We start from the raw sequence: 56,915 nt of genomic DNA, 5'->3' as shown, positions 1-56,915 counted from the left end.
TCCCGCGCCCAAGTTCACGGACCAGAACACCAAGGTCGAACTGCTGGAAACCGGCATCAAGGTTGTGGACCTGCTTGTGCCCTTTCCCAAGGGCGGCAAAATGGGCCTCTTCGGCGGCGCCGGCGTGGGCAAGACCGTTATCCTCATGGAGATGATCAACAACATCGCCAAACAGCACGGCGGCTCCTCGGTGTTCGCCGGTGTGGGCGAACGCACCCGTGAGGGCAACGACCTTTACAACGAGCTCAAGGAAGCAGGCGTTCTGGAACGCGCCACGCTTGTCTACGGCCAGATGAACGAGCCCCCGGGAGCCCGCGCGCGCGTGGCCCTCACCGCTCTGGCCTGCGCCGAATACTTCCGTGACGAAGAACATCAGGACGTGTTGCTGTTCATCGACAACATCTTCCGCTTCACCCAGGCCGGTTCGGAAGTGTCCGCCCTGCTCGGGCGCATGCCGTCGGCCGTGGGCTATCAGCCCACCTTGGGCACGGACCTGGGTTCGCTGCAGGAACGCATCACCTCCACCAATTCGGGTTCGATCACCTCGGTGCAGGCCGTGTATGTGCCCGCCGACGACCTGACCGACCCGGCCCCGGCCACGACCTTCTCGCATCTGGACGGCACCCTGGTGCTTTCCCGCCAGATCGCGGAACTGGGCATCTACCCGGCCGTGGACCCGCTGGACTCCACCTCGCGCATCCTCGCTCCCGACGTGGTGGGCGAAGAGCATTACAGCGTGGCCCGGCGGGTACAGATGGTGCTGCAGAAGTATAAAGAACTGCAGGATATCATCGCCATTCTGGGCATGGACGAGCTTTCGGACGAGGACAAACTCACCGTGGCCCGCGCCCGCCGCATCCAGCGCTTCCTCTCCCAGCCCTTCCACGTGGCCGAAACCTTTACGGGTACGCCCGGCCAGTATGTGAAGCTGGAAGACACCATCAAGGGCTTCAAGGGCATTCTGGACGGCGAGTACGACCACTTGGCCGAAGGCGACTTCTATATGCTCGGCGGCATTGAGCAGGCCGTGGCGAAGTACGAGCAGCGCAAGCTGCAGGAAGAAAACTAGTCCCGTCGCGAGTCAGGGAAGCTAAGGAGTCAGTATGGGCACGCTGCAACTGGAAGTGGTGACGCCGGACAAAACCGTGGTCAGCGCCGAGGTGGAAATGGTTGTCTGCCCCGGAGTGGAAGGCGAATTCGGTGTGCTGCCGCAGCACGTCTCCCTGCTTTCGGCCCTGAAAATCGGCGATCTGCGCTACCGGGTCAACGGCAAGGATGAGAACGTCTTCATTTCCGGCGGCTTTGCCGACGTGAACAACAACGTGCTGAGCGTGCTTGCCGAATCCGCCGAACTGGCCGGCGACATTGACGCCGCCAGAGCCCAGGCCGCCAAGGAGCGGGCTGAAAAACGCCTCGCCGCCCATGACGAGAGCGTGGATCAGACGCGGGCCGAGGCTGCCCTGCAACGCGCGGTCACGCGCCTGCAGGTGGCGCAGTTGCGCTGACGGTCGCCGGCATGAAATAAAGAACCAAAAGAGCCGGAGGCATTGCCTCCGGCTCTTTTTGATTGATGACAAACCCCGCTTCCCGGTGTTTGCGCCGCCTTCGGCTCGTTTTCAAGAAAACTCGCCGGGCGGAAAGGCACAAAGTCCGCTCAGTTACGGCGGGAGTAAATCCCGGCTGTTCGCGGAGTATGGAGGCTGCCGACAAAAACCCACAGCCTCGAAGAACCTGCGGCAATGTCTCCGGCTCTTCTTCCAATAAAGCCTGTTGACGCGGCCCAAGGCATTGTCTAGTTTCGAAAAAATTATGCTCCCGGACTGCGGCAAGCACTGCCGTTGCGCGCGCCCGAAGGCGTCCGCAAACTGAAAAACCCTGACCGCGTAAATTACGCCGCATCCACAGCAGCATCGGAGGAAGCCCATGCGGGCCATCGGCATCACCGGCTTCAAGAATTCCGGCAAGACCACGCTCACGGGACTGCTGGCCACGGCCCTGGAGGGCTTGGGCCGCAAGGTCGCCGTCATTAAATGCACCCACCACGGCCTGGATCTGCCGGGCCGCGACACCAGCAAGCTCAGCGCTCCGGGCCGCCCGGTGGCCGCGCTGGGAGAAGATGACGCCGCCATTTTCTGGTCCGGCAAGATCGGTTTTATGGACCTGTTTACCCGGCTTCCGGCGGATATTGTGCTGGTGGAGGGCGGCAAGAACCTCACTTTTCTGCCGCGCGTGCTCTGCCTGCGCGACGTGCTGGAGGCCCCCATGCTCGCTCCGGAGCTGGCTGTGGGCACATTCGGACCGATTGGCCTGCCGCCGCTGCCCGCCTTTGATGAAAATTCCCTGGACGAACTGGCCCGTCTGGCCGACGCCAAGGCCTTTGTGCTGGGCGGCCTGGACTGTGGCCTCTGCGGGCGGGAAAACTGCGCGGACCTGACCAGGGATATTCTGGCGGATGCGGCCACGCCCGGAGATTGTCTGGCCCTGACGCCCTCCTCGCTCAGCCTGAGGGTCAACGGCCAGGAAGTGCCGCTCAACGCCTTTACGGCCCAAATGCTGGAGGGCGGACTGCGCGGCATGCTCGCGCCCCTCAAGGGCATGACCGCCGGCACAGTGGAAATAGTCTTGAAGCAGCGCGCGCGTTGAGAGTGAACGTGTTAAAATGCTCCGGCGGGTGCGCGAGCGACCGAAGGCGAGCATAGGGCCGTGCCCGTAGCCTCAGGGCTTGCGGACATCGTCGACGGAGATTCCGCTGCGCACATCCGAGAACAAGGAAACCCGCAGACAGCCCCGTTTTTGCATTGGCGCACTTTCAAAAACGGCAGATTCTGGAGAACGCCGCGATGCGGCGGCTTTTGATCACAGAGTTTCACATTTTTTCAGGAGATTCCGCATGGTTATTTCTCTCTTGGTCTATCTTTGCTGCGGCGCGATAGCCGGTGTTCTGGCCGGTCTGCTGGGCGTGGGCGGCGGCATCGTCATTGTGCCCATGCTGGTGGCCATTTTTCCCGGCCAAGGCATACCGCCCCAGTACGTCCAGCAGATGGCGCTGGGCACGTCGCTGGCCAGCATCATGATCACCTCCGTTTCCAGCGCGCGCGCCCATAACGCGCGCGGCGCCGTGCACTGGGACATCTTCCGCAACATCACGCCCGGCATTCTGATAGGCACGTTTGCGGGCGGTCTGGTGGCCACGCACATGCCCACCATGTTCCTGAAGATCTTCTTCATCTGTTTCCTGCTCGTGGTTTCCGTCCAGATGCTTTCCAACTACCGGCCCCCGGCCAGCCGCGACATGCCCGGCGCGCTGGGCACCGCGGGCGCGGGCGGGGTCATCGGGCTGGTGTCCAGCTTTGTGGGCATCGGCGGCGGCACCCTCTCCGTGCCCTTTATGAGCTTCTGCAACGTGCCTCTGCACCACGCCGTGGGCACCTCGGCGGCCATTGGTTTTCCCATTGCCGTGGCGGGCACCCTGGGCTACATCATCGGCGGTTGGGGACGTCCCGACCTGCCCGCCCTTTCCCTGGGCTTCGTGAATCTCTGGGCCCTGCTCGGTCTGGCCGTGGCCAGCTTTCTCACCGCGCCTCTGGGGGCCAGACTGTCCCACTCCCTGCCCACCGCCAAACTCAAGCGCGGCTTCGCGGTTTTTCTGATCCTCGTGGCCCTGAAAATGCTGTGGAGCATCCTGTAATAGATGTATGAAGCTCTATACCTATAATCAAAAACTGGCCGAATCGGTCTGGTGGAACCTGTTCCTGATGACGCTGGGTTCGCTCCTGATGACCGTCTGCATCCAGAGCGTGGCCGCGCCCCATGACTTCCTGGCCGGGGGCGTCATGGGCGTGGCCCTGCTCATCGCCTACTGGACCGGCACGCTCACGCCCCTGTTCTGGTACATGCTGGTCTGCCTGCCCATCTACATCGGCGGCTGGTTCTTCGTGGGACGGCGTTTTCTGCTCTACACGGCCTACGGCACGCTCTGCACCACTGTTTTCGGGATGTTCATCACCTTTCAGATTCCCCTTTCCACCGAGGTCTACGCCGCCGTGGTGGGCGGCGTGCTGCACGGCGCGGCCGGGGGCATCATGCTGCGCACCCTGGGCAGCGGCGGCGGCACGGACATTATCGCCGTGCTGCTCAAGGAGCGCTGGAGCATCCCCATCGGCCAGTTCAACTTCATTTTCAACGTCCTGCTGTTCCTGCTCGGCGCGTTCCGCCTTTCTCTGGACCTCATCGTGGCCTCCATGCTGATGATGTTCATCTCCTCCAACGCCCTGGAATATGTGCTGGGCATGTTCAACCGGCGCAAGCTGGTGATGATCATTTCCGACCACGGCGAAGAAATCAGCGAGGCCATTCTGGTCACCGAACGCTTCGGCGCCACCATGCTGCGCGGCAAGGGGGCCTACTCCGGCTCGGACCGCGAAATACTGCTCACCGTCACCAACAACGTCGCCCTCAAGCGCCTGGAAAACCTGGTCTATGCCATTGATTCCCACGCGCTCTTCATTGTGGAGAACACCTTTTACGTGTCCGGCGGACAGTTCGCCCGCCGGAGCCGCTGACGGGGGCCGGACATGCCCGCCTCCGTCCTGGCCATCCGGGCCAGAACCATCGTGCCGCTGAGCGGAGAAAGCCCGGCGCGGGGCGCGCGGCTTTTCGCGGCCCTGAAAAAGATCGACAATGCCGTGCTGCTGGTGCGCGACGGCCTTGTGGAGGATGTGCTGCCCTGGAAGAACGCCCGTCTGCCCGCCGGCACGCGGGTGCGCGACGTGGGGCCGGTCTGCCTGATCCCGGCCTGCGTCAACGCCCATGCCCACATCCAGCTTTCCTGGCTGGCCGGGCGCACGCTCTGGGGCAAGGGCTTCACGGCCTGGCTCGCCAGCATGATCCCTCAACTGGGCACGGCCTCGGCCGCTGAAGTGGCTGCGGCCGCCGAAAACGCCTGCGAAAGCCTGGCCGCCTCCGGAGCCCTGCACGTGGGCGACGTGGGCGGCACCCTGCGCGGCGCGCTGACTCTCGTGGACCGGGCCTGCCGCGCCGCCGGACTGGGAGTCAGCCATTTCTGTGAATGGTTCGGCTTCGGCCCGCCCTTCATTGACGACGAACGCCCCTGGCCGCCGCGTTGCCGCGAAGAGCTGGCGGCAGACCCGGACCTGGCCGGACGTTGCGCCCCGGCCGGACACGCCCTCTACTCCACCGCACCGGAAGTGCTGCGCGCCGCGCGGGAACACTGCTCCCGCAACAATACCGTTTTCAGTTTCCATCTGGCGGAATCGCCGGAAGAAAACCAATTGCTGATCAGCGGCGACGGCCCCCTGTACGACTGCTACGCGGGCACGGTGCTCCCCGAGGGCTGGCGGCCTCCGGGCATGCGGCCCCTGGCCTACGCCGCCAGCCTCGGCCTGCTCGGACCGGGCACGCTGGCCGTGCACGGCGTCCAGCTGGACGCCCAGGAGGTGGAAGTGCTGGCCGCCGGGGGCACCGCCCTCTGTCTTTGCCCGCGTTCCAACCGCAATCTGGGCGTGGGCACACCGCCAGTGCGCGCTCTGATGGAAAACGGCGGCCTGCTCTGCCTGGGCACGGACGGCCTGACCTCCAATACCGACCTGGATGTGCGCCAGGAAGCCGTCTACCTGCGTGAAAGCCTGGATGTGCCGCCCGAGGCTCTGGTACGCCTGCTCACGGTCAACGGCGCGGCGGCTCTGGGCCTGAGCGACGCCGGGGCAGGACGCCTGACGCCGGGCGGTCCTGCGGCCTTCTGCATCCTGCCGGAAATGCTGACCTATTAAAGCAAGTTGCCATTGAAAATCTTCTGTTTTCAATGGCTGCCCTGCCCGCGTGGCGCAGGAAAAACGCGGATAAGCAGCGCCCCTGAACCGTTCCGGCATGATCCACCTGTACCGGCATAAATGCCTTGTCATGAACCGGCCTTGCTGGCATCATTCTTGAGCATGACATCTGTTTTCTACCAAACCACGTCAAGAAGGACGATATGAGCGAGGAAGTTCTGGACTGGAAGGAAGCCATTGCCCGCGTGCTCAACAAACGTGAACTCTACGTCAAATTGTTGGGAAAATTCATTGAAACGGAGCGGGACAGCCCTGCCAAAGTGGAACAGGCCCTGCAAAACGGCGATACGGAAACAGCCCGCCAGCTGGTGCACAGCACCAAGGGCGCGGCCGCCAATCTGGGGGCCAAGGCTCTGGCCGCCGCCGCGCTGGAGCTGGAAATGGCCATCAAGGCCGGCGCGGACACCGGCCCGGCCATGAACCGCTTCGATTCCGCCGTGACGGATACGCTGGTGACCATGTCGGCCTTCATGTCCCAGTAGCGCATTCTTGCGCGCGACATGAGAATTTCGGTCGAAAGAAGCCCGGCGCTGACGCGCCGGGCTTCTTTCGACATTTTCCAGGCAACAGACAGCAGCCGTCAACGTTCCGCAACGCCGCGGTCCAGCACCCGCAGGGCCACGGCTTCGGCCAGATGTTCCTGGCGGATGCTTTCAACGCCCGCCAGGTCCGCAATGGTCCGGGCCAGACGCAGCACACGGGTGTATGCCCGCGCGGAAAGCCCCAGACGGTGCATGACCGCCTCCATCAGCCCGTGCCCGGCGGCGTCCAGAGCGCAATGCCGCTCCAGCGGACCGCCGGAAAGCTCCGCATTGCAGCGGATGGCGAGCCCGGCGAAGCGCTCCTCCTGCACGGCCCTCGCGGCCAGCACGCGCGCCCGCATCTCAGCCGAAGAGATGCCGCCCGTTGCGGCGCGCAGATCCGCATAGGGCACGGCAGGCACTTCCACGTGCAGATCAATGCGGTCCAGCAGCGGGCCGGAAAGTTTGTTGCGATAGCGGGCCAGTTGCTCTGCCCGGCAGGTGCAGGCATGCGCGGGATCGCCGTGATAGCCGCAGGGACAGGGATTCATGGCCGCCACCAGCATGCAGGCCGCCGGGTAGGTGACGCTGCGGGCCGCGCGGGCCACGGTCACCACGCCGTCTTCCAGCGGCTGGCGCAAGGCCTCCAGGGCGGCTTTGCTATATTCCGGCAATTCGTCCAGAAAAAGCACGCCGCGATGGGCCAGACTGACCTCGCCGGGGCGTGGCTGTCTGCCGCCGCCCACCAGCGCCACGTCCGATACGGTATGGTGCGGGGAGCGGAACGGCCGCGCCGAAACCAGCCCGCTTTCCGGTGGCAGATGGCCCGCCACGCTGTAAATCTTGGTGACTTCCAGAGCTTCTTCAAAGGAAAGGGGCGGCAGAATGCCGGGCAGACGCTGGGCCAACATGGTTTTGCCGCTGCCCGGCGGCCCGATCATCAGCAGATTGTGCCCTCCGGCGGCGGCTATTTCCAGGGCGCGCTTGGCGGCCTGCTGGCCTTTGACCTCCGCGAAGTCCGGCAAGGCGACGGACGACGCGACGGTTTCGTCCGGCCGCCGGGCTTCCAGGGCCTCGGCTCCCGCCAGAAAGGCCGCGCACTGGGCCAGGTCGCGTGGGGCATACACCGGCAGACCGGGCACCACGGCGGCTTCCGCCGCATTGCCCGGCGGCGTCACCAGACCGGCGGCCTCGTGCCGACGGGCCAGAATGGCCAGGGGCAAGACGCCGCGCACGGGTTTGAGGCTTCCGGTCAGCGAAAGTTCGCCCGTAAAGAAAAGGCCGGACAGTTTGTCCGGCGGAATCAGACCGGCGGCGGCCAGCAGGCCCACGGCCAGGGGAAGATCATAGCCGGTGCCCGCCTTGCGCTGTCCGGCCGGGGCCAGATTGACGGTGATCCGCGCCGGCGGCAGCCGGAAATTGCAGGCCCGGAGCGCGGCGAAAACACGGTCCCTGGCCTCGCGCACCTCGGTCTCGGCCAGTCCCACCAGACTGAAGCCCGGCAGGCCCTGGCGGACGTAATCCACCTCCACTTCCACCGGGAAAGCGTCCACGCCTTCCAGGCCACCGCTGTACAGACGGATTACCATAGGCTTATCCACCGGATATCAGACGTCTGAGGCTGTCGCCATCCGTAAGGCGGCTTGCGCCGCCAACGGCTGCCGCGCCTTCCAGGCCACCGCTGTACAGACGGATTACCATAGCCTCGCCGTCGCCGCCGGGCTACTTGATCGCCTGTCCGATGCGCCCCCAGCGGATATCGTCCAGCCCGCCCCAGGACCAGTAAATGCGCCAGGCCTTGGCCCGGATGGCGCTACGGTCCACAAAGCCCCAGAAACGGGAATCCAGGGAATTGTCGCGGTTGTCGCCCATGACGAAATATTTGTTGGGCGGCACGGTGACCGGGCCGTAGTTGTCCCGCACAGGCTCGATGCCGTCCGGGTCGGCAAAGCGGATATAAGATTCCTTGACCGGCTGGCCGTTGCGGTAGAGCTGCTTGTTGCGCACCTCGATGACGTCGCCGGGCAGGCCGATGATCCGCTTGATGTAGTCCACGCTGGGATCATTGGGGTACTTGAAGATGATGACGTCGCCCCGGACCGGGTCGTCGCCCTTGTAGACATAGGTGTCGGTAAAGGGGATCTTGATCCCGTAGGCGAACTTGCTGGCCAGCAGATGGTCGCCTACCAGCAGGGTCTGGAGCATGGACTCGGAGGGGATCTTGAAAGCCTGGATCACGAAGGTGCGGATCAGCAGGGCGAGAACCAGAGCGACCAGCAAGGCTTCACCGTATTCGCGCCAGAGCGGTTTTTGAGGGCGCGCCTTTTGTTGCAGCAGAGAGGGTTTCATGACGATTCCTTTTCAGGGCGGATTCCGGGATGCGCCTCCCGGCGGGCGCGCGGCCCGTACAACGGACCCGGACGCGAAGGGAGAGTATGCCGTGATGCGACGGCAAAGGCAAGACGGTCCCCCCCGTTCCAGGGCAGACGCATCTAATTTCAATTTTGCCAGTCTGTTATTTGTCGTGATTATCCGTCAAAACCAGCCTTTCCGGCGCTGGCGGCGTCATCTGGCGCTTTTTTTGCTGCTCACGTACTTGAGTACATCTCTGCTCTCGATGCCCGTAAGCTCGCTACGCTCGCCAACGGGCACGGCCCTTTGGGCCGCCTTCAGGTCGGTTTCCGCGCAAAAAGCGCCATTTTCCTTGCCAGCGTCGAAAAATCTTGCTTCAGCCGTTGCGACGCAGGAGCTTTAGCCGTAGGCGAGCTTGTGAGCCGTACGGATAAAGACAGCACTGCCAGCTACGGCTGAAGACAGCAATGAGTTACACGAAATTGTGTCCAGGGAAGTCACTGTCGCTATCCGTAGCGATGCTGTCTTGTTCCGTAACACGGCTTCGCCGTGAACGGCTCAAGCAAGCCGCTGGCGCGGCAACGGCTAGCGCATTTTTTAGGATTCTCCCGACACCAGCCATCCGCCTGCGCGTCGCTCCGGCGGAGCAAAGGTGGCTTTGCCCTTTTTTGTCCATTACTGGTTTATCTATTCAATAAATAAAGATTTTTTAGATGCGTCTGCCCTGCCCTCCGTTCAGCTCTTCCAGAACTTGTCCACATAGCCCGCCGCGAAGAGCAGCAGGATCAGGCAGGGCAGCACCCAGGTCAGATAGCCGCGCAAACAGCGCGGGAATCTGAGACCCACGCCCTGATCCACTTCGGCCAGAAAATTGTCCCAGCCCCAGCCCCGCCGGAGGCAGCAGAACAGCAGAAAAAGCAGGCCGCCCAGCGGCAGGATATTGTTGCTGATCAGGAAATCCTCAAAATCCAGGATACTGCTGCCCGCGCCCAGGGGCTGCACGGAGCTCAACAGATTGAAGCCCAGCGCGCAGGGCAGGGACAGCAGCCACATGACCCCGGCGTGCAACACCGTGGCCCGGCGGCGCGGCATGCGCCAGACGTCCGCGCTGTAGGAAATGATGTTCTCAAAAACCGCGATGACCGTGGACAGGGAGGCGAAGGCCAGAAAGATGAAAAACAGCGTGCCCCAGAGGCGGCCGCCGCCCATGGAATTGAAGATATTGGGCAGGGTCACGAAAACCAGCCCCGGTCCGGCGCCCGGCTCCACGCCGAAGGCGAAGCAGGCCGGAAAAATGATCAGACCGGCCATGATGCCCACAAAGGTATCCAGGCCCATGATCCAGAGCGCCTCGCCGGTGAGGGAACGATCCTTGGGCTGATAACTGCCGAAAATGGTCATGGCCCCGATACCCACGGAAAGAGCGAAAAAAGCCTGGTTCATGGCCGCGTTGCAGACGCTGAGCAGGCCCACTTCACTGAACTTGCCCCAGTCCGGCACGAGATAAAAGCGCACGCCCGCGCCCGCGCCGGGCAGCAGCAGCGCGCGGACCACCAGAAGCAGCAGAATCAGCAGCAGGCCCACCATCATCAGCTTGACCACGCGCTCCACGCCCTTCTGCACGCCCAGGGCGCAGACGCCGAAGCCCAGAGCCACGCTCAGGCTCATACCGATAATCTGCACGTCGGCGTGGCCCAGCGCGGCCTTGAAAAAGCCGCCCACACCCTCGGGCGTCAGCCCGGACAACGCGCCCGAAGCCATGAACCAGCAGTAAGAGAGCATCCAGCCCGTCACCGTGGTGTAAAACATCATCAACAGGTAGCTGCCCACCAGGGCCAGCCAGCCGAAACGGTGCCAGCCCGTGCCCGCCGGCTCCAGCACGCGCAGGGCCAGGCCCATGTTCCGGCGCGAGGCGCGGCCCACGGCAAACTCCATGATCATGATGGGCAGAATGGCGAAAAGAAAGAAAATGTAGATGCCCACGAAAATGGCGCCGCCATAAGCACCTGTAATATAGGGAAAACGCCAGACATTGCCGAGGCCGATGGCGCAGCCCGCCGACAACAAAAGGAAGCCCAGGCGGCTGCCCAGCATCTCGCGTTTGCCCTGTCCGCTTTCCATTCCGCCCCCCTTGTGAAGTATACCCAACAGCCTGTTAATACTATAAAAGTTTTGCCCGTCTGCAAGGAAGACAAGCCTGCTTTGAGGGAGTGCGCTCTGCTGCTGCCCGGCCGAAAAGGCAGGCGAAATCTAACGCGGCAGGCAGGCAAAAAGGCATGGTATTAACAGGCGCTAATGCAGACGCAAAGCAAAATTCACCCCAAAGCACAAAGCAATAATGCACATGATCAGATTGACGTCCCTGAAGCGGCCCGAAAGCAGCTTGATGCCCACCCAACTCACAAAACCGAAACCGAAGCCCGTGGCGATATTGAAGGTGAGGGGCATGCTCACGATGGTCAGAAAGGCGGGCAGGGCCACGGTGAAGTCCGCGAAGCGGATGCGCCCCACCTCCTGCATCATCAGCGCGCCCACGATGATCAGCACCGGCGCTGTGGCGAAGGACGGCACGAGGGCCACCAGGGGCGCGAAGAAAAGCGAGAGAAAAAACAGCCCGGCGATGACCACGGCGGTCAGGCCCGTGCGGCCGCCCTCGGCCACGCCCGTGGCGCTTTCCAGATAGCTGGTGGCCGTAGTGGCCCCCAGCAGGGCGCTGGACATGGTGGCCAGAGAATCCGTGATCAGGGCCTTGTCCAGATTTTCAATATGTCCGTCCTCGCGCATGAAGCCGGATTTTTGCGCCAGGCCGATGAGCACGCCCATGTTGTCGAAAAGGTCCACCATGGTCAGGGTGAAAATGATCGAAAACAGGCCGTGGTGCAGTGCGCCCTTGAGGTCCATCTGCAAAAAAGTTTCCGTGGGCAGCGGCAGGGCACCGGAAAAAATCCCTCCACTCGGCACGGGCGTCACCCCCAGCAGCATGCCCGCCAGGGTGACGGCCAGAATGCCGATGATCATGGCGCCGGGAACGCGTAGGGCCATAAGCGCGCCGATCAGAAAAATCCCGGCCACAGCCAGCAGGGTCTGGGGCTGGCCCAGATTGCCCAGGGTCACAAAGGTGGAGGGGTCCGCCGCCACAATGCCGCAGCTTTTCATGCCGATAAAGGCGATGAACGCGCCGATGCCCACCACAATAGCGTATTTCAGGTCCATGGGCACGGCGTTGATGATCATCTGGCGCACGCGGGTGGCCGTGAGCAGCAGAAAAACCACGCCGGAAATGAACACTGCCCCCAGGCCAGTCTGCCATGTGTATCCCGCCGGGCCGCAGATGTAATAGGCGAAAAAGGCCGTGATACCCAAGCCCGGCGCCACGCCCACCGGAAATTTCGCCCACAGGCCCATGGCCAGGGTCGCCAGAATGCTCACCCAGATGGTGGCGGCCACGGCGGAATCCTTGGGCATGCCCGCGTCGGCCAGCATGGCCGGCACCACAAAAACAAGATAGCACATGGCCATGAACGTGGTCAGACCCGCCAGACATTCCCTTCTGACGGAACTGCCTCTGGCGGCGGGATTGAAATAATTTTGCAGCAAGCGCACCCCTGACCTCCTTGCCCGACCACGCCGGGACGTCCACCGCCCGCGCGGCGGTTTACTTCAAAAAGCCGCTGATGCCCGTGAAGACCACCTGGGCCGCAATGGCCGCCAGCAGCAGCCCCGTGAGTTTGGACAGCACGGCGATGCCGGTCCGGTGCAGCACCCGCGCCACGCCGTCGGCCAGGCAGAGCAGCAGAAACATGCCCCCGGCCGCCAGCAGCAGGGAAAACACGCCCACCAGCATCTCGTGCAGATCCACGGCGGACGCGCCCATGACCATAACCGCGCCGATGGAGGCCGGCCCCATGCCCAGCGGAATGGCCAGGGGCACCACGCTGATGTCCCCTTCGCGCTTGGCGTGAACCTTGCTGCCGTCGTCGTTCATCAGGGCCACGGCGGTCAGCAGAAGCAGCACCCCGGAGCCGATGCGAAAGGCGTCCAGCGTGAAGCCGAACAGTTCGAACAGGTTGGAGCCGAACAGATAGAGAACCACGCCGATGATGAAAATCGCCGTGGAGGTTTTGAAGGCCACAGTGATTTTCTGTTTTCTGTCATAATCCTTGGTGCCGCTGATAAAGGCGCTGAGCACAGCGGGCGGGGTCATCAGCGCATACAGTTTGATGCTCGTTCCGACCACTTCGCTGACGGAGCCGTCCATACATCCTTCTCCCTTTCGATCCCGGCCCGCCGGGGGCATGAAAAAACCGGAACAACCGCAAGGCGCGGCGCATTATTTCAAAAACGCGGTGATGCCCGTAAAAATCACCTGGGCCGCAATGGCCGACAGCAGCAGGGCCGTGAGTTTGGACATGACGGCAATGCCCGTTTCGCCCAGCACCTTCTCCACCGTGTCGGCCATGCACAGCAGCAGAAACATGCCGAAAGACGCCAGCAGCAGGCAGAATACCCCGGCCAGCATGCCGTTCAGCCCTTCGGCGGAAGCGCCCACGACCATGACCGCGCCGATGGCCGAGGGTCCCATGCCCAGAGGAATGGCCAGGGGCACCACGCTGATATCGCCCTCCTGCTTGGTTGGGGGCTGGGTGCAGTCGTCGTTCATCAGCGAAATGGCGGTCAGAAAGAGCAACAGGCCCACGCCGATGCGGAAGGCGTCCAGCGTGAAGCCGAACAGCGTGAACAGATGCGAACCGAACAGAAAGAGAAGAGAGCCGATGATGAAAATCGCCAGGGACGTCTTACAGGCCACCAAAGCCTTTTCTTCCCGGTTATAGCTTCTGGTGCCGCTGATAAAGGCGCTGAGCACGGCGGGAGGCGTCATCAGCGCATACAGTTTGATACTCATGCTGACTATATTGCCGACGGCCATGTCGTCCATGCTTCCTCCAGGTGGGGGGGCTCCGCCGGGAATCTTTATCAACGGCGGAACCGGAACAGCTCAGGTGATGTCCAGCGCGGGCGCATCTCCGGCCGGGGCGGATTTCACCCCGGCCCGCGCGTCGCGCGTCTCGCCCTCGGCGTGGATACCGTATTTTTTCGCTTTGCGCACTACCGACGACTGGCTGATGCCCAGCCGGCGGGCGGCCTTGTAAGTGCTGCCCGCTTCGGCCAGGGCCGTTTCCAGCATGCTTTTTTCCAGAGCTTCCACGGCCCGGGTCAGAGATTGCTCCGTCCGGGATACGCGCGGCGCGCCCGCCGATTCCCGCATATAGGAGGGCAGGTCGTCCGGGACGATGTTGTCCGCCTCCGTCAGCGTGACCAGAGACTGGATCACGGACTGCAGCTCCCGCACGTTGCCCGGCCAGTTGTAGGCCAGAAAAAGCTGCTCCGTGCGCGGATCCAGATGTTTTTCCGTACCGGTTCCCTCGCTGATCTTGCGCAAAAAATGCCAGGCCAGCAGCAGGATGTCGTCCTTGCGTTCGCGCAGGGGCGGCATGTCCACGTTCAGCACGCGCAGGCGGTAGAAAAGATCTTCCCGGAACTGGCCGGAGGCCACCATCTTGTCCAGAGGCTTGTTGGTGGCCGCGATCACCCTGGTATCCACGGCGATGGCCCTGGTGCCGCCCACCCGGTAGAAGGGCTGGCCGTCCAGCACGTGAAGCAGTTTGACCTGCATGGGCAGGGACAATTCGCCGATTTCGTCCAGCAGAAGGGTGCCGCCGCTGGCCAGTTCCAGCATGCCCGGCTTGCCGCCCTTGGAAGCCCCGGTGAACGCGCCGCCCTCGTAGCCGAACAGTTCCGACTCCATGAGCGCCGGCGGCATGGCCCCGCAGTTGACCACCACAAAGGGTTTTTCCGCCCTGGCGCTCATGTCGTGAATGATTTTGGCGGCCATGGATTTGCCGGTGCCGGTTTCGCCCAGGATCAGGGTCACGGCGTCGGAATGCGCGGCCTTGACGATGTCCTGGCGCACGCGGTGCAGCAGCAGACTCTGGCCCATCAGGCCGCTGTTGGCCTCGCTTTCCAGCCCCTGGGCGCGGAGCTTGTAGGCCATGGCCTCCACTTCCAGATTGGAAAGCCGTTTCTGCAGCGTCTCCAGTTCGGTCACGTCGCGGATGGCCGCGATCACGCGCCAGACCTTGCCGTTTTCGTCAAAAACCGGCGTACTGGTGTTCAGGCAGCGTTTGCCGTTGGAGTAGTCGTCGAAAAGCGTCACGGTATGCCGGGCTTTCAGGGCCCGCAGGGTCACGCAGGTCTTGAAGCGCCCTTCCCGCAGGGGCTCGGTCACGTGCCTGCCCACCACCTCTTCGGCCTTAATGCCAGCAATGCGCTCCATGGCGCGGTTGACCCGCCGGGTGACGCCTTCGGCGTCAATGACCCAGATGCCGTCGTGAATGAATTCCAGCACGCTGTCCAGCTCGCGCCAGGACAGACGAGCGGTCTGATCCAGTTCGTCCAAAGGAATTTCATAGACGGTGAAGCAGCGCACCGGGCCGTGATCCTTGCTCACGTCCCCCCACCAGTAGAACAGGTAACTGGCGCCGCGCGGATGACGGAAAATCATCCGGCCCCGCGCGCCGGGAGCGCCCGCCACACTGTCGGTCTCGGCTTCGTGAAAGCCTTCCAGCACGCCCTGACCCAGCCAGTGGCTCAGAGCCGCGCTGGGCAGGCTCGCGCCCCGGCGCATCTCGAGGATGTCCCGCAGGGCGTCGTTGGCGTGAAGCAAAAGCCAGTTTTCCGAGCCGCATACGCCGCCGGGCATGCGCGCCAGACGCTCCGCCAGCGCCGCGCCATAAGCTGAGCTGTCGATCATGGCTTATCCCCCGCGCAGGGCATGTGGACGCCGCAACGAGCGAAGGCAGCCCGGAGGGTTGTCCCCCTTGTCCCCATTGGCGAGGAAAAAGTCATACGGGGACCGGCTGCGGCGATAACCACGTTTTTCGGCTGAAAAAATCTTTGAACCACACCGCATAGTAAAGGTAATCTGCTCCAAAACGGAACGGATGGACGAAAAAAGGCGGCCTCCCTCCCGGGCGGAGCCGCGCTCAACCATACCGGGTTAACGATAGAGTATGCCACGCGCCCGGCCGGATGTCCATGCGGCCGGACAGGCCGCGCCGGACGGGTAACGCCATAACCTCCGGCAATAGCGGACAAAAGCGCCGCCAGTGGGCGCAGCTCAGCTTGCCGCGCCGTCCTCCTCCGCGTCGTCCTGCGCGCCCTGGTATTTGTTCAGCTTGGCGTGCAGGGTCTTGCGGGTGATGCCCAGGGCCTTGGCGGCCTCGGTCTTGTTGCCGCCAAAACGTTTCAGGGTTTTCAGAATCACGGCCCGCTCCACATCGTCCAGGGTCGGGCAATCCGTCTCCAGCGCGTCGGCCAGGGCGTCGCCCTGTTCCGGGGTTTTCAGGCGCTCCGGCAGCTCCCGCTCGCTGATATGCTCACCCAGCAGCAGAATGGAGGCCCGCTCGATGACGTTTTCCAGCTCCCGTACATTGCCCGGCCAGGCATAGCGCACCAGGCGGTCCATGGCGCCGGGCGTGAAGCCTTTGATCCGCTTGTTGTTCTTGGAGGCGAAACGGTTCATGAAATGCTGCGCCAGCAGAGGAATGTCGTCCGCGCGCTCGCGCAACGGCGGCAGGGCCAGGGTGACCACGTTCAGCCGGTAATAGAGATCCTGCCGGAAGTTCCCGGCATCCACCTCTTGCGCCAGATCGCGGTTGGTGGCAGCGATGATCCGCACGTCCACGGGCACGGCCGTGTTGCCGCCCACGCTGAGCACCTCCCGCTCCTGGATCACCCGCAACAGCTTGACCTGCATGGACAACGGCATTTCCCCGATTTCGTCCAGAAAAATCGTGCCGCCGTTCGCCTTGAGAAAATAGCCCTCGTGCTTTTTATCCGCGCCGGTGAACGCGCCTTTTTCGTGCCCGAAGAGTTCCGAGGCCAGCAGCGACTCAGTCAGGGCCGCGCAGTTCACCGCCACAAACGGTCCTTGCGCCCGGCGGCTGGCCGCGTGCACGGCCCTGGCCACCAGTTCCTTGCCCGTGCCCGACTCGCCGGTGATCAGCACCGTGGCGTCCGTGGGCGCGATGGTGCGGAGCATCTCCCAGAGCGCGGACATGGCCGCGCTGCGCCCCACCATGTCCGAATGGGCCTCGGTGGCGGCCAGGCTGCGGGAGAGGGAGGCGTTTTCCTCAATCAGGCCCACGTGGGCAAAGACGTTGCGCAGGACGACCTTGAGCTTTTCAAAGTCCAGAGGTTTGGTCAGATAGTCGTATGCGCCGGATTTGATGGCCTCCACAGCCGCCGCCACGTCCGAAAAAGCGGTCATGATCAGCACCGGCAGGGCCGGATTGTGAGCCTTGATCTCCTTCAGGGCCTCCAGACCGGTTTTTTTGGGCATGCGCACGTCCATGAGCACCAGATCAAAGGACTGTTCCCGGCACAGAGCCACGGCCTGCTCGCCGTCCACGGCCTCGCCGACGGCATAGCCCCATTCCCGCAGCAGGGTCCGCAGCATCTCCCGGTGCGTGGCGTCGTCGTCGGCCGCCAGAATCGTCAGTTTTTTCATGCCGCCCCCTCTTCGCGCGCGGCCACGGGCAACAATATGGTGAAGGTCGTCCCCTTGCCGGGCCGACTGAAGACTTTGATTTCCCCGCCGTGCTGTTCCACGATCTGCTGGCTGATGACCAGGCCGAGGCCGGTACCGGAAGCTTTGGTCGTGAAATAGGGGGTGAACAGCTGGGCCACGGTCTGCGCCGGCATGCCGCAGCCCGTATCGCTGATGCTGATGCTCCAGAAGCCGTCGTCCGCGCCGGACGCGCCCTCTCCGGCCCGGTCCCGCGCGCTTTCCAGCGCCACTTCAATGCCGCCGCCGCTTTCCGTGGCCTGCACGGCGTTGACCAGCAGGTTGAGCAGGGCCTGCATCAGGCGGTCGGCGTCCAGCCGGACGCCCTGTTCCGGAAAGGAGCCGGGCGGCGGCAGGCGCAACTGCACGGCCACGCCCTTTTCCTCCGCGTCCGGGGCGATCAGCCGCACGGCCTGCTCCAGCACGCTTTCCACGCGCACCGCTTTCAGGCGCAGGTCCAACGGTTTGGCGACGCTCAGCAGGTCCGACATGACCCGGTTCAGACGCTCGGTTTCCTGAATCAGGATATTGCCCGTGGCATAGGCCATTTTGTCGTTTTTCAGCTTCTCGGTCAGGTAGGTGGCATAGCCCTTGATGGAGCTGAGCGGATTGCGGATTTCATGGGCCACGCCTGCGGCCAGATTGCCGAAGGCGGAGAGACGCTCGCTCTGCCGGAGCTGTTTCTGGAGTTTGCGGATCTCCCCCAGGTCGCGCAGAATGAACAGATAGCCCAGGGAGGCCTGTTCGCTGCCGATGATTTTCGCGGCGCTGAGGCTGACCGGCAACGGATTGCCCCTGGTGCGGAACAGGTCCATATCGCGTTCCAGAATGACCGCGCCGGCATCCAGCTCATCCATCAGGGCCTGCCAGTCCAGCGACGGCGCCTCGTACAGGGACAAGGTCTCTTTTTCCCGTCCGGAAAGACCCAGCATTTCCAGGCCGTGCCGGTTGCTCAGGGAGATGACTCCGCTCGGGTCCGTCACCACCAGCGCGGCGGGCAGGCTGTCGATGACCTGCGCGGCCAGGGCCTGCGTATCCTCCAGCATCCTTTTGGAAAAGCGGTAATTCTGGATGTAGAACAGCAGCACGATGCCGCCCAGAACCGCCAGGGTCACAAGACCGGCTATGACGCTGAGATGAAAGACGTATTCGTGCAGATTTTCCGCGAAATGCGAGGCGTCCAGGCCCACGAAGATATACTTTTCCTCCGCCGGGTCCAGCCACGGAGCCGCGTGGCCGCCGCCCATCATATGCCGCCGCATATGGCCCATGCCGCCGCCCGCGCGGGGCCGGGAAGGGGTGAAGGTCTTGTAGGTCTCGAACAGGTCCGGCTCGCCCGGCACGAAACGGCTCTGGGAGCTGTCGCTCACATGCAGGTTCCGCAAGCTCTCCCGGTCATAGAGAACCGTGCCCGCCAGGGCGGGATCACTGTGGATCAGTATCCGTCCGTCCGCATCCACCAGAGCGATATAGGCCACGCCCGGCTGTTTGGCCACCTCCTCCACCAGATTCAGCATGGGGTTCTGCCGCATATGGCCGAAAGAGCGGGCGCTGCCCTCCAGAGCCCAGATCAGCACGTCGGCCCGGCCCTGCATATTGTCCAGCATCTGGCGCTTTTCCTGCCCGGCTCCGCGCGCGACCATGAAAGCCGCGGCGCAGATGCCCGCCAGAGCCAGTCCGGCCAGCACCTGCCAGAAAAAACGCGTATGCCGCTGCTTTTCCCCGCGTGAAAGCGGCGCGTAGTGATCCCGCATACTATCTTTAATAAAGCGGCTTGCCTTTAAGATTAAACATGACCAAGACACGCTGTTGCGGCTTGCAAATTTCACGCCTCCGCCGGAATTCCGCGCCGCAAGTGAATTGCGGCCGCTCCGGCGTCGCGGCGGGCCCGGCTTCACCGACTCCGTAAGCACGTTCAACGTGAAATCGCCTCAGCGCCTTTGCGCCCGCGTGTGTAACCTTTTTACCCGTCACTGAGTAAAAAGGTTACGTCTTTCCCTCGCGTCGGACAATGTTCCAGGTCGTATTTTTTAATTATTTATATTATTTCAATATGTTATCATAAATGGCACGCGCTTTGCCCTATACAGGACAGTTCGCCTGAAACACAAAGGCGAACACCAACATATCTGACAAACTGTGCACACCGCAACGGTTCCGCACATAACCCATTGGGAGGACACAATGAAAAAGACAACTCTGCGTACGACGTCTCTGGCCCTCGCGGCGATACTTGTTCTGGGCTTCGCCGGCATCAGCCAGGCGCGCGGTCATGGCGGCTGGGATGACGGACCCCGCTACAATGCCCCCATCTCGCCGGAACAACAGGAAAAGGCCGAAAAGATTTTCAGCAGCCACTATGAAAAAATGGACTCCGTCCGTCAGGCTCTGATCACCAAACGCGCCGAGCTGGACGCCCAGATGAGCAGTCCCTCGCCCGACAAGGCCAAAATTGAAAGCCTGTCCAGGGAAATCGGCGAACTGCGCGGCAAGATGCTCGCCGCCCGCACCGACCTCCGGGCGCAGCTCGACAAGGAAGGTCTGCCCATGGGCTACGGTCACATGGGTCCCGGCTACGGCCACATGGGCTCCGGTTACGGCATGGGCATGCACCACGGCGGCTATGGTCACGGCGGTTACGGCGGGCGCGGCGGCTGCTGGAGATAGAGCGAATTCAAAACAAACGTTTCAAAAGCAAACGCCCTGAAAGGGCACACGCCTCCTGAACACGACGCCAAAAAAGACAACCGGCGGGAAATTCCCGCCGGTTGTCTTTTTTGACGTGCTTGACGTCGCTGCGGCCGCGTGTGTAGATATGCTCATAGCTTTGTTTCAACGGATGTTGGATGCCGGATACCGTAGTCATTGGATAAATAAGTTCCGCAACCGCCGCAGGTCGGACGGGACGCGACCCCGGCCTGCCGCCCTCAGGCGGCGCCTTGTCGTTTATCCATTGAGATGCGAGGCATCCCGTGAACATTTCCCGTTTTGAGCAGAGAACCCTCCACACCCTGGCCAAGGCTGGAAAAATCCTGATACTCCGCGACAGTTCCGGCAAAATGCCGCAGTGGAATGCTCTACCCGCGAGGGCCGGCTGCTCGGCGACTGCACCCCGGAGATCTTCAAAAAACTGAAAAACAAAAAATGCATCAGATCGAAAAACGGCCAGCCCTACCGCATCACTTCGGAAGGCCTGCGCGCCGTGCGCGCCCAGAGCGACAACCGCTGACGGCTCACACAATCATGGAGTTGCCTATGCCGGTCACTATCCGCCCGGAATCCCCGGAGGACTTTCCCGCCATCCACGACCTGGTGCGCCGGGCCTTTGAACACGCCGAGCACGCCGACGGCGACGAGCAGCATCTTGTGGACCGCCTGCGCCGCTCACGGGAATACATTCCCGAACTGAGCCTGGTGGCTGAGGAAGACGGCCGCATTGTCGGCCATGTTATGTTCAGCAGAGTGAAGGTCGGAGAGGCGGCGGCCCTGGCCCTCGCCCCGCTGGCGGTGCTGCCGTCGCATCATGGCCGGGGCATAGGCGGCGCTCTTGTCCGGCGCGGACACGAGCTCGCCCGCGCTTTGGGCTGGGAATTCGTGATCCTGCTGGGGCATGCGGGCTATTATCCGCGCTTCGGCTACCGGCCCGCGTCCTCTTTCGGCATTGTTTCCCCATTCGAGGCGCCGGAGGAAGCCTTTATGGCCGTCAAGCTCGGCGGCGACGCGGACCGCCTGCCCGGCATGGTGGCATATTCCCCGGCCTTCTTCCCGGAACACGCCGGATAAACGCTCATCCCGGACGGCGGCGCAAATCCCGTTGCGCGGCGTTTGCGCCGCCGTCGCGTCAGTAGAGTTTTTCCAGCAGCTCAGCCTCGTCTTCCATACCGTAGCAATGTTCCTGCGCCGGGTAGCTTCCCTGCTTCACTTCCCGCGCGTACGCCGTGAAGGCCGCGCGCGCGGCCTCGCCCACCGCGCCGAAACGCTTGACGAATTTGGGGGTTCCGCCGTCGCTGAGGCCCAGCATGTCCTGCCAGACCAACACCTGGCCGTCGCAGTCCGGCCCCGCGCCGATGCCGATGACCGGAACCTCCAGCTCCCGCGTGATGCGGGCGGCCAAAGCGGCGGGCACGCATTCCAGCACCAGGGAAAAGGCCCCGGCGTCCTGCACGGCGCGGGCGTCGTCCAACAGTTTCTGGGCCGCGGCCAGACTTTTGCCCTGCACCTTGTAGCCGCCCAGCGCGTTGACCGATTGCGGCGTGAGGCCCAGATGGCCCATAACCGGAATCGAGGCCCGCACAAGGGCGCGCACCTCGTCGCAAAAATCCGCGCCGCCCTCCAGCTTGACGGCCTGGGCCCGGCCTTCCTTGACCAGCCGCCCGGCGTTGCGCACGGTGTCGGCCACGCTCACCTGGCAACTCATGAAAGGCATGTCGCAAACCACCAGGGCCGACTGCGCGCCGCGCGCCACAGCCGCGCAATGTCGGATCATATCCTCCAGGGTCACGGGCAGGGTGTCCGGATAGCCCAGCATGACCATACCCAGCGAATCCCCCACCAGCAGCGAATTGATGCCGGTCTGGTCCATGAGCCGGGCAATACTGTAATCATAGGCCGTGAGCATGGTCAGCTTTTCCTTGCCCTTGGCCTGCCTGAACGTGGCGACGGTGTTTTTCATGCGTGTTCTCCCTGTATCGCGCTCCGGCTTTGCAGAGTCAGAGCCATAAGCAGATGCGTCAGTTTGGCGGCGGTAAAATCCGCGTGGTGCAGGCCGGGAATGGGGGCCAGTTCGACCACGTCCAGACCCACGACCTCCCGCCCCCGGGTGCAGCGTTCCAGAATGAACTGGGCCTCGCGCCAGGAAATGCCGCCCGGCGAAGGCGTGCCCGTGGCGGGCATCAGGGACGAATCCAGGCCGTCCACATCAAAGCTGATATAGACGCGGCGCGGAAAATCCTCGGGCAGGGGTTGTTCCGGCAGACCTACGCGGCCCAGAAAATAGGCGTCGTAATGGGTGACGTTGTAGCGCTTGCGGACCTCGGCCTCCTCCCGGCTCATGTCGCGCACCGCGAACTGCACCAGAGGCAGGCCCAGATCAGCCACGGCCCGGTGCATGACGCAGGCGTGGGAAAAGGGGTCGCCCTCGTATTCGGGCCGCAGGTCCGCATGCGCGTCGAACTGGATAATGCCGAAAGGCTCGTTCGTTTCCCTGGCCCGCCAGGCCAGCGCCCGCAACGCGCCCAGGCTCACGCTGTGCTCGCCGCCCAGCAGCACGGGCACGGCCTTGCAGTCCAGGGCACGGCGCGTGGCCGCCTCAATGCGGGCCAGCACCGCTTCCACCGGTCCGGAGCAGTCCACGGGAGGGGCGGTATAAAAACCTGACTCTCCCGGCGCAAGCCCGCTTTCCCAGGCTTCCAGCTGCTGGGAGGCGGCCAGCAGGGCCGCCGGCCCCCGGGCCGCGCCGCCGCCGTAGGAAACGCTACGCTCCAGAGGCGCGGGGATAATGTGAAAGGCCGCGTCCCCGGCCGACGCCGGGGCATATTCCGAAGCCAGAAAATGCTGCTGATCCATACTGTTTCCGTCCATAAAGAAAGAAGTCCGGCATAAAAAAACGGCCCGCTTGGGGAGGCAGGCCGTTTTATTTGGAGGAGGCTGTCAGCAAAAGAAAGGAAGGTACTTTTTATATTGCAACAGGCATGCCAAATTAGATTTTTTCAAAATTTTATCTAACAAATTGAAATACAACATAAAAAATTCTCAGTTCCCCTGCCGGTGTGTTTAAAATTTTATACTCGGCCATCTCCAATCCAGCCGCGCAGGCTTTGGGACGTACAAAAAATTATCTCCGCCGGAATCACGCGGGAATCCGGCGACGCTAATGCACCGTATCTCCGCCGCGCGCGGCCGCGCTCTGACCGGCCATCGCCAGCCTGTCCGCCAGCTCTCTGCCGCCGGACGTTTCCCGCCACTGGGCGAAAAGCTTGCGCCAGGCCCCGAACTCCAGAAAACCCTGGTCCAGCTGGTCTTCGTGCATCTGCACCCAGACGTTGAACAATTGCATCTGAATCTGGAACGTGGCGCTTTCAAAAATGGTGGCGGCCATGTCCTTGGGCATGCTCTTGCCGTCCAGGTGGTCCAGCACAAACGTGCACACCGCCCGGCGTGAAGTTTCGAAATCCACCTCCCGACCGTTCATGTCTTCGGCCAGGGGCAGCAGATGGGGGTAAAGTTCCTTGATCCGCTCCATGCCCTTGTCGGGCACGGCCAGAAAAAGCGGCGTCTCGCCGTCCGGCCCGGCGGGCGCGTCCGGTTTTTCGCTGATGAAATAAAACCGCAGCCAGTTCTCGAACATCACGGCTTCAAGAACCTGCCACACGGCGTTTTGAAATTGTTCCTGCTGTTCAGGCATGACAGACCTCCGCTGAGCGTATTTCCCCAATGTAAACGCGGGAACGGGCCGCGTCAATGAGGGGCGGGCGCGGCTCTGGCCTGAGCGCGTCGCTTATGCTAGACTGCGTCCATGATTGATTACGCCCAGGCTCTGAACGAAGCCCAGTACGCGGCGGCAACCAGCGGCGACGGTCCTGTGCTGGTTGTGGCCGGCGCGGGCAGCGGCAAAACCCGCACTATCGTCTACCGTCTGGCCTGGCTGGCCGAGCGGGGCGTTTCGCCTTCGGCCATGCTGCTGCTGACCTTCACCCGCAAGGCCGCGCAGGAGATGCTCCAGCGCGCGGGCATGCTGCTGGGGCAGGGCCTTTCCGGGGTGCAGGGCGGCACCTTTCACGCTTTCGCCTACGGCGTGCTGCGCCGCTGGCACCCCCCCTGGCTGGGCGAACGACCCTTTACGGTCATGGACGCGGCGGACATCACGGCGGCGGTCAAGCACTGCAAGGACGAACTCAGGCTGGGCAAGGGCGACCGCTCCTTTCCCAAAACCCAGAGCATCGTGGGCCTGCTGAGCAAAGCCCGCAACAAGGAACTGCCCCTGGAGGAAGTGCTGCGGCACGAGGCCTTCCACCTCCTGCCCCACGCCGAAGGACTCACGGCTCTGGGCGAGGCCTACACGGCCTACCGGCACGAAAAAGGCCTGCTGGACTACGATGATCTGCTCTTTGAGCTGGAAACCCTGCTGCGCGAAAACCAGACCGCCGCCACGACGTTGCGCCAACGCTTCAGCCACATTCTGGTGGACGAGTATCAGGACACCAATCTGGTCCAGGCCCGTATCGTGCGCCTGCTGGCCGGGTCGCCCGACATGCGGGACGGGGAAGAAGACGGCGGGCAAAAGGCCGTCACGGGCAACGTCATGGCCGTGGGCGACGAGGCCCAGTCCATCTATGCCTTTCGCGGGGCCAATGTCCGCAACATTCTGGATTTTCCCACATTCTTTCCGGGCACGCGCATCATCCGTCTGGAAGAGAATTACCGCTCCACCAAGCCCGTGCTGAACGTGGCCAACAGCCTGTTGAGCCACGCGGCGGAATCCTTCCGCAAGACCCTGTTTACCCGCAAGGAAGGCGGCGATCCCGTACGTCTGGTCACGCCGCTCAGCGACATGAGCCAGGCCAAGCTGGTGGTGCGCCGCGTCGAGGAACTGCTGGACAGGCATTTGCCCCACGAGATCGCGGTGCTCTTCCGTGCGGGCTTCCATTCCTACAATCTGGAAATGGCCCTGAACCAGGCGGGCATTCCCTTCCGCAAATACGGCGGCCTGCGCTACACCGAGGCCGCGCACGTCAAGGACGTCATCGCCTACGCCCGTCTGGTGCTCAATCCGCTGGACCTGCCCGCCTTCGCGCGGGTGGCGGGCATGCACAGCGGCATCGGCCCCAAGACCGTGCAGAAGCTCTATGCCGCGGCCCTGGCCGGGGACGCCAAGAGCACGGAAAAGGCCTTCGCCCGTCATCCGGGCCTGCTGGAAGACATGCGCTTTGTGGACGACCTGCGCGCCCGGCCCACGAGCCCGGCGTCCCTGTTCGGGGCTGTGCTGGAATACTACCGGCCCAAACTGGAAAGCCAGTATCCCGAGGACTGGCCCCGCCGCCAGCAGGGTCTGGAGGAAATCATCCAGATGGCCGCCGGGTATACGGAACTGGATCTTTTTGTGGCGGATCTGGCCCTGGAATCGCCGGAAGAGGACGAAAACGACGGCGAGGGGCGCATCACCCTGTCCACCGTGCATTCGGCCAAGGGCCTGGAATGGAACGCCGTCCTGATCATTGATCTGGTGGAGGACCGCTTTCCCTCCCGCCACGCCCTGGCCCGGCCCGAGGATTTCGAGGAGGAGCGCCGCCTGATGTACGTGGCCTGCACCCGCGCCCGCCAGAATCTGGAACTCTACGCCCCGGCGGCCATTTACAGCCGGGCCGAGCGCGGCAGTCTGCACGTCAACCAGAGCCCCTTTGTGCGTGAGCTGGCCCCCGGCCTGACCGAGGAATGGGTAGAAGGCTTCGGCGGCGTGCTTTCCCGGCGCGGCGGCTTTTCCGGCAACGGCGCGACGCACGGGAGCCGCCTGCTGCCCCCGGCACGCACCGCGGTTCCGGCCCCCGTCCCGGCTGCCGCCCGCGCGGAGGGGGAAGGCGCGGCCTTTGACGACTGCCAGTTGTGGCCGGAAAGCGACGCCCCGGCACCCGACGCTCCGATCCCCCCCCGTTTCGCTGCGCAGCGCCCGGAGCCGACGCCCGCCGGAAAAAGCGGCGCGGACGCGGACCGGCTCTGCCACTGCCGGCACCGCATTTTCGGACGGGGCAAGATCATCAAGCATCTGCCGCCGGACAAGGTGCAGGTGAATTTTCCCGGCTTCGGCCTCAAAGTCATTCTGACCGAATATCTGCTTATGGAGAACTGACATGGTTCCGGCCCCGCCTTCCCCTTCGGCCTTCACCTTTTCCGAGGACGGCATTCTGGCCTGCCTCGCAGGCCACTTTCCCCAGACCCATCCCTCGCTGCTGCTGGGCCGGGGCGACGACTGCGCGGTGCTCAAGGCCGGGCGGCCCCTGTGCGTGAGCAGCGACCTTTTTCTGGAGGACATCCACTTCCGTCGCTCCTACTTCAGTCCCGAGGACATGGGGCACAAGGCCCTGGCCGTCAACGTCAGCGATCTGGCCGGATGCGGGGCCAGGCCGCTGGGCTTCACCCTCTGCCTGGGCCTGCCGGACTGGGTGGATATGGCCTGGCTGGACTGTTTCTTCGGCGGCATGGCCGCGCTCGCCGGGCAGCAGCGCATGGCCCTGGCGGGCGGCGATCTCTCCCGTTGCGAGCGCCTGCACATCAGTGTGACTGTCTGGGGCGAAACCGCCGAACCCGGCGGTTTTCTGGCGCGCGGGGGCAGCATGCCCGGCGACAGCCTGTTCGTGGTGGGCCGCCTGGGGCTGGCCAGGGTGGGCCTGCACGTACTGGAAGCCCAGGGCCGCGCGGCCCTGGCGGACTGGCCCGCCGCCTGCGCCGCCCACTTGCGGCCCGAGCCGCAGGTGGACGCAGGCCTGATGCTGGCGCGCGCCGGGTACAACGCCCGGCCCCCGGCGCTCATGGATCTTTCCGACGGGATCATCCGCGACCTGCCCCGCCTGCTGGGCCTCAGCGGCGAACTGCGCGCCGGGGCGGACGGTCAGCCCCCGCAGCAGAATCAGGGTCAAAACCCGGGCCAGAGTCAGGGACTGGGCGCGGCCATACTGCTGCCCCAGGGCCTGCTGCACCCCGAAGTGCTGCGCTACGCCCAAGAGCAGGGGAAAAATCCGGTCCATGAAGCCCTGCTGGGCGGCGAAGACTACGCCCTGCTGGGTTCCTGCGCGCCGGACATGCTGCCCTCCCTGCACGCGGCCATTCCGGGCTTTTGCAGCATCGGCACCATCACGGCCGGAGGCGGCATAACCTGCAACAACGAACCCCTGGACCGCCTGAGCGGCTTTGACCACTTTGAGGCGGGCGCGCGGGGAAAAAAGGCGGACTGAGGCATGCGCGCCCATCTGGCCGTGGTGACCTGGAACAGGCTCGCGCTGACCCGCATCTGCCTGGAGAGCCTGCTGGCGCGGACCCCGCCGGGCTATACGCTGACCATTGTGGACAACGGCAGCGAAGACGGCACCCGGGACTATCTGCAAAGCCTGGCGGCCGCGCAGCCGCACATCCGGCTCAAACTCCTTTCCCGCAATATGGGCCTTTGCGTCGCATCCAATCTGGCCTGGGACGACGCGGCGGACGCCGACTGTTGCGTCAAGCTGGACAACGACATCGAAATTCTGGACCCGTGCTGGCTGGAACGCTTTACCTCCCTGCTGGAGGATCATCCGCAGGTGGGTATGGCCTCCTACAGGTTCTGCGACTGGCACGAGCCGTCGCATCAGCCCCTGGCCCTGCGCGACGGCGGCGCGGCGGAACTGACCACCGTCTGCAGCGGCGGCTGCGTCTGCGTCTCCCGCGCGGCGCGCGAGCGCCTCGGCTTCTGGAATGAGGGCTACGGCCGTTACGGGCATGAAGACCAGGACTATTCCTGGCGGGCGGGCAAGGCGGGCTACGCGCTGGCCTCGCTCTCGCCGGACGGGGTGGCCCGCCATCTGGGCTACGTCGAGGGCATGGTGGACGCGGACATCGAGCGCAGTAAAAAAGTAAGCAACCAGGCCCGCCTTTCCGGCGAAACCGCCTATCACCTGCATGTGCTGCTGTTTGACGAAGGCCTGCTGCCGTTGCGGATGATTCGTAAATATCTGCCTGTGGAAAAAAACGGCCGCTTTTCTTTTATGCTGAACCCCGCCTACAGACCGGTGCAGAAACTGCTGACCCGGCTGGCCCAAACCGTGACTGTGGACGCCTCCGGGAGGCTGTCCCGTCTGGATCTGAGCGCCTGGCGGCATGGAGATAACCATGAATCCGAATCCTGAAGATACCATGGCCGTCCTGGAGGAAATGCGCCGCGTCTGCCGCGACGCATGGCGGCAGGGTCTGCTCTCCGGCTGCAACGGCAACGTCAGTTGCCGCCTGCCCGCGCCGCACGACGGCCGGCTCTGCGTGACCCGCTCGGGCGCGGCCAAGGGCCGCCTGACGCCGGAGGACTGCTGTCTGGTGGACGTGCGCAGCGGGGAGACGCTTTCCGGCGGTCCGGCCTCTTCGGAACTGGGCATGCATCTGGCGCTGTACCGCGCGCTGCCCCACTGCCGGGCCGTGTTGCACAGCCATCCCAGACATCTGCTGGCCTTAAGCCTGGTGCTGAGGAATCCGGGGGATTTTCTGCGCCTGCCCCTGTTCGAGGCCGGTGTCTGGCGTGCCCGTCTGGGCTTCGCGTCCGCGCTGCCGCCCGGCAGCGGGATACTGGCCCTGGCTGTGGCCGACGCGGCACTCAAGATCGGGGCGGAAAAACCTGGCGGCGCGGCAGTCTGGATGACCGGACACGGCCTTTGCTGCTGGGGGCCGACCCTGGCCGACGCTTTGTCCATCAGCGAAGAACTGGAGCATCTGGCCGCCGTGCAGTTGCTGGCGCGCTAAGCAAGCGTTCCCAGGGGCTGCGCCTAGGCCGACGGCCAGACCACGGCCTGGATTTCCGGCCCGTTGTTCCCGGCGGACAAGGATTTGGCCGGCGCGGAGGACGGGGAGGCGGTACCGGGCGGCAGAGGCTGCTTGAGCACGGCTTCCGTACGCTCAAAGAGATTGGACAGAATGGAATTGGACACCAGCATGCCGCTGCGGGTCAGGCGCAGATAGCCGTTACGAATGCGGATCAGGCCGTTTTCATGCAGGGCCTGGACCAGACGCTGGTGGTCGCGCAGAAAGTCGCGGCCCGTCAGTTTCCGGTAGGCTTTGAGCCGCAGGCCGCGCGAGGTGCGCAGACGCAGCATGATCAGTTCCAGCACGCGCACGGTGGGGGGCAGGCTCTCCACTTCCGCGCCCAGCGAACCCTCGCGGGTCCGGGCCTCCCAGGCCCGCTGGCTGGCCGGGTTGGTCCAGCGCCGCCCCGCGATGGTGGAGGTGGCCGACGGCCCCAGGCCCAGATAGTCCGCGCCCTCCCAATAGCCCAGATTGTGGCGGCACTGGAAGCCCATGCGCGCGAAATTGGAAATTTCGTAATGCATATAGCCGTTGGCCTCCAGAAAGGCCGCGCCCTCCATAAACATGATGTTCTGATCCCGCTCGGGCGGCAGCGCCAGCCGTCCCTCCTCGCAGTCGCGCTCCAGCGGCGTGCCCGGCTCCAGGGTCAGGCCGTAGGCTGAAATATGATCCGGGCTCATCCGCACGGCATCCTTGAGGGTTTGCAGCCACTGGCGCACGCTCAGACCGGGCAGGCCCCACATCAGATCCATATTGATGTTGGCGCAGCCCGCCTCGCGCGCCGCAAAGACCGCGTGCAGGCTGTCCTGAGCCTTGTGCGGACGTCCCAGCAGGCACAGCATGCTCTCGTCCAGGCTCTGGATGCCGATGGACAAACGGTTGACGCCCGCCGCCAGATACTGCTTCACGTTCTGCCCCCCCCGCAGGGATTCGGGATTGGCCTCCAGGGTTATTTCGGCCTTGGGGCTGAGCGTGAAGCAGCGGGCCAGACGCTCCAGCACAATGCCCACAATGCGCGGCGGCAGCAGGCTGGGCGTGCCCCCGCCAAAAAAGACGCTCTGCACCTCTGTCCCGCCCAGGCGGTCGCCCCAGTGGGCCAGCTCCAGCAGCAGTGTGTCCAGGTAGTCGCGCAGCAGGGGCGAAGCGGCGGGTTCCACGCCCCGGCCCAGAGCGACGGAATGGAAGGCGCAGTAGTTGCAGCGCGTGCGGCAGAAGGGAACGTGAATATAAACGAGCATGAATTTTCCGTTGGCAAAATAATGGCGATCGGCTGGAAAGTTGCAAGGACCATGCCCGGCGGATCGGGCGCGTTCCTCTCCCTGGCCGCGCTTGGCAAAAACAGCGGCCCGGCGTATATTCAAACGCTCAGCTTTCAGCCGCGCGCCGTCACGGCGCCCGCATTCACGAGGAGAACCCGTCTATGGATATACGCTTCCAGAACCTCGGCCCCGAACAGTGGAAAGCCGCGATCATGCTGGCCCCGGCCTGCGAGGGCGAAGACATCTTACGCGAGTGCCCGGAACTGGACAAGGCCGCTCCCTGGCTGGCCATAGCCCCGGCCATGCGCGACTTCAAGGGCAAGGACGGCGAACTGGCCCTGCTGCACGGTCATCCGGAACTTTCCGTGCCGCGCGTGCTGGCCGTGGGCCTGGGTCCGCGCGAAAAAGTGGACGCCGCCAAACTGCGCACTGCCGTGGCCGCCGCCGTGCAGCGCTGCCGCCGGTTGGGCCTGGACTCCATCCTGCTGCCCGAACCGGCCCTGGCCCGCCTGCCCGGCGGCCGGGAACGGCTGGTGGAGGAATGCGTCTACGCCGCGCAACTGGCCCTCTACCGCTTCACGGCCCTGAAAAAGCCGCAAGAAGACGAGCCCGCTGATCCGCAATGGCTGGCCCTGGGTTTTGACGGCCAGTCCGTGCCCGACGGCGCGCACGCGGCGGCCCGCCGGGGCGAACGCGCGGCAAAGGCCGTGAGCCTGGCGCGGGATCTGGCCAACACGCCGGGCAATCTGCTCTATCCCGAAAGTCTGGCCCAACGCGCCGCCGATCTGGCCAAAGAGCTGGGCTTCGCCTGCACGGTGCTGGACGAGGAAGCGCTGGCCGCCGAAGGCATGGGCGCGCTGCTGGCCGTGGGCCAAGGGTCGGCCCGCCCCCCCCGCCTGGTGGCGCTGGAACACGCTCCCAAGGGGCATGAGCAGGACAAGCCGCTGATCCTGGTGGGCAAGGGCATCACCTTTGACTCCGGCGGCATCAGCCTCAAGCCCGCCGCCAACATGCAGCAGATGAAATGCGACATGACCGGCGCGGCGGCGGTGCTGGCCGCCATCGCGGCCCTGGCCGAGGAGGACGCGCCCCGCCGGGTCATCGGCCTGCTGGCCTGCGCCGAGAACATGCCCGACGGCAAGGCCACCCGCCCCGGCGACGTGGTGCGCGCGGCCAGCGGCGATACGGTGGAAATCACCAATACCGACGCCGAGGGCCGTCTGGTTCTTTGCGACGCCCTGGCCTACGCCCAGAAACAGTGGACCCCGGCCGCCATGGTGGACATAGCCACCCTCACCGGCGCGTGCGCCGTGGCCCTGGGCACGGAGCTGGCCGGCCTGTTCTGCGATGACGCGGATCTGGCCGAACTCCTCAGCGCCGCGGGCGGCGTGGGCGGCGAAAATTACTGGCCGCTGCCGCTCTGGCAGCCCTACGCCGAGCAGCTCAAAAGCGAGGTGGCGGATATCTGCCACACCGGCCCGCGCGAAGGCGGGGCCATCAACGCCGCGCTCTTCCTCAAGCATTTCGTGCGCGACGGCGTGCGCTGGGCGCATCTGGACATCGCGGGCGTGGACTGGAACGCCAAAAAAACGCCGCTCTGCCCGGTGGGCGCGTCGGGCTTCGGCGCGCGCACCCTGCTGGAACTGGCCCGTGGAGGCGTGCAATGAAAGTCTATCTTCTGGGCGCGGGTCCCGGCGATCCCGGCCTGCTGACCCTCAAGGCCAGGGACGTTCTGGCCGCGGCGGACGTGGTGGTCTATGACGCTCTGGCCAACGACAGTCTGCTGGGCCATGCCCGGCCCGACGCCGAGCTGATCTATGTGGGCAAGGTGGCGGGCAACCACGCCCTGCCCCAGCACGAGATCAACGCCCTGCTGGTGCGCAAAGCCAAAGAAGGCAAGGTGGTGGCCCGGCTCAAGGGCGGCGACCCCTATATCTTCGGGCGCGGCGGCGAAGAAGCCGAGGAACTGCTGGCCGCTGGCGTGCCCTTTGAGGAAGTGCCGGGCATCAGCAGTACCATCGCGGCTCCGGCCTACGCGGGCATTCCCCTGACCCACCGCGATTTCGCCTCCTCAGTGACCATCATCACCGGACACGAGAATCCGAACAAGCCCGGCTCGGTGCACAACTGGCAGGCTCTGGCCCAGAGTGCCTCCACCCTAGTCTTTGTCATGGGCATGAAAAACCTGCCGGACATCGCCCGCAATCTGCTGGACGCGGGCCTGGATCCGCAAACCCCGGCGGCCTTGGTTTACCGGGGCACCACACCGCGTCAGCGCAGTCTGGTCGCATCCCTGTGCGATCTGCCGCAGGCCGCCCTGGACGCGCATTTCACCAATCCCTCGGTGATCGTAGTGGGCAAGGTGGCGAGCCTGCACGACAAACTGAACTGGTTCGAGCACAAGCCCCTGCTGGGCAAAAGCATTGTGGTCACGCGCGCGCGGGAACAGGCCAGCGGCCTGGCCCGCAGCCTGGCGGAACTGGGAGCCGAGGTCATCCAATGCCCCACCATTGAAATCCGTCCCCTGCCCGATTATGCGGAGCTGGACGCGGCTCTGGCCCGGCTGGCTGATTACGGCTGGCTGATTTTCACTTCCGTGAACGGGGTGCGCCATTTCTGGCTGCGCCTGGAAGCAACGGGCAAAGACAGCCGGGCGCTGGGGGCCTGCAAGGTGGCGGCCATCGGCCCGGCCACGGCGGACGCCCTGCTGGCGCGCGGCATCCGGCCCGATTTCGTGCCCGAACGCTACGTGGCCGAAGGCGTGGTGGAAGGCCTGCTGGCGCGTGAAGATGGACGGCTGGCGGGCACGCGCATGCTGCTGCCGCGCGCGGCCAAAGCCCGCGACGTGCTGCCCGTGGAACTGGGCAGGGCCGGGGCCGTGGTGGACGTGATACCCGCCTATGAAACCGTACCGGCCGCCGGGCGCAAGGACGAGGTGCTGGCGCGCCTGGAAGAAGGCTCGCTTTCCTGCGTGACCTTCGGTTCCTCCTCCACGGTGGAGAACTTTCTGAGCCTGATCCCGGCGGAAAAACTCAGGGAGCACCCGGAAACCCGGCTGGCGGCCATCGGCCCGGTGACGGCCCGGACCCTGCGCGAACACGGGCTGGAGGCCCATATCCAGCCGGAGGAATACACCATCCCGGCCCTGGTCAAGGCCATGACGGAATACTTCACGCGGAACTGAGCCGCGCTTTGAGGAAACTATGCCCCTGAAAATCGCCATACTGGCCTCGGGCGGGGGAACCAACGCCCAGGCCATGATCGACAAGGCCGCCGCAGGCATTCTGGATGTGGACATCCGCCTGATTCTCAGCAACAGGCCGGGCGCGGGCGTGCTGGAGCGCGCCCGCAAGGCCGGGCTGCCGCACCTGGGCCTGGACCACACCCGCTTTCCGGACCGGGAGGCCTATGACCGGCAACTCATCGCCGCCCTGCGCGAAAGCGGCGCGGAGCTCATCGTGCTGGCCGGTTACATGCGCCTGCTCACTTCCGCCTTTCTGGAAGCTTTTGCCGGACGGGTGATCAACATCCATCCGGCTCTGCTGCCCAGCTTTCCCGGCGTGCACGGCGGGGCCGACGCCCAGGCCTACGGGGTCAAGATTTCCGGCTGCACTGTGCATTTCGTGGAGGAAAAAGTGGACAGCGGTCCGGTGATCATCCAGGCCGCCGTGCCCGTGGAGGCCGGGGAGGATTTGGACTGCCTGATGAACCGCATCCACGGCCTGGAACACCGCATCTATCCGCAGGCGCTGCAATGGTTCGCCGAGGGCCGCATCAGCACCCAGGGCCGTCAGGTGCTTCTGGCGCCGGGAGCGCGGCGCGCGCTGAAGCCGGACGGGCACTGGCTGGTCTGGCCGCCGCTGGAAGAAGGATTTTAACGCGCTCACGGGCCGGCGGTTGCCGGCCCGTTGCATTTCAGGACATCGCATAGTACTTTGAATACAAGCAAACTTATTATCTGAATTATTTACAACGCCCCCGCCTATGCTACAAAAATACAACAGGCGAAAGAGCCGCCGTAGCGGCCGCACAAGCTTCCTATTTCCCACGGAAGCCGACGGAGGGCGTATGCCGGAAGAATGGAACAATTCCGAACAGCTCTACCAGAACGTGCTGGATGCCCTGCCCGAAGGCGTCCTGTACTGCGATACCGACTTCATCGTCCGCAAGGTCAACAAATGCTACGCCTCCCTGCTGGGCGGCGACGTCAAGACCATTCTGGGCAGGCCGCTGCCCGATCTGAATCCCCTGACCCGCGCCCCGTTGGTCATCAAGCATGGCCGTCCGGAAATGGGCGACCTGTGCACCCTGCCGCTCTTTGGCGACAATTACAAATTCGTGGTCAACCGGATTCCGGTGCGCGACGGCGACGGCGCGGTCACGGGCATGGTTTCGCACATCTTGTTCACCGACCCGGCGGAACTGCGTGAACTGACCCGCAAAATCGACTTTCTGGCCAAAAAGCTGAAGAGTTACAATCGCAGCCTCAAGCCGGAACGCAGCGCCCATTACGATATCGAAAGCATTATTGGCGAAAGCGCGCCCATGCGCGCGGTGAAAGGGCTCATCCGGAGCTACGCCGCGGGCTCACACCCTGTGCTGATTCTGGGCAAAACCGGCACGGGCAAGGAGCTGACAGCGCACGCCCTGCACGCGCTCAGCAGTCGCGCGGCCGGCCCGTTCATCAGCATCAACTGCGCGGCCATCCCCAAGGAGCTTTTCGAAGCCGAGCTTTTCGGCTACGCGCCGGGCGCGTTTTCCGACGCGCGCAAGGAAGGCAAGATCGGCCAGATGGAGCTGGCCAACGGCGGCACGCTCTTTCTGGACGAAATCGGGGACATTCCGCTGCATGCCCAGGTCAAGCTGCTGCGCGTGCTGGAAGAAAAACGCATCACCCGGCTGGGCGACGTGTCCGGCCGGGAGGTGGATTTCCGGCTGATCACGGCCACCAACCGCGATCTGCAGGACATGATCAGCCAGGAAAGCTTTCGTGAGGATTTGTACTACCGTATCAACACCCTGACCATCCGCCTGCCGCCCCTGCGCGCCCGCACCGAGGACATTCTGCCCCTGGCCCGACAGATTCTCTCCAAAATCGGCTGCGCCACGGCGGACTTCACGGATCAGGCCGTGCGTGCCCTGGAAGCCTACTCCTGGCCCGGCAACGTGCGCCAGTTGTTCAACTCCCTGGTGCACGCCACCCTGCACCAGAGCGGCGGCCGCATCGACGCGGGCGATCTGCCCGCTGAAGTCACGGGTAACGTCCGGATGCCCGAGCGCCACTCGCCGCCACAGCGCCACCATGACCTCGCCGCCTGGCTGAGCGCCCAGGAAGCGGGCTTTCTGACCGCCGCCCTGCAAGAAAATCAGGGCAACGTCACGGCCACGGCCCGGCAACTGGGCATCTCGCGCGTGACCCTCTACGCCAAACTGAAAAAATACGGCATCCCGCAGTTTGCCGCAGATACGGATGCGCCCAAACCGTAAAGATATCTTTACACACTCACTGTACAGATATTAAAGATTCTTTACACAAAACAAGGACAGACATGGATCGCTCCGCACAGTCCTTTTCAGCAATCCCCTAAAATGTAACAGCATCACCTCGACTTTCCATAAAGGCACAATCCTTGCTCTCCTCACGGCAGAGCGGGCGTTTCCCGCGCCGCCACGTCGCGATCCCAGCAAAGGAGAACATCATGCAAGCTGCCAATGGAGGCGAAGCCGCCGCGCGCGCCCTGATCGAACTGGGCGTGGAATTTGTGTTCACCCTCACCGGCGGACATCTCAATCACATCCATCAGATTCTAGAAAAGAGTCCGGTCCGCCTGGTGGACACGCGCCACGAGCAGGCGGCCACCTTCATGGCCGACGCCTACGCCCGTATGACGGGCAAGCCGGGCGTAGCCATGCTCACCGCCGGACCGGGCTTCACCAACTGCATTTCTCCCCTGCAGCAGGCGGCCACCAACTGCACGCCCCTGCTGGTCATCGCGGGGGCCTCGGGCACGGACTACCGGGACAAGATGGACCTTCAGGACGCGCCCCAGGCGGCTATTGCCGCGCCCATCGTCAAGGCGGCCTATGTCTGCACACAGACCGAACGGGTGGCCGAATACGTGGAAACGGCCTTTCGCATGACCCTGGCCGGACGGCCCGGTCCGGTTTTTCTGGAACTGCCCTGCGACATACTGGGCAAGGTCATGCCCGACGGGGAGTGCGCCTGGCATAGGACTGTGCTGGAGTCCCGGCCTGTAGACCCACGCGGCGTAGAGGAAACCATCGCTCTTCTGCGTGAAGCCGAACGCCCCATTGTGGTGGCGGGCAGCGGTGCCGGTTACGCCAGGGCCGGGGAAGAACTGCGCGTCTTTGTGGAAAAATGCGGCATCCCGGTCTTTACCTGCAATATGGGGCGCGGCCTTGTCTCGGACCTGCACCCGCTCTGCTTCGGTCTGGCCGGGCCACACCGCCCGCTGACAGCCAAAAAGGCGTATGCGGAAACAGACTTGGCCCTGATTCTGGGCAATCGCATCAGCCTCAATCACTTTTTCGGAGCCGCCTACAACAAGGACGCCGCACTGATCCAGGTGGACGTGGCCGGAGAGGAACTGGGCCGCAACCGGGCCATTGACCTGCCTGTGGTCAGCGACGTGCGCGCCTTTCTGGAACTGGCCAACAGCCGTCTGGACGCTCTGGGTCTCTCCGGGGTGGGACCGAAAGGCCTGGGCCACCGCTATGCGCCATGGCTGGAGGAGTTGCGCGCGGAGCAGCAGCGTTGCGCCGAGGCCATGCTGCCCATGCAGACCAGCGACACCGTGCCCATCCATCCGCAACGGCTGATGCAAGAGGTGGACAACTTCATGGACCGCGACGACGACGTGGTGCTGGCCGACGGCGGCGACACCCTGACCTGGGTGCATATCGGGCGCACGATTCGCAAGCCCTACAGGCTTCTGGATCACGGACAGTATTGGTGTATCGGCGGCGGCATCGCGGACGCTATCGCCGCCCGTCTGGTCTATCCGGAAAGCCGGGTCATGCTGGTCACCGGCGACGGCTCCTTCGGTTTCAACTTCATGGAAGTGACCACGGCCCTGCGCAAGGGTTTGCCCCTGGTCATCGTGGTGGCCAACGACCAGAGTTGGGGCATGATCCGGCACAGCCAGCAACTGCGCCTGGGCTACACCCTGGATTCCGTGACCTGGCTGGGGCCCACGCCCTACGACAAGATGGTGGAGGCCGCCGGAGGCAAGGGCTTTTACGTGGAACGCCCGCAGGACATCCGCCCGGCCATTGAAGCGGCCTTTGCCGCCAATACCGTGTCCTGCGTCAATGTCATGGTGGACCCCACGGTCATCAGCCCGGCCAGCATCGCCCTGGGCCAACTCGGAGCCTACAAGATCGAATGAGGATAGAGCCATGTTGTATCCCGATCTCAAGGGTAAAACCGCTCTGATCACCGGCGCCGGACGCCCCACGGGCATTGGCTTCAGTATTGCCCGCAGCCTGGCGGCCAGCGGGATGGACTGCATCCTGGCCGATCTGCCCGGCGACGAGACGGGAGACAGCCTGCACGGCTGCGTCGCGGCCCTGCGCCGAGAGTGCGGGACGCGGGCCTGGCCCCTTGAACTGGACCTCAGCGCGCCGGACGGGCCGCTGTGCGTAGAGCAATCCGTGGACCGGGTTCGCCGCCTGGCCCCGGGGCTGCGCGTCCTGGTCAACAACGCGGGCGTCATGCCGCCCCCGGCCCCGCTGGGCGAAGCGGAGCCGGAGCGCTGGCGCGCGGTTATGGAAGTCAACCTCTTCGGGCCCTTCCGCATGGTCCGGGCCTTTCTGCCCCTGCTGGCCGACGGCGGCGTGATCATCAATATGGCCTCGCGCGCGGGCAAGCGCCCTCTGCCGCAGCGCAGCGCCTATTCCGTGAGTAAGGCCGCGCTGATCATGCTGACTAAATGCCTGGCCGTGGAATACGGCCCCAGGGGCCTACGCGCCAACGCCATCTGTCCCGGCCAGATCCTGACCGACCTCAACCGCCGACGTTACGCCCAGGAGGCCTCGGCCCTGAAAATTCCCCCCGAGGAACGCATGCGGCAAATCGCCGGGGATATTCCGTCCTCCAGGCTGGGCTACCCGGAGGACGTGGCCGGCCTGGCCGCCTTCCTGGCCTCCGAGGCTTCGTCCTTCATCACGGGGCAGGCCTTCAACGTCTGCGGCGGCCAGCTTGTGGAAGCGTGATGCGAACCCCATAAAGGAGTCGAACATGAAACGGATTTTCAGTCTGTTCACCGCCCTGTGTCTGGCCGTACTGGCTGTGGGCTTGACCTGTCCGGCGGTCCAGGCCGGGCCGAAGGTCATCAAGATCGCCTTCACCAATTTTCCCGAGCATCCGCAGGGGCAGGCCTTCGCCCTGTTCAAAAAGGAACTGGAAGTCCGCTCCAATGGCGCATTCAAGGTGGAGCTCATCGGCTCCGGCAAATTCGGCAATCCGGAATCCATCGTCCAGGGCCTGCAAATGGGCGTATTGCAGATCGGAGCGGAATCCACCAGCAATTTCTCGGTCTTTGATCCGCGCCTGATGCTTTTTGACATGCCCTACCTGATCCCCAGCTACAAAGCGGCGGACCTGATCCTGGACGGTCCCATCGGCAAGACGCTGGCCGCCGGTCTGGAAAAGAACGGCTGTCTGGGCCTGGGCTACATGGAGCTGGGTTTCCGACAGGTCTTCAGCATCCGACCTGTGCGCTCCCTGGCCAACAACAAAGGCCTGAAAATCCGCGCCACCCCCTCCAAGGCCCATATCGCCATCCTGCGCTCCCTGGGCATGAGTCCCACGCCCATGGCCTGGGGCGAGGTCTACACGGCCCTGCAGCAGAAAACCATTGACGGCATTGACGTGGACCTCAACTTGGGCTGGTTCTGGCGCTTTCCGGAAATCACCCGCTACCTGACCCTCAGCCGCCATTTTTACACTCCGCATCTGGTGCTGATCTCCAAACGTTTCTGGAAAAGCCTTTCCGCCGGGGAACAGGCCCTGATCAAAACGGTCATGGATGAAGCCATTGCCTTTGAGCGGGCCAGAAGCCGCGCCAATGAGCACGATTTTATCGTGCGCCTGAAGAGCGAGCAGGGCATGGAGATTATCGAGCTGCCCCCGCAGGAACTGCGCCGCTGGATGGACGCCGCCCACCCCGTGCCCCTGGAATTCCGCAAGGCCGTGCCCGCTGAACTGGTGCAAAGCGTCATCACGACCATCAGGAACGCGGGCCTCTACCCGCCGGAACTGCAACCCGCCGATTATCAATAAAAAATGAACGACCGGGGCGGCCCCGCCCGCGCGACGGGGCCGCCTTCCCGGAGGACGCCATGCCGAAATTCCACGCCGGACTGGAAGGCTGCGCGGCCGTAGCCGCCCTGGTGGTCATGTTCCTCTGCATCGCCGTGCAGGTCTTTTTCCGCTATGCGCTGGACCATGCCCTGGAATGGCCCGAGGAAGTGGCCCGCTACGCCTTTATCTGCGCCGTTTTTCTAGGCGCGAGCCTCGCCGCCCAAGAAGGCCGTCATCTGGAAATCAGCGTCTGCAAGTACAGCTTCGGGCCGCGCGTGCAGTTCGCGCTGACCATCGTTTCCGCAGCGTTCACCCTGCTGTTCTGCGCCGTTATGACGGTCTGGGGTGCGCAAATGGTCCTCTTTGTGGCCCAATCCGAGCAGGTGGCCGCCTCCATGAGCATGCCCATGTACGTACTCTATCTGGCGGTTCCCCTGGGCATGACCTGTATGTTCCTGCGCACGGTGAAGCACACGATGGCGGCGTTGCGCGGGCTACGTGGCCGAAACGCCGGAAACACCGCCGGAAAGTTCGACAAAAAAGACGTCATGACCGAGATGTCCAATTCCTGGTGACGCTTTCCCCTTTTTCGCATCCGCTGTGAGGGCCCTATGGAACTCCCTATCATTCTGACGGCCGCGACCATTGTTCTGTTGCTGATCCTGAGCGTGCCCATTGCCGCTGCCCTGGGACTCGGCGTCATGGTTGGCATGATCGCGGGCGATCTGCCGCCGGAATTCATGATGCAAAAGGTTTTTTCCTCCCTGGACAGTTTTCCGCTGCTGGCCGTGCCCCTGTTCATTCTGGCCGGGGAAATCATGCAGAAAGGCAGCATGGCCGACGCGCTGCTGCGCGTCTCCCGCTGCCTAGTGGGACACATCACCGGCGGCATGGCCCACGTGAGCATTCTGACCTGCATGTTCTACGGTGCGCTGTCCGGCTCCAGCCCGGCCACAGTGGCCGCCGTGGGCGGCATCATGATCCCGGCCATGGAAAAGGAGGGTTACCCGTGCGATTTTTCCGCCGCCGTGAACACCTCAGCGGGCTGCCTGGGCGTGATGATCCCGCCCAGCGTGCCCCTGATCATCTACGGCACCACCGTGGGCGTATCGGTGAGCGACCTGTTCATCGCGGGCATTCTGCCGGGTATTTTCGTGGGCCTGGTTCTGATGCTCACGGCCTGGATTCTGGTACGGCGGCGCGGCATCAACGTGGTCACCCGCAAGGCCGCGCGGCGCGAAACTCTGCGCGCCGCGTGGGAAGCCAAGCACGCCCTGCTGGTGCCGGTCATCGTGCTGGGCGGCATTTACGGCGGCATCTTCACGCCCACCGAAGCCGGGGCCGTGGCCGTGCTCTATGCCTTTACGGTGGAAGGCCTGCTGCTACGCGCCCTGACCTGGGACAAAACCTGGCGGATACTCAAGGACGCGACCGTCACCAACGCCTCTATTTTCATCATCATGTGCGTGGCCTGCGCCCTGGGCCAGCTACTGCTGATCTATAACGTGCCGGACGCGGTGAGCGGCCTGCTGACCGGTGTGGCGCACAACAAGTATCTGCTGCTGACCGTGATCATCGCCATCATGCTCATTGCCGGAACATTCATGGAGGCCCTGGCGAACATCATCATTCTGGCCCCGCTGATGTTCCCGGTCATCAAAAGCGCGGGCATTGATCCGGTGCATTTCGGCATCGTGCTGATCACTTCGGCGGCCCTGGGTTTTCTGACTCCGCCGGTGGGCGTGAACCTCTTCGTGGCCTGTGGCATCAGTAAGATGAGCATTGAAAAACTCAGCCTGGCCGTACTGCCCTTTCTGTTGGCCATGCTTCTGGCGCTGGCCGTGCTGGCGGTCGTGCCGAAACTCTCTCTGCTGCTCCTGAACTAAAAAACGCCCCGCCGCCGGAAAAAACTCCGGCGGCGGGGCGCAACAGGCCGAACGGAAACGCTTGGCTTAGCCCCAGGCCTTGGTGATCAGGTCGTGCAGTTTCACCGAGAGGGCCTTGAGGTCCGGCTTGGTGTACTGGGCGTCCGCGCCCACGCTGGCGCATTTGCGAGCCAGGCTTTCATTGATCATGGAAGAGAAGATGGCCACAGGCACCCGCTTCAGCACCGGGTCTTCCTTGATCCGCTTGCAGAGGGCCAAGCCGTCCATGGAAGGCATTTCAATATCGCTGATGATGCCCTGTACGTAGGAGGAAATGGGCTTGCCCTCCTCCTCGCTGCGGGCACGTATCTCCTGCAGGTAATCCCAGGCCTCCTGGCCGTTGACGCGCTGCGTCAGGTTGAAGCGGCCCTCCTTGGAGAGCAGCTCCAGCACCAGGGAACGGATGCTGCTGGAATCGTCCACATGCAGGACATTGTAGGTTTTGCCGTCGGTGTCCGCGGCCGTGCCGTCAAAGCTGATGGCCATGGCCGGATGCAACTCGGCCACGATAGCCTCCAGGTCCAGCAGGAAGATGACCCGCTCCTCCAGACGCACCACGCCGGTCACCGAACTGCGGCTGACGTTCTGCAAAAAATTGCCCGGCGCTTCCACATCCGTCCAGCTCAGGCGGTAGATGCGGTTGACGCCCGAGACCAGAAAGCCCGTGCAGACCGTGTTGAACTCGGTGACGATGACTTTGGCGTCTTCGTTGGTGATGGGACCGCTGCCCAGAAACTGGGCCATGTCAATGAGAGGCACGATGCGGCCGTTACGGTGGGGAAAGGCCCCCAGCAGGGCTTTATGGCGCATTTCCGGCATGGCGGTGACTGTCTGCCGCCGCCCGATTTCCACCACTTTGGCCACATTCAGGCCGTAATGGGCTTCGTAGCCGTCCTGATTGACGTAAAACTCCACGATTTCCAGCTCATTGGTGCCGGTTTCCAGCAAAATATTGGTCTGCGCCATAGCTGCTCCATGTGCGGGGGACGCCGCGCGGATGAGTAATCGCGACAGGGATGCCGCGTCTGAATGTTTTACATTTCGAAGGTCAGGCGCGACCGCGTTCGCGCCGCCGCCGATAAATAAAAACAGGAATCATGCCGTTTTTATTTGAAAATCGCATAAAAGCATTCCGGATGCCGCTCCGGCGGGAAAAACATCCGGCGCGCCTGCCTGTACCGTTGAGTTTTCTTATCGGCCGGTCGCCGGAAAAGATTAGCGGCGGACCGGCAAAGAAGCCGGACCGCCGCCCGCATGTCTGTAACAACTCAATCCTGATTCCGGAACAGGGCCGTGGACATATAGCGCTCGCCGGTATCGCAGGCAAAGGTGACGATGTTCCTGTCCCGCATTTCGGGCCGGGCCGCCACGTCCAGCGCGGCCAGCACGTTGGCCCCGGTGGAGATGCCCGTACAGACGCCCTCAACGCGCATGAGCTTGCGGGCCGTGGCGATGGCCGCCTGCCCGTCGACCGGAATGATCTCGTCCAGCAGGGAGCGGTCCAGAATTTCCGGCACGAAACCCGCCCCGATGCCCTGGATCAGATGCGCCCCGGGTTTGCCGCCGGAGAGCACGGGCGAATCCTTGGGTTCCACGGCCATAACCCTGAAGCCGGGGAGATTCTCTTTCAGGAAACGGCCCGCGCCGGTGATGGACGAGCCCGAACCCACGCCGGCCACCAGGACGTCCATTTTCCCGACGCTGTCCTTGTAAATTTCCGGCCCGGTGCTCTGATAGTGGGCCTCCACGGCCTCGGGATTGGTGAACTGGCCCAGGATAAGCCCGCCGGTGGCCTCGGCGATGCGCCGCGCCTCCTGCACGGCCCCGCCCATGCCCTTGTCCGCGGGCGTGAGTCTGAGTTCCGCGCCCAGAGCCTTGAGTAAATTGCGGCGCTCCAGACTCATGGATTCGGGCATGGCCAGCACGCAGCGCAGGCCGCGCACGGCGGCCACCAGGGCCATGCCGATGCCCATATTGCCGCTGGTGGCCTCCACCAGCACGCCGCCGGGCTTCAGTTCGCCCCGCGACAGAGCGCGTTCAATCATATGAAAAGCCACGCGGTCCTTGATGGAGCCGCCGGGATTGCGGTTTTCCAGCTTCAGCCAGACCGTGCCCGGCAGGTCGCGGGAGAGGTCAAGGCGGAGCAGGGGCGTATTGCCGATAGTCTGCAAAACAGTGGTCAACATAACTGTGTGCCTCACGTGTGCGCTTGAATAAATCCGGCTCCGGAAGCGTCGCCGGCATTTACTTTTTACATATTTTACTTAGATATAAGGTAGAGGAAAGCGTGCCGCTTGGCAAATAGTTCCGCCGCCCTCTTGACAGTTGTGACGACTCGCCGTAAAGAAAGCGTCCCATTGGCGCGGAGCCGGGCGTTGCCCGGCAACAAGCCTTTGATTTTATGGAGGAAATGTCATGAAATTTGTACAGTTGGTGCCGCTTCTTCTGGCCCTGGCTCTTTGTCTCGCCGGCGGCGTGGCGCACGCCAAAGTCGATACCGTGGCTTTGTATACCGAAGCCGTGATGACCGGCGACGTATCGGCCCTGGAAAAACTGCTGGCGCCCAACTACTGGCACGTCAGCTCCAACGGCCATATCCAGGACAAGGAAAACTTCATCACCAGCATTAAAAACAAGGATCTGGTCGTGGACCGCCTGACGCTCACCAATGTGCGCGAAACGAAGGTCGGCAATACCAGATTGCTCACGGCCAACGGCTACTTCAAGGGAACGGCCGTGCCGGCTCTGCCGCAGGGCCTGATGCGCTTCACCATGGTGCTTGCCAACAATAACGGCAAGGAGCAGGTGGCGCTCTTCCAGGCCACGCCCGTGGAACCCAGCGACGACTGCAAGGACGGCAACTGCAGGATCAAGTAAGACCGCTTGCCGCTGAAACACTACGGTCCGCCGCTGCCTTCCGGCAACGGCGGACTTTCGCATGATGGCAAACCCCGCTTCGCGGCGTTTGCGCCGCCGTCGGCTCGTTTCCAAGAAAACTCGCCGGGCGGAAAAGCACGAAAATCAGTCGCTTAGCGGCGCAGCAAAGCTGCGACCTGCTTCTGATTTTCGGGGCTGCCGACCTTGTCAACAGCCTCGTCCGCCGCTGCCTTCCGGCAACGGCGGACTTTTTGTTTCTCACGCAACCGGTGGCGCTCAAGCCGTCACAAGAGTTTTAAAAGACTCCCGGCAAGCCATGATCCCGCAATGCCGCATCGCAGGAACCGATATGATAGTCGGTGTGCGAGGCCAGCATGACCAGCGTCGCCGCATACGACGTCTCACGACCCAGTTTGGCGCTCAGCGCGGTATTGGTTCCGGCCAGGTCCGCGTCCTCAAGCCCGGCGATCCAGGCGTCCACGCGGGTTTTGACCGCGGCCGCGTATTCCCGCAGGGCCGCCTTGCCCAGCGCCGGGGCGCCCTGGGTTTTGAGCATCAGCACGTCCATGTCGCAGGGCGCGGGCAACAGCGGATCCTTTTCGCCGAGCACGAAGAAATCCAGCACCATGACCGCATGCGCGATCTGCTGCCAGACGGGCCAGCCGCCGTTCTTCTCTGCCCAGATTTCGTCCGGACAGGCGTCCACATAAGCATTCAGCAAGCCCCAGGCATGCAGAAAAGGTCCCTGGGCCGCCGTCACGATTTCGCGCGCCATACGCGCCTCCTTCTGTTTCCGGAACGGATCCGTTTTGAAACCGTTCCCGGTTTCAAAACATGCGCCGCCCCCACTCTAAGGCGGGAGCACGGTCCATCCGCGCTCCCATCCGCAGCGCTTGCTTGACCAGCGAGCGGCTGAAGAGATCCGGCGGGCAGCCTTCGGCCGCTCACGCCGCCAGAGCGGCCCACACATGTGGAACAGCTCTATTCAAAGCGGCTCGCGCCGGTGATCAGCACCATGTCCACAGGCACGTTTTCATGCATGCCCATGCTCTTGGTCTTGACCTTGGCGATCTTGTCCACCACATCCATGCCTTCAGTGACTTTGCCGAACACGCAGTAGCCCCAGCCGTCCAGGTCGGGCCGGCTGTGATCCAGGAAGTCGTTGTCCACCAGATTGATGAAAAACTGGGCCGTGGCGCTGTGCGGATCACGGGTGCGGGCCATGGCGACGGCGCCGCGCTCGTTTTTCAGGCCGTTGTCGGCCTCGTTCTCCACAGCCTCACGGGTGGCCTTTTCGTCCATGCGCGCGCCCAGACCGCCGCCCTGGATCATGAAGCCGGGGATCACACGGTGGAAGATGGTATTTTCATAAAAGCCGTCGTCCACATACTGCAAAAAGTTGGCGACGGTTTTGGGGGCCTTGTCCTGGAAAAGTTCGATCAGAATATCGCCGGACGAAGTTTCCAGCAACACGGTGGGATTAGCCATGCCTGCTCCTTAAAAATAGGGAATATTCCGGCCCGGCGCGGGCCGTGTCTGAAATATAGGCCAGGCCGGGCCGGATGACAATGCCGGGAGCGGGGTATACACTGCGGCCCATGCCCAGAACAGCAAAATCCTCCATGCGGGGCGGCAAAACGCCGTCCCGGGCCGTACCGGCAACCCTGCCCGGCCTTGCGTCCGCGTCCTCCGCATCCGCCCCGCCCCGCCATCTGCCGCCCGAGGCGCATCTGCCGCAGTTGCAGCAGGCGCTGCTGGCCTGGTTCGCGGCGCACCAGCGGCCCCTGCCCTGGCGCGTCAACTACACGCCCTATGAGGTCTGGATTTCCGAGGTCATGCTCCAGCAGACCCAGATGGAGCGCGGCGTGAGCTATTTCACACGCTGGATGGCCCGCTTTCCGGACGTGGCCGCGCTGGCCGCCGCCTCCGAGGAGGAAGTGCTGCGCCTCTGGGAAGGTCTGGGCTATTATTCACGCGCCCGCCACGTGCTGGCCGCCGCCCGGCGGATCATGGACAGGCATGGAGGCGTTTTTCCCGCCGCACTGGAGGACATCCGCGCACTGCCCGGCGTGGGACCATATACGGCCGGGGCCATCGCCAGCATCGCCTTCGGCGAAAAACTGCCCTGCGTGGACGCCAATGTGGAACGGGTGGTGGCCCGCGTCTTTGATCTGGATACGCCGGTCAAGCAGGAACCGGCGGCCTCGGCCGTGCGGGCCTGGGCTCTGCGCCTGGTGCCCGAGGGCAAGGCCCGCGAGCACAATCAGGCCATGATGGAGCTGGGGGCGCTGGTTTGCGGCAAAAAACCGCGTTGCGGGGCCTGCCCTCTGGCCGCCTTCTGCATCAGCCTGCATCTGGGCATTGTGGATCAGCGTCCGGTGCCCGGCAAGCGAACCCCCATCACGCCCATTGAAGTGGTTACGGGCGTGCTGCGCCGCAAGGACCGGATTTTCGTGCAGAAGCGCCTGGCCTCCGGCGTCTGGGGCAATCTCTGGGAATTCCCCGGCGGGCGGGTGGAGCCGGGTGAAAGCCCGGAAGCCGCCGTCGTGCGCGAATTTGAAGAAGAAACCGGCTTTGCCGTGGCGGTGGACAGCAAATACGGCATCATCCGCCACGGCTACACCACCTATAAAATCACCCTGCACTGCTTCGCCCTCAGCCTGGCGGGCGCGGACGGCGATTTGGAGGAAGCTCCGGACCCGCCGGTGCTCACGGCGGCCAGCGCCTGGCGCTGGGCCCCGCCCCGGGAGTTGGAAGATCTGGCCATGCCCGCGGCCCACCGCAAGCTGGCGGACCGGATTTTCGCCGCCGACGCTCCACGGCGTCTGCCGGGCGCGTAAGCCCGACGGGCGGCCGGCTTATTCCTTGAGCCGGGCCATCAGCTCTTCCAGAGTGCCGGTCAGTTCCACCAGCCGGGCCATTTCCTCGTGGGCCTCGCGCATGGACTGCGCCGTGTCGGCTGCCACGCCGTTGACTTCCGCAATGGAGCGGTTGATCTCCTCGCTGGCCGCGGACTGCTGTTCGCTGGCCGCCGCAATGGCGCTGACCTGACCGGCCGTGTTTTCCACGGTGCTGACGATTTCTTCCAGAGCCTGGCCGGACTGCCCCGCCAGATCCGTGGCCTGTTCGATCTGGCTCACGGCGTTGTCCACGGAGTCCATGCTCTTGGCCGTGCTTTCCTGAATGGCCTTGATGGCTTCGCCCACGTCATGGGTGGACGTCATGGTTTTTTCGGCCAGATTGCGCACCTCGTCGGCCACCACCGCGAAGCCGCGTCCGGCGTCGCCGGCGCGCGCCGCCTCAATGGCCGCATTCAGCGCCAGCAGATTGGTCTGGTCCGCGATGTCGGAAATCACGCCCATGATCCGGCTGATGGCCCGGGCGTGCTCATCCAGCTGGCCCATGTCCTGCCTGAGCGCCAGGGAAACCTCGTGCACCCGTTTGATGCTGCGCACGGCCTTTTCCACCACCTGCGCGCCCGCTTCGGCTTTTTCCCTGGTCAACGCGGACGCGCCCGAGGCGGCCTCGGCGTTTCTGGCCACTTCCTGCACCGTGGCGTTCATTTCATTCATGGCCGCGGCCGCTTCGGACAGGCGTTCGGCGGACATGGCCGCGCCGCTGTCCGACTGCTGAATACCGCGCGACAGGCCGCCGGAAATGCCGGAAAGCCTGCCCACCGCCTCTTCCAGCGACTGCGCCGCCACGGCCATGCGCTCATTCTTGTCCGTAATGGCCCGCTCGGCCTGTTTCAGGGCTGTCATGTCCACATAGAGACAGAGCCCGCCGATGCAGGTCTTGTCCTCGTCGTAAATGGGAAAGATATTGGCCAGCACATTGATGCCCCGGCCCCGGTGGCCGGTGATGACGAGATCCAGGTTGCGGAAATATTCGCCGTTGCGGATGCTCTTGCCCACCGCTGTTTCGCGCTTGGGATCATTATAAAAAAGCTCCGCCAGGGTCTTGCCCAGGCAGGATTCCACGCTGTCGTCGATTTCCAGCATGTCCAGGCAGGCCTGGTTGGTGCTGGTGGTGCGCTCCTGCGTGTCCACCAGCAGGTAGGGCATGGGCAGCCCCTGAAACACGCCGCGCGACAGGCCGCGTTCAAATTTCAGCGCGCCCAGCGCCGCGTCCAGGGCCGCCTGGATGCCGGGCAGGTCTCTGTCCAAAGAGGGCCGGGCCGCCGTCAGCCGTCCCTCGGCCAGATCGCGCAAGCCTTGCTCCACCGCCGTCAACGGACGCAGAAAAATAAAACGCGCTGCCAAGCCCAGGCCGCAGGCTGTAAATACGGCCGCCGCCACAGCCCCTACCAGCGCAGCGCCGCCCTGACCGCCGGAGAAAGCCGCCGTCACGGCCCAGGCCAAAACCGCAGCAGCCACAGTCGCAAGAATGCAACTCGCCGAAAATTTTCGAAAAAGCCCCATATTTCCTCCCTGGTTCCCGGACACGCGCAACCCAAACTTCCCACTTGCACGAGTCTTAACGACTGATATCGGATTTCTTTTAGGCCCTCCATAGCTGAAAAGCTTTATTTTACTGTTTTATCTCTGAAAATCAGCGGCAAACATCAGACCGGCCCGACACGCGCGAGACGGAAGAAGCATTTTCACGCGTACGATCCGGAATAAAAGCAGGCGGCTTTTTATTTGGATCGCAATCAGATTCGCCGCTTGACAACATTTGCAGCCTGAGTTAAGTCAACCGAATTCAAGATGGTTTGCGTTCCGGCGCGAACCGTCACATCCTGATGCAGGACGTATGTTCACAACGGGGTGGCCTGAATAGGCCCCCTTTTTTTTGTCCCCACGACGGGATGCGGACCAGTCAGAACCCCGCGTCGTCGTTGCTTTTTTAAGGAAATTATGAGCGAAGCCGCCCTCAAAGAAACCGTCATCCGCCTGGCCGAACCCGTGGTCCGCGCTCTGGGCCTGGTCATCTGGGGCGTGGAAGTGGCCCAGAGCGGCCGCATGGCGGTGCGTCTCTTTGTGGACGTGCCTGCGTGCGGGCCTGAAGATCCCACCCAGGCCGTCACTCCCGGCGGAGAAAAGATCGAAAGCCCCGCCTCGGCCAGCATCGGCCAGTGCGAGGAAATTTCCCGCCATTTGGGGCTGGCCCTGGAGGTGGAGGACGCCGTGCCCTCGGCCTACGTGCTGGAAGTGTCCACGCCGGGCCTCACGCGTCTTTTTTTCAGCCTGGAGCAGATGCGTCCCTATCTGGGCGACGTGGTGGAGGCGCGGCTGCACGCGCCTCTCGCGCCCGAAGGCGGCGCGGAGTCCGGGGCGGCCCCCCGCCGTCTCTGGCGCGGCAGACTCGCCGCCGTGGAGGCGGACGCCTTTGTGCTGGAGCCCGTCGTGGTTTCGGCCGAGGGCGAGGTCAGCCCCGAGGCTTTGCCCCCCGTGCGCCTGCCCTGGACGGAAGTGCGCCGGGCCAGCCGCATGTATATTTTCCGTCAGCCGGTCAAGCCAGGGAAAGGGCCAGGAAAGGGACCGGGGAAAAAGCCGGAAAAGGCTCCCGGAAAAGGTTCCCGCAACACTCCCGGCGGGACGTCACCTGAAGCCAAATAGCGATTTTACGCCGCCACGCGCGGCAGCCGGAGGCAGACATGAATCTTGAACTCAAAAAGGCCATTGACCAGATCAGCAAGGACAAGGGCCTTGACCGCGACATGCTCATCGACACGCTGGAAGACGCCGTGCGCACTTCGGTGCTGCGCCGCTTCAGCGAGGATATGGACGTGGAAGTGACCTATAATGACGACACCGGCGACATTGAGGTCTATCAGTTCAAAATCGTGGTGGAAGACGACGACGTGGCCAATGAGGACACCCAGATCGCCCTGGCCGACGCCCGCGAACATGATCCCTCCGTGCAGCTGGACGACGAAATGGGCTTCCGGGTCAAGGTGGAGGATCTGGGGCGCATCGCGGCCCAGTCCGCCAAGCAGGTCATCATCCAGCGCATGCGCGACGCCGAGCAGGAAATTATTTACGAGGAATACAAGGACCGCGTGGGCGAAATCGTCTCCGGCATCATCCAGCGCCGCGACAAGGGCGGCTGGGTGGTCAACCTGGGCCGCACCGAGGCCATTCTGCCCCGCGAGGAGCAGATTCCGCGCGAGCATTACAAACGCGGCGACCGCGTGCAGGCCCTGATCATCGAAGTGCGCAAGGAAGGACGCGGCCCGCAGGTGGTCATCTCCCGCGCGCACCGCGACTACATGGCCGCCCTGTTCCGCCGGGAAGTGCCGGAGGTGGACGACGGCGTGGTGCAGATCATGGGCGTGGCCCGCGATCCCGGTTCCCGCGCCAAGGTGGCCGTGCTCTCGCGCGAGCGGGACGTGGACCCGGTGGGCGCCTGCGTGGGCGTGCGCGGTTCGCGCATCCAGAATATTGTACAGGAACTGCGCGGCGAGCGCATCGATATTGTGGTCTGGAGTCCGGAAATCGCCACCTACGCCCGCAACGCCCTGGCCCCGGCCCTGGTTTCGCGCATCGTGGTGGACGAGGAGGAAAACCTCCTGGAAGTCATCGTGCCCGACGACCAGCTCACCAACGCCATCGGCCGCAAGGGCCAGAACGTCAAGCTGGCCGCGCGCCTGCTGGGCTGGAAGGTCGATATCTTCACCGAAACCCGCTACAACGAGGCCAACGCCATCGGGCACGGCCTGGAGCAGGTGGCCAGCGTGGCGGAAGTTTCCATTGAGGCCCTGCTGGAAGCGGGTTATTCCTCGCTGGACGCGCTGCGTGAAGCCAGCGACGAGGAACTGGCCGACAAGCTGACCATCAGCGCTTCGCGCATTTCGGATCTGCGCTCGGCCATCAACTTCCTGGCTCCGGTGGTGGAAAGCACGCCCGAATCCTCGGCTGTGGAACTGGGCCGGACCGACGACAAGGCGGAAGAGAACGAAGTTCAGACCGGCACTGAGCCTGAAGCTGCGCCGGAGACCATGCCGGAAACCACGGAAGACGCCGGGAGCGCCGATGCCGAAAAATAAGGCCGTCGCGGGATCGGGCGGCGCGGACGGCCGGGAAAGGCCGGAAACACCGCAGGGGCCGGTGCGGATGTGCGTGATCTGCCGCCGCCGCTTCGCCAAGGCCGAGCTGAACCGCCACGTGCTGACAGCGCAGGGAAATTTGAGTATTGACGCGGAAAAAACCAGACCGGGCAGGGGCTGGTATGTGTGTTCCGATCCTGTCTGCGAACAGAAATTCGCCAAATACAGGCCCGGTGCACGGCGCGGCGCGGCCGTCAAACGCGGAACGCGCGGTACGGCTGGCGACAGCCTTGATAAGGGGGGTAAACATGCCTGAAGAAAAAATTAAGATAAAAGATCTCGCCGGAGAGCTCGACGTGCAGTCCAAAGACATGCTGCGCGCTCTGCGTGAGCTTGGCCTGCCGGCCAAGAGTACGGCCGGTTCCGTGTCCGTGGAGGACGCGGCCCGCCTGCGCGGCCATTTCGCCGGACAGAAGCAGGGCGGAGTGGAGCGCACGGAGGTCCAGCCCAATGTCATCGTGCGCCGCCGCCGCAAGGACGCCGAGGCCGCTCCCGCGCCCGAAGCGAAAGCTCCCGAGGCCGAAGCCGCTCCGGCGGCCCGGCCCGAAGCGGAAAGCGCGCCCGCGGTCGCCGAGAGTTCGGCCAAAGCCGAAGGCCCGGCAGCCGAAGCCGACGCGGCGGAAAGCGTCGCGGCCAGGCCTGTCGAACCCAAGGACGCCGACGCGCCCGCGCCGACAGATGCGGAGGCCTCCGCGCCCAAGCCGCAGAAAACCGCCCGCGTGGTGGCCGCCGCGCGCGTCATCAGCCGCCCCGGCGACGAAGCCGCGCGCGCCGCCGAGCCTGTCGCGGCGGCCGAACCTGTGGTTTCGGCCGCCCCCATTACGGAAGAAAACGCGGTCGCTCCCGAGGCCCCGGCCGGCATACCCCCCGCCGACGCCCCGGAAAAAAGCGCCAAAACTTCCCGTCTGGCCCGTCCCGACGCTTCCGCCGTTCCCGAAGGTTCTTCCGCGCCGACCCTGCCCCCGCGCGCGGCCGACCCCCATGCCGAGACCGGGCAGGCGGATGATTCCGCCTCTGACGCGACCGACGCCGCTGAGGCCGCGCCGCGCCGCACTTCCCGCTCCGAACCCGCCGCGCCCCAGGTGCGGATCATTTCGCGTCCCGCGCCCGGTTCGCAGGACAGCCGTCCCGCCGCGCGTCCCGCGTCCGGCTACCGCCCCGGCGGTCCCGGCCGTCCCGGCGAGGGCCCGCGCTCGCCCCGTCCCGGAGCTCCGGCCAGGCCCGGCGCTCCCGGCAGACCGGCGGGTCCCGGCGGCCCCCGTACCGGTGGTCCCGGCAGGCCCGGCGGCTTCGGCCAGCCCGCGCCCGCCCAGCCCACTGAAGGCCGCGACGGTCAGAGCAAGAAAAAGCGCCTCAAGGGCCGCCGTACCGTGGATTTCCAGCAGGGCGATTTCGGCCGCCGCCAGGACGACGACGATTCGCCGCGTCTGAACCGGGGCAAGGGGCGCCGCAAGGGCGGCAAGCCCGTGATGCCCCAGACCACGCAGCCCCTGAAGGCCGCCAAGCGCAAGATCCGCGTCACGGAAGCCATCCGCGTGGCGGACATGGCCCATCAGATGGGCCTCAAGGCCAACGAGATCATCAAGGTGCTCTTCGGTCTGGGCGTGATGGCCACCATCAACCAGTCGCTGGACATCGACACCGCCACTCTGGTGGCCGCCGAATTCGGCTATGAAGTGGAAAAGGCCGGCTTCTCCGAGGACGACTATCTGGTGCCCAAGGATGCCGACGCGCCCGAAACGCTCAAGCCGCGTCCGCCGGTGGTGACCATCATGGGTCACGTGGACCACGGCAAAACCTCGCTGCTGGACGCCATCCGCAAGTCCAACGTGACCAGCGGCGAAGCGGGCGGCATCACCCAGCACATCGGCGCCTATCATGTGAAAAGCAAGCGCGGCGACATCGTCTTTCTGGACACGCCCGGGCACGAGGCCTTCACAGCCATGCGGGCGCGAGGCGCGCAGGTCACGGACCTGGTCATCCTGGTGGTGGCCGCCGACGACGGCGTCATGGAGCAGACCCGCGAGGCCATCAACCACTCGCGCGCGGCCAACGTGCCCATCATGGTGGCCGTGAACAAGATGGACAAGCCCGGCGCCGACCCGGACCGCGTGCTGCGTGAACTGTCCGAGCTGGGCCTGCAGCCCGAAGACTGGGGCGGCGAAACCATTGTGGCCAAGGTTTCGGCCAAGACCCGCGAGGGACTGGACGAACTGCTGGAAATGGTGGCTCTGCAATCGGAAATCATGGAGCTCAAGGCCAACCCGGACAAAGCCGCGCGCGGCCATATCGTGGAAGCCAAACTGGACAAGGGACGCGGCCCCATCGCCACAGTTCTGATCCAGGAAGGCACGCTCAAGCAGGGCGACAACTTCGTCTGCGGACCCTTCTCGGGCCGCGTGCGCGCCCTGACCAGCGACCAGGGCAAAAAAGTCAAGGAAGCCGGGCCGTCCCTGCCTGTGGAAGTACAGGGTTTTGAGGGCGTGCCCGAAGCGGGCGAGGAATTCTTTGTGGTGGCCGACGAAAAGCTGGCCCGCCGCATCGCCGATTCCCGCGCGGCCAAGCAGCGCGAACGCGATCTGGCCTCCGAGTCCAGGGTCACACTGGAAACCTTCCTCTCCCAGCGGGCCTCGGATCAGGAAACCCTGACCCTCAACCTGGTGGTCAAGGCCGACGTGCAGGGCAGCCTGGAAGCCATTACCGAGGCTCTGAACAAGCAGAGCACGGACAAGGTGCGCCTCAACGTGGTGCACGGCGGCACCGGCGCCATCACCGAATCCGATATTCTGCTGGCGTCGGCCTCCAAGGCCATCATCATCGGCTTCAACGTGCGGCCCACGTCCAAGATCAAGGATGTGGCCGAACACGAGAATGTGGACATCCGCTTCTACGACATTATCTACAAGCTGATAGACGACATCAAGAGCGCCATGGCCGGTCTGCTGGCCCCGGTGCAGCGTGAGGTCTATCTGGGCCAGGCCGAGGTGCGCGACACCTTCAGCGTGCCCAAGGTGGGCGTCATCGCCGGTTCCTATGTGGCGGACGGCAAGATCGCCCGCAATGCGGGGGTGCGGCTGCTGCGCGACGGCGTGGTGGTGTACACCGGCAAAATCTCGTCGCTCAAGCGCTTCAAGGATGACGCCAAGGAAGTGGTCAAGGGCAATGAGTGCGGCGTGGGCCTGGAGAACTTCAACGACGTCAAGATAGGCGACATTATCGAAGCCTTCGAGACCGTGGAAGAAGCCGCCACGCTGTAACAGGATTTGACGCCCGCGCGGACGTCGAGGGGGGAGGAGCCGGAGGGGCGAAGTCCCCGGCACTCCCCCCTTTGCATTCCTCTCGTCAACCCGTTGAACCGTATACGGGGGCAGTGTAAAGCGGGATTCGTTCGTGACTTCACATCGCCTCTGGACATTGCCGCCGCGTCGACATGTTACGCACGCAGGGGGAAGAGGTTGCAAGCCCCCCGGCTCCTGCCCGCGCTGGAAGCGGCCCATCGTCAGCGTGACGGAAAACCTTTGCCCGAAGGGCGCAAAAAACATCACGCGGATGACAAACCCATTCACCCACAGCAGGCGCACAATCACCGGCAAAAAAGCAGAATAATCCCTATGCCCATGTTCATGGCGGTCCTGACCGTCGAATTCAGCCTGGACGGCAACGACAATCTCAAGGCCAAGCGCCGCGTCGCCAACAGCCTGAAGCAAAAAACCCGCAACAAATTCAACGTGGCCATCGCCGAGGCCGGCACCGAGGACAGCCTCACCCGCCTGCGTCTCGCCGTGGCCTCCATTTCCAACAGCGAAACCCACCTCCGCAGCCGCATGGACAAATGCGCCCTGATGATGGAAGCGGTCTGCCCCGAGGAAATGGTCGACAGCCAGGTAGAGATTTATGCCGCAGACTGAACTGATTCCAGCGCACTTCCGCGACGGCGCGTGCCGCATGGCCGCCGCCCTGCGGGACGTGGACCGCGTTCTGGTGTCCGGCCATGTCAATCCCGACGGCGACGCCGTGGGTTCCCTGGCCGCGGCCGGGCATATCCTGCGCTCCCTGGGCAAGGAATTCATTCTTTACAGCAGCACCGGCCTGCCGCAGTACCTCCAGTTCTTTCCCCTGCCCGGCACGGTGCACACCAGCCTGGAACATCTGCCCTTCACGCCGCGTTGCGCCCTGCTGCTGGACTGCGGCGAACCCCATCGCCTGGGCCGGGAACTGGCCCAACGCCTGCCCGGTCTCACCAGTCTGAACATCGACCACCACCTGGGCGGGGACGGTATGGGCAGCCTGGCCAACTGGGTGGACCCCGAGGCCGCGGCCACGGCCCAGCTTATGGCATACGTCGCTCTGGCCGCAGGCTTGCCGCTGAAAAACGAACTGGCCTGCGCCGTGGCCCTGGGCATCATCACGGATACGGGCGGCCTCTGCCACGGCAACACCAGCGCGAACATCTTTTCCCTCTGCGCGCGTCTGGTGGAGGACGGCTGCGACCTGACCGGCCTGCGCGAACGCCTCGAAAATACCTGGAGCATGGGTCGCATGCGCCTCTGGGGCAGACTCATGGAACGCGCGCGCCTGGAACGCAACGGCGAAGTGGCCTTCTGCCCGGTGCTCCTGGAGGACCTGCGCCAATGCCGGGCTCTCAAGGAAGATCTGGAAGGCTTTGTGGAACAGCTGCGGCGCCTGGGAGGCGTGCGGGTGGCGGCCCTGCTGCGCGAAGACGCGCCGCAGCTGTGCAAGTTCAGCCTGCGCTCCTACGGCGACACGGACGTGCGCGCCACGGCGGCCGCGCTGGGCGGGGGGGGGCATCTCAACGCGGCGGGCGGCACCCTGCGGCTGAGGTCCGAACAGGCCGCTGAAGTTTTGCTGGCGGCCATCAACGCCCAACTGGCCAAAGAAGACGGTTTATCCGGTGAAACGCGATAACATTTTGACTTCAGATCGCTCTGCGGCTATGCTACAGGCTTGCGTATGACCAATGAAGAAACGTCGGCCGCCGCGCCGCAGCCGCGTCAGCCCCAACTGCCGCAATTGCACGGAGTGCTGGTGCTGAACAAGCCTTCGGGCCCCACTTCGGCCCGTTGCCTGACGGCGCTCAAGCGTCTGGGGCAGAAAAAAATCGGCCACGCCGGCACGCTGGATCCTCTGGCGTCGGGCGTGCTGCTGGTGTTGCTGGGGCAGGCCACCAAGCTCTCCTCACACCTGATGGCGGGCGGCGGCAAGGTTTACAGCGGCGTTCTGCGTCTGGGCCAAACCACGGACACCTGGGACTGCCAGGGGCAGGTGCTGACCGAGCTTCCGTGGCAGCATGTCGGCGAGGAAGACGTGCGCCGCGAGATCGCCCTCTGGCGCGAAGCGCGCGAGCAGCTCGTGCCGTCCTATTCGGCGGCCAAGCATGAGGGCCAGCCCTTGTACAAGCTGGCCCGCAAGGGCGCGGCGGCTCCCGCCAAGGTCAAACGCATGGAAATTTCACAAGCGGACACGCTCGAGGTGAGCCTGCCGTTTGTGCGCTTTCGGGTCGCTTGCAGTTCCGGCACCTACATACGCTCCCTGGCCCACAGCTTGGGGATGCGACTTGGGTGCGGAGCCGTGCTCACG

General features: G+C 64.1%; 49 protein-coding genes and 1 pseudogene (2 of these 50 running past the window's edge). 32 read left to right on the top strand and 18 right to left on the bottom strand.

What is annotated here, in order from left to right; all coding sequences use genetic code 11:
* The 7 genes from atpD to FYJ44_RS02675 form a co-directional block, all read left to right on the top strand.
* Positions 1 to 1,069, top strand: partial view of a F0F1 ATP synthase subunit beta gene (gene atpD, locus FYJ44_RS02705; protein WP_154508917.1) — the 3' portion only. The gene continues 353 nt to the left of window position 1, outside the view; the window shows 1,069 of its 1,422 coding nt (coding positions 354–1,422); the start codon falls outside the window, past its left edge; the stop codon is at positions 1,067 to 1,069.
* A 34-nt stretch (positions 1,070 to 1,103) separates the two neighbouring features.
* Positions 1,104 to 1,505: a F0F1 ATP synthase subunit epsilon gene (locus tag FYJ44_RS02700; RefSeq protein ID WP_154508915.1), complete on the top strand. Its 402-nt coding sequence runs from the start codon at positions 1,104 to 1,106 to the stop codon at positions 1,503 to 1,505.
* Between the two features lie 418 nt (positions 1,506 to 1,923).
* Complete coding sequence (locus tag FYJ44_RS02695; RefSeq protein ID WP_154508913.1) at positions 1,924 to 2,643, top strand: molybdopterin-guanine dinucleotide biosynthesis protein MobB; 720 nt, start codon at positions 1,924 to 1,926, stop codon at positions 2,641 to 2,643.
* A gap of 247 nt (positions 2,644 to 2,890) precedes the next feature.
* Positions 2,891 to 3,688, top strand: a complete 798-nt coding sequence (locus FYJ44_RS02690) for a sulfite exporter TauE/SafE family protein (RefSeq protein WP_022656423.1) — start codon at positions 2,891 to 2,893, stop codon at positions 3,686 to 3,688.
* A gap of 7 nt (positions 3,689 to 3,695) precedes the next feature.
* Positions 3,696 to 4,562, top strand: a complete 867-nt coding sequence (locus FYJ44_RS02685; protein WP_022656422.1) for a YitT family protein — start codon at positions 3,696 to 3,698, stop codon at positions 4,560 to 4,562.
* 12 nt (positions 4,563 to 4,574) lie between these two features.
* Positions 4,575 to 5,789, top strand: coding sequence for an amidohydrolase family protein (locus tag FYJ44_RS02680; protein WP_154508911.1), 1,215 nt, complete (start codon positions 4,575 to 4,577; stop codon positions 5,787 to 5,789).
* 203 nt (positions 5,790 to 5,992) lie between these two features.
* Positions 5,993 to 6,331 carry an Hpt domain-containing protein gene (locus FYJ44_RS02675; protein WP_154508909.1) on the top strand — a complete coding sequence of 113 codons (339 nt, stop codon included), beginning with the start codon at positions 5,993 to 5,995 and terminating at the stop codon, positions 6,329 to 6,331.
* Positions 6,332 to 6,429: 98 nt separating this feature from the next.
* Here FYJ44_RS02675 and FYJ44_RS02670 read toward each other — a convergent pair whose 3' ends face one another.
* From FYJ44_RS02670 to FYJ44_RS02630, 9 genes are all read right to left on the bottom strand, one after another.
* Positions 6,430 to 7,959 carry a YifB family Mg chelatase-like AAA ATPase gene (locus FYJ44_RS02670; RefSeq protein ID WP_154508907.1) on the bottom strand — a complete coding sequence of 510 codons (1,530 nt, stop codon included), beginning with the start codon at positions 7,957 to 7,959 and terminating at the stop codon, positions 6,430 to 6,432.
* A 133-nt stretch (positions 7,960 to 8,092) separates the two neighbouring features.
* Entirely contained in the window at positions 8,093 to 8,719 is a 627-nt protein-coding gene (lepB, locus tag FYJ44_RS02665) for a signal peptidase I (protein ID WP_154508905.1), read from the bottom strand.
* A 738-nt stretch (positions 8,720 to 9,457) separates the two neighbouring features.
* Positions 9,458 to 10,843, bottom strand: coding sequence for a sodium-dependent transporter (locus tag FYJ44_RS02660; protein ID WP_154508903.1), 1,386 nt, complete (start codon positions 10,841 to 10,843; stop codon positions 9,458 to 9,460).
* A 171-nt stretch (positions 10,844 to 11,014) separates the two neighbouring features.
* A complete protein-coding gene (locus FYJ44_RS02655) occupies positions 11,015 to 12,325 on the bottom strand; it encodes an NCS2 family permease (protein ID WP_288230438.1) in 1,311 nt (436 codons plus the stop codon).
* Between the two features lie 52 nt (positions 12,326 to 12,377).
* Complete coding sequence (locus tag FYJ44_RS02650) at positions 12,378 to 12,980, bottom strand: MarC family protein (protein ID WP_154508901.1); 603 nt, start codon at positions 12,978 to 12,980, stop codon at positions 12,378 to 12,380.
* 72 nt (positions 12,981 to 13,052) lie between these two features.
* A complete protein-coding gene (locus FYJ44_RS02645) occupies positions 13,053 to 13,658 on the bottom strand; it encodes a MarC family protein (RefSeq protein ID WP_154508899.1) in 606 nt (201 codons plus the stop codon).
* 60 nt (positions 13,659 to 13,718) lie between these two features.
* Entirely contained in the window at positions 13,719 to 15,533 is a 1,815-nt protein-coding gene (locus tag FYJ44_RS02640) for a sigma-54 interaction domain-containing protein (protein WP_154508897.1), read from the bottom strand.
* A 366-nt stretch (positions 15,534 to 15,899) separates the two neighbouring features.
* Positions 15,900 to 17,291, bottom strand: coding sequence for a sigma-54-dependent transcriptional regulator (locus FYJ44_RS02635; protein ID WP_154508895.1), 1,392 nt, complete (start codon positions 17,289 to 17,291; stop codon positions 15,900 to 15,902).
* Entirely contained in the window at positions 17,288 to 19,102 is a 1,815-nt protein-coding gene (locus tag FYJ44_RS02630) for an ATP-binding protein (RefSeq protein WP_154508893.1), read from the bottom strand. The genes FYJ44_RS02635 and FYJ44_RS02630 overlap by 4 nt, the downstream gene beginning before the upstream one ends.
* Before the next feature lie 430 nt (positions 19,103 to 19,532).
* Between FYJ44_RS02630 and FYJ44_RS02625 the strand changes: the two genes are divergently transcribed.
* The 3 genes and pseudogenes from FYJ44_RS02625 (at position 19,533) to FYJ44_RS02615 (ending at position 21,131) form a co-directional block, all read left to right on the top strand.
* A complete protein-coding gene (locus FYJ44_RS02625) occupies positions 19,533 to 20,015 on the top strand; it encodes a periplasmic heavy metal sensor (RefSeq protein WP_154508891.1) in 483 nt (160 codons plus the stop codon).
* 305 nt (positions 20,016 to 20,320) lie between these two features.
* Positions 20,321 to 20,577, top strand: a pseudogene (locus FYJ44_RS14985) (YjhX family toxin).
* A gap of 26 nt (positions 20,578 to 20,603) precedes the next feature.
* A complete protein-coding gene (locus tag FYJ44_RS02615) occupies positions 20,604 to 21,131 on the top strand; it encodes a GNAT family N-acetyltransferase (protein WP_154508889.1) in 528 nt (175 codons plus the stop codon).
* 58 nt (positions 21,132 to 21,189) lie between these two features.
* Here FYJ44_RS02615 and panB read toward each other — a convergent pair whose 3' ends face one another.
* The 3 genes from panB to FYJ44_RS02600 form a co-directional block, all read right to left on the bottom strand.
* A complete protein-coding gene (gene panB / locus FYJ44_RS02610; RefSeq protein WP_154508887.1) occupies positions 21,190 to 22,020 on the bottom strand; it encodes a 3-methyl-2-oxobutanoate hydroxymethyltransferase in 831 nt (276 codons plus the stop codon).
* The gene (gene speB / locus FYJ44_RS02605; protein ID WP_154508885.1) at positions 22,017 to 22,913 is read right to left on the bottom strand and encodes an agmatinase; all 897 of its coding nucleotides are present in this window, start codon (positions 22,911 to 22,913) and stop codon (positions 22,017 to 22,019) included. Before speB ends, panB begins: the two co-directional genes overlap by 4 nt.
* Before the next feature lie 304 nt (positions 22,914 to 23,217).
* Complete coding sequence (locus tag FYJ44_RS02600; RefSeq protein WP_154508883.1) at positions 23,218 to 23,751, bottom strand: hypothetical protein; 534 nt, start codon at positions 23,749 to 23,751, stop codon at positions 23,218 to 23,220.
* A 111-nt stretch (positions 23,752 to 23,862) separates the two neighbouring features.
* Here FYJ44_RS02600 and FYJ44_RS02595 point away from each other — a divergent pair, with 111 nt between their 5' ends.
* Genes FYJ44_RS02595 through FYJ44_RS02580 form a run of 4 tightly spaced genes read left to right on the top strand, consistent with a single transcriptional unit; the run spans position 23,863 to position 28,820 of the window.
* Positions 23,863 to 26,190 (top strand): ATP-dependent helicase, encoded by a 2,328-nt coding sequence (locus FYJ44_RS02595; protein WP_154508881.1) that lies wholly within the window; start codon positions 23,863 to 23,865, stop codon positions 26,188 to 26,190.
* Position 26,191: 1 nt separating this feature from the next.
* On the top strand, positions 26,192 to 27,292 hold the full coding sequence (gene thiL, locus FYJ44_RS02590; protein ID WP_154508879.1) for a thiamine-phosphate kinase: 1,101 nt from the start codon (positions 26,192 to 26,194) through the stop codon (positions 27,290 to 27,292).
* Between the two features lie 3 nt (positions 27,293 to 27,295).
* Entirely contained in the window at positions 27,296 to 28,219 is a 924-nt protein-coding gene (locus tag FYJ44_RS02585) for a glycosyltransferase (RefSeq protein ID WP_154508877.1), read from the top strand.
* Positions 28,203 to 28,820 (top strand): class II aldolase/adducin family protein, encoded by a 618-nt coding sequence (locus FYJ44_RS02580; RefSeq protein WP_154508875.1) that lies wholly within the window; start codon positions 28,203 to 28,205, stop codon positions 28,818 to 28,820. The genes FYJ44_RS02585 and FYJ44_RS02580 overlap by 17 nt, the downstream gene beginning before the upstream one ends.
* 23 nt (positions 28,821 to 28,843) lie before the next feature.
* Here FYJ44_RS02580 and hemW read toward each other — a convergent pair whose 3' ends face one another.
* On the bottom strand, positions 28,844 to 30,118 hold the full coding sequence (gene hemW, locus FYJ44_RS02575; RefSeq protein WP_154508873.1) for a radical SAM family heme chaperone HemW: 1,275 nt from the start codon (positions 30,116 to 30,118) through the stop codon (positions 28,844 to 28,846).
* A gap of 182 nt (positions 30,119 to 30,300) precedes the next feature.
* Between hemW and FYJ44_RS02570 the strand changes: the two genes are divergently transcribed.
* The 9 genes from FYJ44_RS02570 to FYJ44_RS02530 all read left to right on the top strand — a co-directional run bounded on the left by FYJ44_RS02570 (position 30,301) and on the right by FYJ44_RS02530 (position 41,350).
* On the top strand, positions 30,301 to 31,806 hold the full coding sequence (locus FYJ44_RS02570; RefSeq protein ID WP_154508871.1) for a leucyl aminopeptidase: 1,506 nt from the start codon (positions 30,301 to 30,303) through the stop codon (positions 31,804 to 31,806).
* Positions 31,803 to 33,323, top strand: coding sequence for a uroporphyrinogen-III C-methyltransferase (gene cobA / locus FYJ44_RS02565; RefSeq protein WP_154508869.1), 1,521 nt, complete (start codon positions 31,803 to 31,805; stop codon positions 33,321 to 33,323). The genes FYJ44_RS02570 and cobA overlap by 4 nt, the downstream gene beginning before the upstream one ends.
* A 19-nt stretch (positions 33,324 to 33,342) precedes the next feature.
* Complete coding sequence (purN, locus tag FYJ44_RS02560) at positions 33,343 to 34,017, top strand: phosphoribosylglycinamide formyltransferase (protein ID WP_154508867.1); 675 nt, start codon at positions 33,343 to 33,345, stop codon at positions 34,015 to 34,017.
* 190 nt (positions 34,018 to 34,207) lie between these two features.
* Positions 34,208 to 35,626, top strand: a complete 1,419-nt coding sequence (locus tag FYJ44_RS02555; RefSeq protein WP_154508865.1) for a sigma-54 interaction domain-containing protein — start codon at positions 34,208 to 34,210, stop codon at positions 35,624 to 35,626.
* Between the two features lie 212 nt (positions 35,627 to 35,838).
* The gene (locus tag FYJ44_RS02550; protein WP_154508863.1) at positions 35,839 to 37,548 is read left to right on the top strand and encodes a thiamine pyrophosphate-binding protein; all 1,710 of its coding nucleotides are present in this window, start codon (positions 35,839 to 35,841) and stop codon (positions 37,546 to 37,548) included.
* A 10-nt stretch (positions 37,549 to 37,558) separates the two neighbouring features.
* On the top strand, positions 37,559 to 38,374 hold the full coding sequence (locus FYJ44_RS02545) for an SDR family NAD(P)-dependent oxidoreductase (RefSeq protein ID WP_195840933.1): 816 nt from the start codon (positions 37,559 to 37,561) through the stop codon (positions 38,372 to 38,374).
* A gap of 25 nt (positions 38,375 to 38,399) precedes the next feature.
* Positions 38,400 to 39,443 carry a TRAP transporter substrate-binding protein gene (locus FYJ44_RS02540; RefSeq protein WP_154508859.1) on the top strand — a complete coding sequence of 348 codons (1,044 nt, stop codon included), beginning with the start codon at positions 38,400 to 38,402 and terminating at the stop codon, positions 39,441 to 39,443.
* Between the two features lie 59 nt (positions 39,444 to 39,502).
* Complete coding sequence (locus FYJ44_RS02535; protein WP_154508857.1) at positions 39,503 to 40,039, top strand: TRAP transporter small permease; 537 nt, start codon at positions 39,503 to 39,505, stop codon at positions 40,037 to 40,039.
* 36 nt (positions 40,040 to 40,075) lie between these two features.
* Entirely contained in the window at positions 40,076 to 41,350 is a 1,275-nt protein-coding gene (locus FYJ44_RS02530; protein ID WP_154508856.1) for a TRAP transporter large permease, read from the top strand.
* A 66-nt stretch (positions 41,351 to 41,416) separates the two neighbouring features.
* Here FYJ44_RS02530 and FYJ44_RS02525 read toward each other — a convergent pair whose 3' ends face one another.
* Positions 41,417 to 42,355, bottom strand: a complete 939-nt coding sequence (locus FYJ44_RS02525; protein ID WP_154508854.1) for a chemotaxis protein — start codon at positions 42,353 to 42,355, stop codon at positions 41,417 to 41,419.
* A 302-nt stretch (positions 42,356 to 42,657) separates the two neighbouring features.
* Positions 42,658 to 43,575 (bottom strand): cysteine synthase A, encoded by a 918-nt coding sequence (gene cysK, locus FYJ44_RS02520; RefSeq protein ID WP_154508853.1) that lies wholly within the window; start codon positions 43,573 to 43,575, stop codon positions 42,658 to 42,660.
* Between the two features lie 229 nt (positions 43,576 to 43,804).
* Here cysK and FYJ44_RS02515 point away from each other — a divergent pair, with 229 nt between their 5' ends.
* Entirely contained in the window at positions 43,805 to 44,266 is a 462-nt protein-coding gene (locus FYJ44_RS02515) for a nuclear transport factor 2 family protein (protein WP_154508852.1), read from the top strand.
* Between the two features lie 295 nt (positions 44,267 to 44,561).
* Here the strand turns inward: FYJ44_RS02515 and FYJ44_RS02510 are convergent, their stop codons facing one another.
* Positions 44,562 to 45,041: a DinB family protein gene (locus tag FYJ44_RS02510; RefSeq protein ID WP_154508851.1), complete on the bottom strand. Its 480-nt coding sequence runs from the start codon at positions 45,039 to 45,041 to the stop codon at positions 44,562 to 44,564.
* Between the two features lie 206 nt (positions 45,042 to 45,247).
* Positions 45,248 to 45,754, bottom strand: coding sequence for a peptidylprolyl isomerase (locus tag FYJ44_RS02505; protein WP_154508849.1), 507 nt, complete (start codon positions 45,752 to 45,754; stop codon positions 45,248 to 45,250).
* A gap of 110 nt (positions 45,755 to 45,864) precedes the next feature.
* Here FYJ44_RS02505 and mutY point away from each other — a divergent pair, with 110 nt between their 5' ends.
* The gene (gene mutY, locus FYJ44_RS02500; RefSeq protein ID WP_288230412.1) at positions 45,865 to 47,106 is read left to right on the top strand and encodes an A/G-specific adenine glycosylase; all 1,242 of its coding nucleotides are present in this window, start codon (positions 45,865 to 45,867) and stop codon (positions 47,104 to 47,106) included.
* Between the two features lie 18 nt (positions 47,107 to 47,124).
* Here mutY and FYJ44_RS02495 read toward each other — a convergent pair whose 3' ends face one another.
* Positions 47,125 to 48,687, bottom strand: coding sequence for a methyl-accepting chemotaxis protein (locus FYJ44_RS02495; protein WP_154508847.1), 1,563 nt, complete (start codon positions 48,685 to 48,687; stop codon positions 47,125 to 47,127).
* A 438-nt stretch (positions 48,688 to 49,125) separates the two neighbouring features.
* On the opposite strand from FYJ44_RS02495, the gene FYJ44_RS02490 reads away from it, so the two are divergent.
* From FYJ44_RS02490 to truB, 7 genes are all read left to right on the top strand, one after another.
* Positions 49,126 to 49,827, top strand: a complete 702-nt coding sequence (locus tag FYJ44_RS02490; RefSeq protein ID WP_154508845.1) for a ribosome maturation factor RimP — start codon at positions 49,126 to 49,128, stop codon at positions 49,825 to 49,827.
* 38 nt (positions 49,828 to 49,865) lie between these two features.
* Positions 49,866 to 51,257 (top strand): transcription termination factor NusA, encoded by a 1,392-nt coding sequence (gene nusA / locus FYJ44_RS02485; protein WP_154508843.1) that lies wholly within the window; start codon positions 49,866 to 49,868, stop codon positions 51,255 to 51,257.
* A complete protein-coding gene (locus FYJ44_RS02480; RefSeq protein ID WP_154508841.1) occupies positions 51,244 to 51,573 on the top strand; it encodes a YlxR family protein in 330 nt (109 codons plus the stop codon). Before nusA ends, FYJ44_RS02480 begins: the two co-directional genes overlap by 14 nt.
* The gene (gene infB, locus FYJ44_RS02475) at positions 51,566 to 54,574 is read left to right on the top strand and encodes a translation initiation factor IF-2 (protein WP_154508839.1); all 3,009 of its coding nucleotides are present in this window, start codon (positions 51,566 to 51,568) and stop codon (positions 54,572 to 54,574) included. Before FYJ44_RS02480 ends, infB begins: the two co-directional genes overlap by 8 nt.
* Before the next feature lie 360 nt (positions 54,575 to 54,934).
* Complete coding sequence (locus FYJ44_RS02470) at positions 54,935 to 55,225, top strand: DUF503 domain-containing protein (RefSeq protein WP_195840941.1); 291 nt, start codon at positions 54,935 to 54,937, stop codon at positions 55,223 to 55,225.
* Positions 55,212 to 56,243, top strand: coding sequence for a DHH family phosphoesterase (locus tag FYJ44_RS02465; RefSeq protein ID WP_154508835.1), 1,032 nt, complete (start codon positions 55,212 to 55,214; stop codon positions 56,241 to 56,243). The genes FYJ44_RS02470 and FYJ44_RS02465 overlap by 14 nt, the downstream gene beginning before the upstream one ends.
* Positions 56,244 to 56,288: 45 nt before the next feature.
* Positions 56,289 to 56,915, top strand: partial view of a tRNA pseudouridine(55) synthase TruB gene (gene truB / locus FYJ44_RS02460; protein ID WP_154508833.1) — the 5' portion only. It continues 336 nt past the right edge of the window; the window shows 627 of its 963 coding nt (coding positions 1–627); the start codon lies at positions 56,289 to 56,291; its stop codon lies off the right edge, out of view.

The organism is Desulfovibrio porci, from assembly GCF_009696265.1.
Classification (GTDB): Bacteria; Desulfobacterota; Desulfovibrionia; order Desulfovibrionales; family Desulfovibrionaceae; genus Desulfovibrio; species Desulfovibrio porci.
This window is presented reverse-complemented; position numbering and strand designations above follow the sequence as displayed.

What these genes read in the sequence shown, in the direction of transcription:
- infB (WP_154508839.1), top strand. Translation starts at nt 51,566, where the DNA reads ATGCCTGAAGAAAAAATTAAGATAAAAGATCTCGCCGGAGAGCTCGAC.
- nusA (WP_154508843.1), top strand. Translation starts at nt 49,866, where the DNA reads ATGAATCTTGAACTCAAAAAGGCCATTGACCAGATCAGCAAGGACAAG.
- lepB (WP_154508905.1), bottom strand. Translation starts at nt 8,719, where the DNA reads ATGAAACCCTCTCTGCTGCAACAAAAGGCGCGCCCTCAAAAACCGCTC.
- FYJ44_RS02470 (WP_195840941.1), top strand. Translation starts at nt 54,935, where the DNA reads ATGTTCATGGCGGTCCTGACCGTCGAATTCAGCCTGGACGGCAACGAC.
- FYJ44_RS02480 (WP_154508841.1), top strand. Translation starts at nt 51,244, where the DNA reads ATGCCGAAAAATAAGGCCGTCGCGGGATCGGGCGGCGCGGACGGCCGG.
- FYJ44_RS02545 (WP_195840933.1), top strand. Translation starts at nt 37,559, where the DNA reads ATGTTGTATCCCGATCTCAAGGGTAAAACCGCTCTGATCACCGGCGCC.
- FYJ44_RS02540 (WP_154508859.1), top strand. Translation starts at nt 38,400, where the DNA reads ATGAAACGGATTTTCAGTCTGTTCACCGCCCTGTGTCTGGCCGTACTG.
- FYJ44_RS02515 (WP_154508852.1), top strand. Translation starts at nt 43,805, where the DNA reads ATGAAATTTGTACAGTTGGTGCCGCTTCTTCTGGCCCTGGCTCTTTGT.
- FYJ44_RS02685 (WP_022656422.1), top strand. Translation starts at nt 3,696, where the DNA reads ATGAAGCTCTATACCTATAATCAAAAACTGGCCGAATCGGTCTGGTGG.
- FYJ44_RS02615 (WP_154508889.1), top strand. Translation starts at nt 20,604, where the DNA reads ATGCCGGTCACTATCCGCCCGGAATCCCCGGAGGACTTTCCCGCCATC.
- FYJ44_RS02700 (WP_154508915.1), top strand. Translation starts at nt 1,104, where the DNA reads ATGGGCACGCTGCAACTGGAAGTGGTGACGCCGGACAAAACCGTGGTC.
- FYJ44_RS02505 (WP_154508849.1), bottom strand. Translation starts at nt 45,754, where the DNA reads ATGGCTAATCCCACCGTGTTGCTGGAAACTTCGTCCGGCGATATTCTG.
- FYJ44_RS02690 (WP_022656423.1), top strand. Translation starts at nt 2,891, where the DNA reads ATGGTTATTTCTCTCTTGGTCTATCTTTGCTGCGGCGCGATAGCCGGT.
- panB (WP_154508887.1), bottom strand. Translation starts at nt 22,020, where the DNA reads ATGAAAAACACCGTCGCCACGTTCAGGCAGGCCAAGGGCAAGGAAAAG.
- mutY (WP_288230412.1), top strand. Translation starts at nt 45,865, where the DNA reads ATGCCCAGAACAGCAAAATCCTCCATGCGGGGCGGCAAAACGCCGTCC.
- FYJ44_RS02550 (WP_154508863.1), top strand. Translation starts at nt 35,839, where the DNA reads ATGCAAGCTGCCAATGGAGGCGAAGCCGCCGCGCGCGCCCTGATCGAA.
- FYJ44_RS02535 (WP_154508857.1), top strand. Translation starts at nt 39,503, where the DNA reads ATGCCGAAATTCCACGCCGGACTGGAAGGCTGCGCGGCCGTAGCCGCC.
- FYJ44_RS02650 (WP_154508901.1), bottom strand. Translation starts at nt 12,980, where the DNA reads ATGGACGGCTCCGTCAGCGAAGTGGTCGGAACGAGCATCAAACTGTAT.
- cysK (WP_154508853.1), bottom strand. Translation starts at nt 43,575, where the DNA reads ATGTTGACCACTGTTTTGCAGACTATCGGCAATACGCCCCTGCTCCGC.
- FYJ44_RS02595 (WP_154508881.1), top strand. Translation starts at nt 23,863, where the DNA reads ATGATTGATTACGCCCAGGCTCTGAACGAAGCCCAGTACGCGGCGGCA.
- FYJ44_RS02600 (WP_154508883.1), bottom strand. Translation starts at nt 23,751, where the DNA reads ATGCCTGAACAGCAGGAACAATTTCAAAACGCCGTGTGGCAGGTTCTT.
- FYJ44_RS02570 (WP_154508871.1), top strand. Translation starts at nt 30,301, where the DNA reads ATGGATATACGCTTCCAGAACCTCGGCCCCGAACAGTGGAAAGCCGCG.
- FYJ44_RS02490 (WP_154508845.1), top strand. Translation starts at nt 49,126, where the DNA reads ATGAGCGAAGCCGCCCTCAAAGAAACCGTCATCCGCCTGGCCGAACCC.
- FYJ44_RS02630 (WP_154508893.1), bottom strand. Translation starts at nt 19,102, where the DNA reads ATGCGGGATCACTACGCGCCGCTTTCACGCGGGGAAAAGCAGCGGCAT.
- FYJ44_RS02645 (WP_154508899.1), bottom strand. Translation starts at nt 13,658, where the DNA reads ATGGACGACATGGCCGTCGGCAATATAGTCAGCATGAGTATCAAACTG.
- FYJ44_RS02640 (WP_154508897.1), bottom strand. Translation starts at nt 15,533, where the DNA reads ATGATCGACAGCTCAGCTTATGGCGCGGCGCTGGCGGAGCGTCTGGCG.
- FYJ44_RS02660 (WP_154508903.1), bottom strand. Translation starts at nt 10,843, where the DNA reads ATGGAAAGCGGACAGGGCAAACGCGAGATGCTGGGCAGCCGCCTGGGC.
- cobA (WP_154508869.1), top strand. Translation starts at nt 31,803, where the DNA reads ATGAAAGTCTATCTTCTGGGCGCGGGTCCCGGCGATCCCGGCCTGCTG.
- FYJ44_RS02635 (WP_154508895.1), bottom strand. Translation starts at nt 17,291, where the DNA reads ATGAAAAAACTGACGATTCTGGCGGCCGACGACGACGCCACGCACCGG.
- FYJ44_RS02670 (WP_154508907.1), bottom strand. Translation starts at nt 7,959, where the DNA reads ATGGTAATCCGTCTGTACAGCGGTGGCCTGGAAGGCGTGGACGCTTTC.
- FYJ44_RS02525 (WP_154508854.1), bottom strand. Translation starts at nt 42,355, where the DNA reads ATGGCGCAGACCAATATTTTGCTGGAAACCGGCACCAATGAGCTGGAA.
- FYJ44_RS02585 (WP_154508877.1), top strand. Translation starts at nt 27,296, where the DNA reads ATGCGCGCCCATCTGGCCGTGGTGACCTGGAACAGGCTCGCGCTGACC.
- FYJ44_RS02680 (WP_154508911.1), top strand. Translation starts at nt 4,575, where the DNA reads ATGCCCGCCTCCGTCCTGGCCATCCGGGCCAGAACCATCGTGCCGCTG.
- FYJ44_RS02675 (WP_154508909.1), top strand. Translation starts at nt 5,993, where the DNA reads ATGAGCGAGGAAGTTCTGGACTGGAAGGAAGCCATTGCCCGCGTGCTC.
- hemW (WP_154508873.1), bottom strand. Translation starts at nt 30,118, where the DNA reads ATGCTCGTTTATATTCACGTTCCCTTCTGCCGCACGCGCTGCAACTAC.
- FYJ44_RS02510 (WP_154508851.1), bottom strand. Translation starts at nt 45,041, where the DNA reads ATGGCGCGCGAAATCGTGACGGCGGCCCAGGGACCTTTTCTGCATGCC.
- FYJ44_RS02495 (WP_154508847.1), bottom strand. Translation starts at nt 48,687, where the DNA reads ATGGGGCTTTTTCGAAAATTTTCGGCGAGTTGCATTCTTGCGACTGTG.
- speB (WP_154508885.1), bottom strand. Translation starts at nt 22,913, where the DNA reads ATGGATCAGCAGCATTTTCTGGCTTCGGAATATGCCCCGGCGTCGGCC.
- FYJ44_RS02530 (WP_154508856.1), top strand. Translation starts at nt 40,076, where the DNA reads ATGGAACTCCCTATCATTCTGACGGCCGCGACCATTGTTCTGTTGCTG.
- FYJ44_RS02580 (WP_154508875.1), top strand. Translation starts at nt 28,203, where the DNA reads ATGAATCCGAATCCTGAAGATACCATGGCCGTCCTGGAGGAAATGCGC.
- thiL (WP_154508879.1), top strand. Translation starts at nt 26,192, where the DNA reads ATGGTTCCGGCCCCGCCTTCCCCTTCGGCCTTCACCTTTTCCGAGGAC.
- FYJ44_RS02695 (WP_154508913.1), top strand. Translation starts at nt 1,924, where the DNA reads ATGCGGGCCATCGGCATCACCGGCTTCAAGAATTCCGGCAAGACCACG.
- FYJ44_RS02555 (WP_154508865.1), top strand. Translation starts at nt 34,208, where the DNA reads ATGCCGGAAGAATGGAACAATTCCGAACAGCTCTACCAGAACGTGCTG.
- FYJ44_RS02625 (WP_154508891.1), top strand. Translation starts at nt 19,533, where the DNA reads ATGAAAAAGACAACTCTGCGTACGACGTCTCTGGCCCTCGCGGCGATA.
- purN (WP_154508867.1), top strand. Translation starts at nt 33,343, where the DNA reads ATGCCCCTGAAAATCGCCATACTGGCCTCGGGCGGGGGAACCAACGCC.
- FYJ44_RS02465 (WP_154508835.1), top strand. Translation starts at nt 55,212, where the DNA reads ATGCCGCAGACTGAACTGATTCCAGCGCACTTCCGCGACGGCGCGTGC.